The organism is Lysinibacillus sp. NPDC056185, from assembly GCF_047737915.1.
GTDB lineage: Bacteria > Bacillota > Bacilli > Bacillales_A > Planococcaceae > Lysinibacillus.
This window is the reverse complement of sequence record NZ_JBLLLQ010000029.1, coordinates 1-57,143: the sequence shown is the minus strand read 5'-3', so window position 1 is coordinate 57,143 and position 57,143 is coordinate 1. Positions and strand designations below refer to the sequence as shown.

At 38.0% G+C, this 57,143-nt stretch carries 52 protein-coding genes, 1 rRNA gene and 1 other annotated feature; of the genes, 17 read left to right on the top strand and 36 right to left on the bottom strand.

Going from position 1 to position 57,143, the window contains the following annotated elements; all coding sequences use genetic code 11:
- Together ACMZ42_RS21855 and ACMZ42_RS21850 are read right to left on the bottom strand one after the other, a co-directional pair.
- Positions 1-405: thermonuclease family protein (locus tag ACMZ42_RS21855; protein ID WP_415732762.1), on the bottom strand; the 405-nt coding region annotated here is incomplete at its 3' end.
- 619 nt (positions 406-1,024) lie between these two features.
- Entirely contained in the window at positions 1,025-1,606 is a 582-nt protein-coding gene (locus ACMZ42_RS21850; RefSeq protein WP_370076768.1) for a phosphatidylglycerophosphatase A, read from the bottom strand.
- Positions 1,607-1,718: 112 nt separating this feature from the next.
- On the opposite strand from ACMZ42_RS21850, the gene ACMZ42_RS21845 reads away from it, so the two are divergent.
- The 3 genes from ACMZ42_RS21845 (at position 1,719) to ACMZ42_RS21835 (ending at position 3,465) form a co-directional block, all read left to right on the top strand.
- On the top strand, positions 1,719-2,438 hold the full coding sequence (locus ACMZ42_RS21845) for an alpha/beta hydrolase (protein WP_370076766.1): 720 nt from the start codon (positions 1,719-1,721) through the stop codon (positions 2,436-2,438).
- An 81-nt stretch (positions 2,439-2,519) separates the two neighbouring features.
- The gene (locus ACMZ42_RS21840; RefSeq protein WP_370076764.1) at positions 2,520-3,035 is read left to right on the top strand and encodes a YjcG family protein; all 516 of its coding nucleotides are present in this window, start codon (positions 2,520-2,522) and stop codon (positions 3,033-3,035) included.
- A 1-nt stretch (position 3,036) separates the two neighbouring features.
- Entirely contained in the window at positions 3,037-3,465 is a 429-nt protein-coding gene (locus tag ACMZ42_RS21835) for a GNAT family N-acetyltransferase (protein ID WP_370077032.1), read from the top strand.
- A gap of 280 nt (positions 3,466-3,745) precedes the next feature.
- Here the strand turns inward: ACMZ42_RS21835 and ACMZ42_RS21830 are convergent, their stop codons facing one another.
- From ACMZ42_RS21830 to ACMZ42_RS21805, 6 genes are all read right to left on the bottom strand, one after another.
- The gene (locus ACMZ42_RS21830; protein WP_132363905.1) at positions 3,746-3,994 is read right to left on the bottom strand and encodes a stage VI sporulation protein F; all 249 of its coding nucleotides are present in this window, start codon (positions 3,992-3,994) and stop codon (positions 3,746-3,748) included.
- 561 nt (positions 3,995-4,555) lie between these two features.
- Positions 4,556-4,759, bottom strand: a complete 204-nt coding sequence (locus ACMZ42_RS21825) for a YjcZ family sporulation protein (protein ID WP_370076762.1) — start codon at positions 4,757-4,759, stop codon at positions 4,556-4,558.
- Positions 4,760-4,824: 65 nt separating this feature from the next.
- Positions 4,825-5,184 carry a stage V sporulation protein AE gene (spoVAE, locus tag ACMZ42_RS21820; protein ID WP_370077030.1) on the bottom strand — a complete coding sequence of 120 codons (360 nt, stop codon included), beginning with the start codon at positions 5,182-5,184 and terminating at the stop codon, positions 4,825-4,827.
- Positions 5,185-5,200: 16 nt separating this feature from the next.
- Positions 5,201-6,196 (bottom strand): stage V sporulation protein AD, encoded by a 996-nt coding sequence (locus tag ACMZ42_RS21815; protein ID WP_370076760.1) that lies wholly within the window; start codon positions 6,194-6,196, stop codon positions 5,201-5,203.
- Positions 6,190-6,645, bottom strand: a complete 456-nt coding sequence (spoVAC, locus tag ACMZ42_RS21810; RefSeq protein WP_370076758.1) for a stage V sporulation protein AC — start codon at positions 6,643-6,645, stop codon at positions 6,190-6,192. Before spoVAC ends, ACMZ42_RS21815 begins: the two co-directional genes overlap by 7 nt.
- The gene (locus tag ACMZ42_RS21805; protein WP_370076756.1) at positions 6,645-7,049 is read right to left on the bottom strand and encodes a YhcN/YlaJ family sporulation lipoprotein; all 405 of its coding nucleotides are present in this window, start codon (positions 7,047-7,049) and stop codon (positions 6,645-6,647) included. The genes spoVAC and ACMZ42_RS21805 overlap by 1 nt, the downstream gene beginning before the upstream one ends.
- A 134-nt stretch (positions 7,050-7,183) precedes the next feature.
- Between ACMZ42_RS21805 and ACMZ42_RS21800 the strand changes: the two genes are divergently transcribed.
- On the top strand, positions 7,184-7,708 hold the full coding sequence (locus tag ACMZ42_RS21800; RefSeq protein WP_132363913.1) for a CotY/CotZ family spore coat protein: 525 nt from the start codon (positions 7,184-7,186) through the stop codon (positions 7,706-7,708).
- 64 nt (positions 7,709-7,772) lie between these two features.
- Here ACMZ42_RS21800 and ACMZ42_RS21795 read toward each other — a convergent pair whose 3' ends face one another.
- The 6 genes from ACMZ42_RS21795 to ACMZ42_RS21770 all read right to left on the bottom strand — a co-directional run bounded on the left by ACMZ42_RS21795 (position 7,773) and on the right by ACMZ42_RS21770 (position 13,180).
- Positions 7,773-8,174 carry a hypothetical protein gene (locus ACMZ42_RS21795; protein ID WP_370076753.1) on the bottom strand — a complete coding sequence of 134 codons (402 nt, stop codon included), beginning with the start codon at positions 8,172-8,174 and terminating at the stop codon, positions 7,773-7,775.
- 53 nt (positions 8,175-8,227) lie between these two features.
- The gene (gene mgtE / locus ACMZ42_RS21790) at positions 8,228-9,604 is read right to left on the bottom strand and encodes a magnesium transporter (protein WP_415732761.1); all 1,377 of its coding nucleotides are present in this window, start codon (positions 9,602-9,604) and stop codon (positions 8,228-8,230) included.
- A 757-nt stretch (positions 9,605-10,361) separates the two neighbouring features.
- Positions 10,362-11,270: an RluA family pseudouridine synthase gene (locus ACMZ42_RS21785; protein ID WP_415732764.1), complete on the bottom strand. Its 909-nt coding sequence runs from the start codon at positions 11,268-11,270 to the stop codon at positions 10,362-10,364.
- A gap of 1 nt (position 11,271) precedes the next feature.
- Entirely contained in the window at positions 11,272-12,066 is a 795-nt protein-coding gene (locus ACMZ42_RS21780; RefSeq protein WP_132363921.1) for an NAD kinase, read from the bottom strand.
- On the bottom strand, positions 12,063-12,734 hold the full coding sequence (locus tag ACMZ42_RS21775; protein ID WP_370076749.1) for a GTP pyrophosphokinase family protein: 672 nt from the start codon (positions 12,732-12,734) through the stop codon (positions 12,063-12,065). Before ACMZ42_RS21775 ends, ACMZ42_RS21780 begins: the two co-directional genes overlap by 4 nt.
- A 62-nt stretch (positions 12,735-12,796) precedes the next feature.
- A complete protein-coding gene (locus ACMZ42_RS21770) occupies positions 12,797-13,180 on the bottom strand; it encodes a hypothetical protein (protein WP_370076747.1) in 384 nt (127 codons plus the stop codon).
- A 611-nt stretch (positions 13,181-13,791) separates the two neighbouring features.
- Between ACMZ42_RS21770 and ACMZ42_RS21765 the strand changes: the two genes are divergently transcribed.
- The 4 genes from ACMZ42_RS21765 (at position 13,792) to ACMZ42_RS21750 (ending at position 16,630) form a co-directional block, all read left to right on the top strand.
- On the top strand, positions 13,792-14,376 hold the full coding sequence (locus ACMZ42_RS21765; protein WP_415732760.1) for a CYTH domain-containing protein: 585 nt from the start codon (positions 13,792-13,794) through the stop codon (positions 14,374-14,376).
- Between the two features lie 39 nt (positions 14,377-14,415).
- Positions 14,416-15,204: a lytic transglycosylase domain-containing protein gene (locus ACMZ42_RS21760; protein ID WP_415732759.1), complete on the top strand. Its 789-nt coding sequence runs from the start codon at positions 14,416-14,418 to the stop codon at positions 15,202-15,204.
- Between the two features lie 216 nt (positions 15,205-15,420).
- Positions 15,421-15,828, top strand: a complete 408-nt coding sequence (locus tag ACMZ42_RS21755; RefSeq protein ID WP_132363931.1) for a globin — start codon at positions 15,421-15,423, stop codon at positions 15,826-15,828.
- Complete coding sequence (locus ACMZ42_RS21750; protein WP_415732758.1) at positions 15,821-16,630, top strand: DsbA family protein; 810 nt, start codon at positions 15,821-15,823, stop codon at positions 16,628-16,630. The genes ACMZ42_RS21755 and ACMZ42_RS21750 overlap by 8 nt, the downstream gene beginning before the upstream one ends.
- A gap of 257 nt (positions 16,631-16,887) precedes the next feature.
- On the opposite strand, the gene ACMZ42_RS21745 is transcribed toward ACMZ42_RS21750, so the two are convergent.
- The 6 genes from ACMZ42_RS21745 to spxA form a co-directional block, all read right to left on the bottom strand.
- Entirely contained in the window at positions 16,888-17,478 is a 591-nt protein-coding gene (locus ACMZ42_RS21745; RefSeq protein ID WP_415732757.1) for a TetR/AcrR family transcriptional regulator, read from the bottom strand.
- A 90-nt stretch (positions 17,479-17,568) separates the two neighbouring features.
- The gene (locus tag ACMZ42_RS21740; RefSeq protein WP_415732756.1) at positions 17,569-19,257 is read right to left on the bottom strand and encodes a DHA2 family efflux MFS transporter permease subunit; all 1,689 of its coding nucleotides are present in this window, start codon (positions 19,255-19,257) and stop codon (positions 17,569-17,571) included.
- Between the two features lie 596 nt (positions 19,258-19,853).
- Entirely contained in the window at positions 19,854-21,665 is a 1,812-nt protein-coding gene (gene pepF / locus ACMZ42_RS21735) for an oligoendopeptidase F (protein WP_415732755.1), read from the bottom strand.
- A 48-nt stretch (positions 21,666-21,713) separates the two neighbouring features.
- A complete protein-coding gene (locus ACMZ42_RS21730; RefSeq protein WP_415732754.1) occupies positions 21,714-22,823 on the bottom strand; it encodes a competence protein CoiA in 1,110 nt (369 codons plus the stop codon).
- A 180-nt stretch (positions 22,824-23,003) separates the two neighbouring features.
- Complete coding sequence (gene mecA, locus ACMZ42_RS21725) at positions 23,004-23,672, bottom strand: adaptor protein MecA (RefSeq protein WP_370076731.1); 669 nt, start codon at positions 23,670-23,672, stop codon at positions 23,004-23,006.
- Between the two features lie 435 nt (positions 23,673-24,107).
- A complete protein-coding gene (gene spxA, locus ACMZ42_RS21720) occupies positions 24,108-24,503 on the bottom strand; it encodes a transcriptional regulator SpxA (RefSeq protein WP_024362527.1) in 396 nt (131 codons plus the stop codon).
- Positions 24,504-25,141: 638 nt separating this feature from the next.
- Positions 25,142-25,375, top strand: a binding site (T-box leader).
- A 104-nt stretch (positions 25,376-25,479) separates the two neighbouring features.
- Here spxA and trpS point away from each other — a divergent pair.
- A complete protein-coding gene (gene trpS / locus ACMZ42_RS21715) occupies positions 25,480-26,469 on the top strand; it encodes a tryptophan--tRNA ligase (RefSeq protein WP_415732753.1) in 990 nt (329 codons plus the stop codon).
- Between the two features lie 856 nt (positions 26,470-27,325).
- Here trpS and fabF read toward each other — a convergent pair.
- Together fabF and ACMZ42_RS21705 are read right to left on the bottom strand one after the other, a co-directional pair.
- A complete protein-coding gene (gene fabF / locus ACMZ42_RS21710) occupies positions 27,326-28,567 on the bottom strand; it encodes a beta-ketoacyl-ACP synthase II (protein WP_415732752.1) in 1,242 nt (413 codons plus the stop codon).
- A 30-nt stretch (positions 28,568-28,597) separates the two neighbouring features.
- Entirely contained in the window at positions 28,598-29,536 is a 939-nt protein-coding gene (locus ACMZ42_RS21705) for a beta-ketoacyl-ACP synthase III (protein WP_370076725.1), read from the bottom strand.
- 1,077 nt (positions 29,537-30,613) lie between these two features.
- On the opposite strand from ACMZ42_RS21705, the gene ACMZ42_RS21700 reads away from it, so the two are divergent.
- Positions 30,614-30,808 (top strand): YjzD family protein, encoded by a 195-nt coding sequence (locus ACMZ42_RS21700; RefSeq protein WP_370076723.1) that lies wholly within the window; start codon positions 30,614-30,616, stop codon positions 30,806-30,808.
- 48 nt (positions 30,809-30,856) lie between these two features.
- Here ACMZ42_RS21700 and ACMZ42_RS21695 read toward each other — a convergent pair whose 3' ends face one another.
- Positions 30,857-32,983, bottom strand: coding sequence for an ATP-dependent Clp protease ATP-binding subunit (locus ACMZ42_RS21695; RefSeq protein WP_415732751.1), 2,127 nt, complete (start codon positions 32,981-32,983; stop codon positions 30,857-30,859).
- A 269-nt stretch (positions 32,984-33,252) separates the two neighbouring features.
- On the opposite strand from ACMZ42_RS21695, the gene ACMZ42_RS21690 reads away from it, so the two are divergent.
- Positions 33,253-33,939 carry a Crp/Fnr family transcriptional regulator gene (locus tag ACMZ42_RS21690; protein WP_370076720.1) on the top strand — a complete coding sequence of 229 codons (687 nt, stop codon included), beginning with the start codon at positions 33,253-33,255 and terminating at the stop codon, positions 33,937-33,939.
- 833 nt (positions 33,940-34,772) lie between these two features.
- Here ACMZ42_RS21690 and ACMZ42_RS21685 read toward each other — a convergent pair.
- Both ACMZ42_RS21685 and ACMZ42_RS21680 read right to left on the bottom strand, forming a co-directional pair.
- Positions 34,773-35,081: a metal-sulfur cluster assembly factor gene (locus tag ACMZ42_RS21685; protein WP_053596309.1), complete on the bottom strand. Its 309-nt coding sequence runs from the start codon at positions 35,079-35,081 to the stop codon at positions 34,773-34,775.
- Between the two features lie 53 nt (positions 35,082-35,134).
- Complete coding sequence (locus tag ACMZ42_RS21680) at positions 35,135-35,899, bottom strand: prolyl oligopeptidase family serine peptidase (protein ID WP_415732750.1); 765 nt, start codon at positions 35,897-35,899, stop codon at positions 35,135-35,137.
- Positions 35,900-36,019: 120 nt separating this feature from the next.
- Here ACMZ42_RS21680 and ACMZ42_RS21675 point away from each other — a divergent pair, with 120 nt between their 5' ends.
- Together ACMZ42_RS21675 and ACMZ42_RS21670 are read left to right on the top strand one after the other, a co-directional pair.
- A complete protein-coding gene (locus ACMZ42_RS21675) occupies positions 36,020-36,829 on the top strand; it encodes a Cof-type HAD-IIB family hydrolase (RefSeq protein ID WP_415732749.1) in 810 nt (269 codons plus the stop codon).
- 620 nt (positions 36,830-37,449) lie between these two features.
- Positions 37,450-38,307, top strand: a complete 858-nt coding sequence (locus tag ACMZ42_RS21670; protein WP_415732748.1) for a DegV family protein — start codon at positions 37,450-37,452, stop codon at positions 38,305-38,307.
- 95 nt (positions 38,308-38,402) lie between these two features.
- On the opposite strand, the gene ACMZ42_RS21665 is transcribed toward ACMZ42_RS21670, so the two are convergent.
- The 8 genes from ACMZ42_RS21665 to ACMZ42_RS21630 all read right to left on the bottom strand — a co-directional run bounded on the left by ACMZ42_RS21665 (position 38,403) and on the right by ACMZ42_RS21630 (position 52,069).
- Complete coding sequence (locus ACMZ42_RS21665) at positions 38,403-39,869, bottom strand: alpha-amylase family glycosyl hydrolase (RefSeq protein ID WP_415732747.1); 1,467 nt, start codon at positions 39,867-39,869, stop codon at positions 38,403-38,405.
- A gap of 413 nt (positions 39,870-40,282) precedes the next feature.
- Positions 40,283-40,648, bottom strand: coding sequence for a YisL family protein (locus tag ACMZ42_RS21660; RefSeq protein ID WP_415732746.1), 366 nt, complete (start codon positions 40,646-40,648; stop codon positions 40,283-40,285).
- Between the two features lie 184 nt (positions 40,649-40,832).
- Positions 40,833-41,735 (bottom strand): fumarylacetoacetate hydrolase family protein, encoded by a 903-nt coding sequence (locus ACMZ42_RS21655; protein WP_370045188.1) that lies wholly within the window; start codon positions 41,733-41,735, stop codon positions 40,833-40,835.
- Between the two features lie 373 nt (positions 41,736-42,108).
- The gene (locus ACMZ42_RS21650; RefSeq protein WP_415732745.1) at positions 42,109-43,275 is read right to left on the bottom strand and encodes a DUF418 domain-containing protein; all 1,167 of its coding nucleotides are present in this window, start codon (positions 43,273-43,275) and stop codon (positions 42,109-42,111) included.
- 99 nt (positions 43,276-43,374) lie between these two features.
- On the bottom strand, positions 43,375-47,091 hold the full coding sequence (addA, locus tag ACMZ42_RS21645) for a helicase-exonuclease AddAB subunit AddA (protein WP_415732744.1): 3,717 nt from the start codon (positions 47,089-47,091) through the stop codon (positions 43,375-43,377).
- Between the two features lies 1 nt (position 47,092).
- The gene (addB, locus tag ACMZ42_RS21640) at positions 47,093-50,602 is read right to left on the bottom strand and encodes a helicase-exonuclease AddAB subunit AddB (protein ID WP_415732743.1); all 3,510 of its coding nucleotides are present in this window, start codon (positions 50,600-50,602) and stop codon (positions 47,093-47,095) included.
- A gap of 274 nt (positions 50,603-50,876) precedes the next feature.
- On the bottom strand, positions 50,877-51,506 hold the full coding sequence (locus ACMZ42_RS21635) for a TVP38/TMEM64 family protein (protein WP_415732742.1): 630 nt from the start codon (positions 51,504-51,506) through the stop codon (positions 50,877-50,879).
- 11 nt (positions 51,507-51,517) lie between these two features.
- On the bottom strand, positions 51,518-52,069 hold the full coding sequence (locus ACMZ42_RS21630; protein WP_370076694.1) for a helix-turn-helix domain-containing protein: 552 nt from the start codon (positions 52,067-52,069) through the stop codon (positions 51,518-51,520).
- A 124-nt stretch (positions 52,070-52,193) separates the two neighbouring features.
- Here ACMZ42_RS21630 and ACMZ42_RS21625 point away from each other — a divergent pair, with 124 nt between their 5' ends.
- Together ACMZ42_RS21625 and ACMZ42_RS21620 are read left to right on the top strand one after the other, a co-directional pair.
- Positions 52,194-52,925, top strand: a complete 732-nt coding sequence (locus tag ACMZ42_RS21625) for an AzlC family ABC transporter permease (RefSeq protein WP_415732741.1) — start codon at positions 52,194-52,196, stop codon at positions 52,923-52,925.
- Positions 52,922-53,248, top strand: coding sequence for an AzlD domain-containing protein (locus ACMZ42_RS21620; RefSeq protein WP_370076690.1), 327 nt, complete (start codon positions 52,922-52,924; stop codon positions 53,246-53,248). The genes ACMZ42_RS21625 and ACMZ42_RS21620 overlap by 4 nt, the downstream gene beginning before the upstream one ends.
- Positions 53,249-53,300: 52 nt before the next feature.
- Here the strand turns inward: ACMZ42_RS21620 and ACMZ42_RS21615 are convergent, their stop codons facing one another.
- Both ACMZ42_RS21615 and ACMZ42_RS21610 read right to left on the bottom strand, forming a co-directional pair.
- On the bottom strand, positions 53,301-53,531 hold the full coding sequence (locus ACMZ42_RS21615; RefSeq protein WP_415732740.1) for a DUF2198 family protein: 231 nt from the start codon (positions 53,529-53,531) through the stop codon (positions 53,301-53,303).
- Complete coding sequence (locus ACMZ42_RS21610) at positions 53,531-54,712, bottom strand: PDZ domain-containing protein (RefSeq protein ID WP_415732739.1); 1,182 nt, start codon at positions 54,710-54,712, stop codon at positions 53,531-53,533. Before ACMZ42_RS21610 ends, ACMZ42_RS21615 begins: the two co-directional genes overlap by 1 nt.
- A gap of 239 nt (positions 54,713-54,951) precedes the next feature.
- Here ACMZ42_RS21610 and ACMZ42_RS21605 point away from each other — a divergent pair, with 239 nt between their 5' ends.
- The gene (locus ACMZ42_RS21605) at positions 54,952-55,665 is read left to right on the top strand and encodes a hypothetical protein (RefSeq protein WP_402872918.1); all 714 of its coding nucleotides are present in this window, start codon (positions 54,952-54,954) and stop codon (positions 55,663-55,665) included.
- A 220-nt stretch (positions 55,666-55,885) separates the two neighbouring features.
- Positions 55,886-56,434 (top strand): GNAT family N-acetyltransferase, encoded by a 549-nt coding sequence (locus ACMZ42_RS21600; protein ID WP_415732763.1) that lies wholly within the window; start codon positions 55,886-55,888, stop codon positions 56,432-56,434.
- Positions 56,435-57,059: 625 nt separating this feature from the next.
- Here ACMZ42_RS21600 and rrf read toward each other — a convergent pair.
- Positions 57,060-57,143 (bottom strand): 5S ribosomal RNA (rrf, locus tag ACMZ42_RS21595); the annotation flags it as partial.

Below are 57,143 nucleotides of genomic sequence, written 5' to 3'. Positions count from 1 at the left end.
GCGATCATAGTTATCTGTCTCTGGTCCAACATCGTAAACCGCTTCAACCTTTTTGGCGTGTTCTAACAATTTAATCGTATAGTCCTTTGCCTCTTCAGCATAAGGTTGAGCTTCACCTTTGTTATAATTCATCTCTGGTGTATCTACCATCAATAGGCGAATTTTTTGTTTCTTGCCATTTATTGTCGCCTGAATTGTATCACCATCATATGCTTTAATATAATCTACATCAAAGCGTTTATTTCCTGTTTTTTGTTCAACTTGTTCAATAGAAATAGTACCATTCTGGTTTGTCGATGTTGCATCTTTTTCTTGGGCTGGTGATCTGCCAAAAATCATATACAATGCAACGGCAAGAATGATTGTACCACTCGTAATTAACGTTTTTATATCTTGCATTTTCATGTAGTAGGTCCCTCACAACTATTCATCTTCATTACACTTTAAGGAAGCTTCTAAAAGAATCCATAATTCATCAAAAGTCCTAAAAAGTTTCACGATGTTTCTATTGTAAAATATCAGGCTACTACATTCAAGTTATGTAGTTGCAATAGCAAACCAATAATCTGGAGATACTTCAACAAGCTGACTATTTTCTATCTTTGCATATCCTTATTTTATGTATCTATTTTTGTTGATTAAGTGTATGAGTAAACAATCGGCTAAGCATAATAAAAAACAGAGCCTCCTCAAATTATTGATGATGCTCTGTTCATTGTGGCCCGATGATCCGTTTTGGCCAACAAATGTTTTTTGTGCTAATGCGGAGTGTTAACGAAGCGACAGCAACCACATGGTTTTGTCTGTGCGAAAGCGTTAGCGTCAGCAACCAACAAAAGCGGAGGAAACGTGCGATGAATGCCGATCGCTGATAAAATGCCGATAATCGCTGATAACATCCAAGAATCGTCCCCAGTCGGAACGGAAATCAACCCTCGTTTTGACGTAGCGCCATACTCATATTACAACTTAAACAGAGCCTCCTCAAATTATTGAGAAGGCTCTGTTATATATATGATTACTATTAAATCTCATTATGTGATTTTGGTTTTGGTCCTAGCTCTTCGGGCTCAATATCAGCAAATGTACCGCCCTCTTCTTCCAAGTCACGCATACGATGTGCAATACGGGATGCGGCAGAAGCTGCGATACTGCCAACTAGGTCATCTAAAAACGTATTTACATGATGACCAGGTTCTGTATCTAACTTCTTAATAATACCGATTTTTTGCTTGTCTAAGTGTCCGAAAGTTGTTACCGCTATGCTACCATATGTAAAAACAGATCCAAGTGCTATTGTTTCATCCACACCAAATAAACCCTCATCGGATTCTACTATTTGCTGTAACGGTGCCGATAATAACTTTTTCTCTGCAAGTTCATCTAGTTCAATACCTACTAATAAAGCATGTTGAACTTCACGCTTACGTAATACACGCTCGACAGAATGAACACAGTGGTCTAATGTTAAGCCTTCATTATAGGATTTTTGCATTTCATAAACGATTTTAGCAATATCCTCTAGCGATACACCACGACGAATAAGTGCAGCCTGAGCTGCCTTCGCTACTTCATCAGAGTGTATGCGAGTATTTTTATCATGCATAACTATCCCTCACTTCGATTTTATTGCTAGAATAGTGCTAGCCCAACCTATTATACCTTTACTTTGGGTATATGGTACAATTTCGTTACAAACACGAGAAGGAGTGTCATCATTGGATAAGGGAACTGTACAGGATTTAAAGTTCTATAGTGAAGCATTGCAGGAGGAATTACAGATATTTATATATGTTCCTGCAAATTATTCTCCACTATATAAATATAATATTTTAATTGCATCAGACGGAAAAGATTATTTCCAACTTGGAGGTATTACAAAACTTGCTGATGAACTTATCGATGACTATGAAATCGAAAATTTGATCATTGCCTTCGTTCCATATAAGGACATTAAGGATCGACGTCATAAATATATTCCAAGCGGAGAGCAACATGAAGCATATCTTCGTTTTTTAGCTCATGAGCTTGTGCCGTATTTAGATGCTGAATATGCAACCTATCAAGTGGGAATGAGTCGTGGGGTCATTGGTGACTCAATGGCTGCAACCGCTTCCTTAATGGCCGCATTAAAATACCCAAATATTTTTGGCAAGGTCATTTTACAATCACCGTATGTTGACGAAGATGTTTTGCAAGCTGTAGAGAATTTTAAAGATCCAGGCGCAATTTCCATTTATCATATTGTCGGAAAAGAAGAAGATAAAGTTGTCACGATGGATAAAACAATTAAAGATTTTTTAACACCCAATCGTCAGCTTCATCATCTCATGTTAAACAAAGGATTCTCTACATTTTATGAAGAATTTAATGGCAATCATACATGGAAATATTGGAAACCTGATTTACGCCGCGCATTAATTGAAAATTTTAATTAATTTAGACGATTCAAATTACGAAATCGGAAATTTCTGTTATACTTAAATAAAAAATTGTTTATTTTCGGGAGGTAATGGCCTATGAAATATGGTATTGTGGCATTTCCATCAAAAAAATTACAAGATCTAGCGAATACTTATCGAAAACGTTACGATTCTCATTATGCGAAAATTACTCCGCATATTACATTAAAGGACAGCTTCGATGCAACGGAAGAAGATATTCAATCTGTCGTAAAACAATTAGATGGGCTTGCTGCCAACTATGCACCTTTAAACATTCATGCATTACGCATAAGTTCATTTTTCCCAACAACAAATGCGATTTATTTCCGTATTGAACCAACTGAACAATTAACATCATTACACCAAGCTCTAGAAGAAAAAGTACCTTTTGGTGAGTCAAAACACGTATTTGTACCACATATTACTATTGCTCAAAAAATGACAGATTCCGAGCACGATGATATCTTTGGGCAATTACGTATGACAGGTGTTGACGAAAAAGATACAATTGATCGCATTCATCTTTTATATCAATTGGAAGACGGCTCGTGGACAACATATGAAACTTTCCGATTGACTGGAGCTGAGTAATCTGTATAACGTAAAGATTGTTGAAACAACAAAAGAACATGAGGATGCATTTGCAGTCCGCAAGCAAGTTTTTGTTGAGGAGCAAGGTGTGCCACTTCATCTAGAATGTGATGCTGAGGATGCATCTGCAACGCATTTCATTATGTATGAAGACAATGACCCTGTAGGTGCTGCGCGTTTACGAAGTATCGAGGACGATGCTGCAAAAATTGAACGTGTTTGTATTTTACAAGATCAGCGTGGTAAAAAACTAGGTGCATTAATAATGAAGGAAATGGAGAAGCACGCCATTTTAATTAATAAGAAAAAACTAAAACTTCATGCACAAAGCTATGCTATTCCGTTTTATGAAAAGCTTGGCTATACGGTAACATCTCCTGAATTTATGGATGCTGGTATCCCACATCGTGCTATGGAAAAAATGATTTAACTTCTTTCAGCAACAGAAGTATCCCACCTCTATAGGTGAGATAAATGCGAGTTTAAGCTTATTACAGCAGGTGTCCAAACATCCGCTGTAATAGCGAAACTCAGTCTAAAAACGGACGCAATTAAGCCGAGGCATAATTGATCAAATAGGTGTTACGAAAATGCTGAAGCATATCGTAACACCCTTTTTATTGCAATACAAAGCTTTAAAGGTTGATTTATAAATGAAAATCCATTTAAATCAACCTTTTAGATATATTGCTTTGCCTAGTAGATTCATGTTATTTCATCATTTTAGTAATTTTATCTAAATCTAGTGAATTACCATCTTGAATAATAGATTGTACTAACTTATCTTCAAGCTCTTGCGTAATTTGTCTCTTGGACATTTTACTTACGCGTCGTACGATTTTTCTTACTTGCTTTTCATTTTTAAAATCAGCATGTTGAATTTCATTTGCTAGTGCAAAGATTTCATCCATTGATACTCCAGTTTTTTGTTCAATTGAATTAAAAAGCGAGCGATTCATGTTCCCCCTCCTATCAGTTAAAATTCAAATTTATTCCTACTGTTGTTCTCAGGCACGAAACATATGACAACTAGTGAAGGCTTTAAACTTTATTCAGAAAATGAAGCACTCTGAAGAAAAGCTAAAGCCTCTATCTACTGTCACAATCGATTATGCCTCGGCATAATTACGTTCGGAATAGGCTTTGTGCTTAGGCCTGCATGAGGGCCGACACGATGTCGGTCATTTCGGTAATGCCACAGGACGTGGCGTTTTTACCGATGCAGGTTAGTTAGCCGTTATCGCATGGATGCGATGATTTTAGGCAACATCCTTTACTAACTCCTTGCCGATTCCGTAACATCCGCCGGAGGCTTTAGGCCAACACGAGGTTGGTCACTCAGTCGTTGCCACAGGACGTGGCTTTCTTAGACTAAGTTCCTCTATTTCAGCAAATGTTTGGACATCCGCTGAAAAATAGCTAAACCCGCATTCATCTCACCACCTATAAAGGTGGGAGACTTCTGTACCTGTCGCTTCGCTTTCGGTACAAAAGAGATATGCTGAAAGAAGTTATTCAAATTATATGCAAGCGGCACCTACAATGATCAGAAGAATGAATAGGACAACAATTAAGATAAATGTTGAACTATGTCCATGTCCGTAACCATAGTAACCGTCATGGCAACCGTCGTGGTGACCGCCATAGTAACCTCCATAATCTCCTCCGTAATAACCATCAGCATGCCCTCCATAAGGATGCGCACCCCAGCCTTGATATCCCATAAAAATACCCCTCCCTTCTACAACCTATCATATGTTAGCGTTGTAAAAATGGGTGGGGTATTCGTCTAATTAACATTTCCTTTAGGTTTAAATATTAATGCTCCGATAAAGCCAAAAACAACGGCAGCACTGATTCCTGAGCTTGTCACCTCAAACATCCCAGTTAACACACCTACAAGCCCATGTTTTTCCGCTTCAACAATTGCACCCTGCGTTAAGGAATTTCCAAAAGATGTAATAGGAACAGTTGCACCGGCACCAGCAAAATTAATAAGTGGCTCATACAAGCCCATTCCGGCAAGAATCGAACCAGCTACTACAAGAGTGCTCAATGTATGTCCAGGTGTTAATTTACCAACATCCATTAATAATTGACCTATAGCGCAAATAATGCCTCCTACAAAAAATGCAAACACAAATGTCATAACCATAGCTTTTGCCTCATTTCATTGTAATTTCAATCGCATGTGCCGTACATGGAATTGTCTCGCCCTGTTGAAATGAAAGCGGAGACAGTAATGCTCCTGTCGCCACAAGAAGTACTCGTTTATAGGTACCTGCTCGCATCTGTTGGATCACGTAACTAAAAAAAACAGCTGCCGAACAGCCTGCACCACTTGCACCGGATTGGAACGTTTCATCCTGTCCATAAAACTCAGCACCTGCATCACGTAAAGGTTTTAACTCTTCACTCTTTATGCCACTCTCAACAAACATTCCTTTTAAAAGTTTTATGCCAAGTTGACCTAAATCACCTGTTAAAATTAGATCATAATGGTAAATTTTTTGATTTCGCTGCTCTAAATGTGATTGAATGGTTTGAAAAGCGGCAGGTGCCATCGCTGCACCCATGTGAAAAGGGTCATCCATACCATAATCAACCGATTTTCCAATAGTCGCTGCTTCAATAGAAGGGTATTCCTCATGATGTTTACCAACAAGAGCATAACCAGCAGCCGTTACCGTCCATTGAGCAGTTTGGGGCTTTTGTGAGCCATAATTGATTGGATAGCGGAATTGTCGTTCAACCGCATTATGTTGACTAGATGCACCGGCTAACGATAAATTGGAGGCACCTACTTCTGTTAACAGGCTCGCAATAATTACGGAGGATATAGAGGTAGCACACGCTGAGAATAATCCGATAAAAGGAATGTCTAAGTCTCTGGCCGCAAAATTGGTTGGTGTCATTTGGTTAACCAAATCGCCGCCCATAAAGTAATCAATGTCCGTATTTTTCACGCCTGCTTTTTTCATGGCAAATTCACAGGCCTCTTCAACCATTTTTCGATGACCTTGTTCATTTGTTTTCATTTGCCAACGCTCATCATCATAGGTCGCATCAAAATGTTGACTAAATATACTACGTTTCTCTAGCGGCCCTGCTACCACACCACCTGCTATTAAGGACGGCTTCGATTGAAAGACAATTACCATGAAACCACTCCTATCGTCACAAGAATGAATTTAATAAGTGCTATAAAAAAGGCGGAGACAACACCAAATAATACAACTGATCCAGCTAATTTAAATAAATTCCCACCGACACCAAGTACTAATCCTTCAGATCTATGCTCAATGGCTGCTGAAATAACAGCATTACCAAACCCTGTTACAGGCACAGCTGATCCAGCTCCAGCAAATTGACCAATTTTTTTATATAAGCCAAACCCAGTTAAAATCATGGCGAAAAATATCATTGTTGCAACTGTTGGATTTCCGACTGTCGCTTCGGTAAAATCAAAGAAAATCATATAAAAAAGGGATACGGCCTGTCCGATTGTACAAATAAGTCCACCTATTAGAAACGCCTTTGCAACATTTTTAAAATAAGGCGGTTTTGGCGTGACATTTTGCTCTAATTGCTGGTATTGTTCTTTTTCCACTATGTTTCCTCCTTTGCAAGCTTTTTTAATTTCACAATTTTATCTTTCAGTTTATTATCTTCAACTTGTTCCCTTTTTATTTTATTGGCTTCATAAAATATTTTATAATCAGCTGAAACAAAAACATCTTTGTTTGGATATTTTTCATCAAATTTCTTTTGCAACTTTTTCTCTAATTTAGTCTTTTTCCACTTATCCCATGGTTTAATTTGCACGGCCACAAGCATACTATTGTCATATTGAATAACCGTTGTTTTGTCTACATATTTCTGTTCTTTTAAAATGGCTTCAACTTCCCTTTCATTTTCCGGTGAACCATAGACAATAACTTTTTCTTTTTCACCGCAACCACTTAAAAGCGATAAACTGACTAATAGAGGTAACATTATTCCTAACAGCTTCAAGCTTTTACCCTCCTTTTCTTTAAAGTTTCTCCAACCATAAAAAAACTATTCATTTAACTATATATACGAAAGCCCGAGTCCATTTTTCAGAAGCACATATTGTAGAAGTAGTAACAAGGAAAGGAGGTGACAATATGGGTTGTGGCAAGCCAACAAATCCTATTGGACCAATCCATTCAGCAGGCTGCGTTTGTGACGTAGTACGCGCTATTTTAGACATTCAGAATCAAGCGGTGAGAGATGAATGTCAACCATGTACAGCTAACTGTTTCTTAGAACCACTTGGAGGCATAGTAAGTCCTGCACGCTCTCATGCAGATACACGTGTATTCATGTTAATTACAAAAGACGGTACTCCTTTTAAAGCATTTTTCAGTTCACCAACAGCAGATCCATGTATATGTACATCAGTATTTTTCCGTGTAGAAGATATGTTCGATGAGTGCTGCGCTACTTTGCGTGTTTTAGAGCCTTTATGTTCATTTGACTCCAGCGAAAGTACAGTAGATCTATTAAGTCGAGATGGCTGCTGTGTCAACATGAAAAAAATATGTAAAGTAGATGATTGGAATTCAACTGAGAGCTGTATCACTGTAGACTTATCATGCTTCTGCGCTGTACAATGTATTGCTGATGTTGACTTAGGGATTTGTGAATAGTCTTTTCACCTTTGACACACTACACATAAAAAAAGTGTACAGCATCCTCTGCTGTACACTTTTTTCATAAGGTAGGTAATTGTTTACCTCGCCATAATACTTGATCTATGTCCTCAAAATAGATAATCTCTTGCGTCTTTAATTCGTAAGAAGTAAGCATCAATGAATCGGTCTGTACATCAGATGCACTACCACGTAATTCTCTACCATCCTTTAAACATATAAGTAACGGTTGATAGGCTTTTTGCCGAAAAGGCTTCTCTAAAAATTGAAGCTGCTTTAGTAAATACGGATCTATTTGTACTTTTTCAACTACTTCTTCTTTTTCTTCAATAGTTTGCTCATTGAAATAGCCGTCCTTACTATACACTGACGTACTTTCATCCAATTCAAGCTCATGTAGCATCTTAGAAATATTGAGAAAATATGATGGTGACTTTATAAACAAGCGTGGCTCTTGACCCACATTACTCACTTCCCTTTTTTTCATACAATATGCAAAAGGAAGAAGTTTGGTTCTCAGCCTATTTGACTTAAGAATACTGTCGCCAAACCTAAGTAAATTAAAATACTTGTTATATCATTTAAAGTTGTAATGAATGGACCTGATGCGACAGCAGGGTCAATTTTCATACGATGCATTAGTAGTGGAATAAAAGAACCTGCAAGTGTTGCTACTAAAATAGAACCACAAAGCGCTGCTCCTACCAGCATTCCAAGAATCAACTCTTGTTTCCAAACATAGATGATGCCAATCACAATCAACCCACAAACAACTCCAGACATTAAGCCTGTACCGGCTTCACGTAGTAGTAATTTTAGCTTGCTATGCTCTTCGACATCTCCTGTTGCAATACCTCGAATAGCTACCGCTAGTGCCTGTGTTCCACTATTCCCTGAAGTACCTGAAATGAGAGGGATAAACACTGCGAGTAACGCAACCTGTTCTAATGTTGCCTCAAAATGTCCCATCAAATTTGCTGTCAACATCCCTAAAAATAATAATATGACAAGCCATGGCAAACGCTTTTTAGCTGCTTGGAACGAGGTTGTATCAAATTTATCCATATCGGAAATACCCGCTAATTTAGAGTAATCTTCCGATGCTTCCTCATCAATAACGTCGATAATATCATCGACTGTAATAATCCCTAGTAATTCACCCTTATCGTCAATAACTGGTGTTGCTAAGAAGTTATAGTCCTTCATAATTTGAGCAACCTCTTCTTGGTCATCCCCTGCGTGCACCATCACAACACGTTCGTTCATAATCGAACGTATAAGGGTATCTTCATCAGCAATAATTAAATCACGAAGCGTAATAACGCCAGTTAATCGATGTGCTTCATCAACGACAAATATATAATAAATGGTTTCAGCATCTGGCGCCTCTTTCCGTAAAATCGCCATTGCTGAACGAACAGTAGAATTTTCAGGTATCGCTACATATTCAGTCGTCATGATAGAACCAGCTGTATCTTCATCATAACTTAATAACTCATTGATCTCTTCAGCTATTTCCTCATCCATCATGCCTAAATAGCTTTCACGTTGTTTCGTATCCAACTCATTTAAAACGTCTGCAGCATCATCTGCATACATGTGAGAAAGCATTTCTGCACCATATGACGGATCCATTTCAGCTAGATACGCTGTGTATTCATCATCATCTATTTCGATTGCCTCAAAAATATCAGCCATTTCCGTCGGAGACAAGTACGAATAGATGATCTTCCTTATATCAGGTTCCACCTTCTCATAAAACGTTGCCTGATCATATGGATGAAGCTCTAAAAACTCATCGCGGAATGCGTTAATATCATGTGCTTCGAGCATTTCTCGCAAACGTGCCTCGTCGAACTGCACATCATCCTTTTCATTTCTTTCCTCTATCATGCTTGTCCCCTCCTTCCGAGCAATCAATTATGCCTCGGCATAATTGCGTCCAGAATCGGCTTTGTGCTTGCACAAAGAACTCCTTTCCGATTCAGTGACATCCGCCGGAGGCTTTAAATTATTTCAGCGGGTGTTTGACCAACCGCCGAAAAGTAAATTCATTTGTACCTGTCGCTTTGCTTTCTGTACAGAAAACATTTGCTGAAATAAGTTAAATCATTGATACGGGCAATGCCGTAAATCTACCTTATATATAATAGAGTGTATTGTGCCTTTTCTGCAAACCCTTTTTTTACTACATAACAACCTACATCATTACCACTATCTAATTGGATAAATCTTCGGGTAAACGTTTCTATTTTTCACCTGTTATCATAACGCGTGGTTGATTTCCGTCCCGACTGGGCGCTTTGTTGCTGTCGCTTCGCTTTCGCACAGATAAAATGTTGCTGTCGCACAAAGCAAAGCTTCCTGGGGGCGTCGGACCAACAGGATGTTGGTCACGAAGGTGTTATCACAGGACGTGATGCTTTTAGCCTTCGTTCCCCTCCCGCTTCGCTCCAAGGTCTCATACAAACACTTTCTTTACTGTTAACGTGCTGTTATGAAAAACCTATTACTTTTACTGGGCTATAAAATGATAAAGAGATGCCCGTTTGTGCGAACATCTCCTTAAATATATAACATATCCAGTAATAGTTTTCACTCTTAGTGAACTAATGAAGTCTTCGTTCATAGATAGGTTTTGTACCGAACTTCAAATTAAGGAGTCAATTAATAATCGCTGCATATCTTCATTTAAGTTACTTTTGAATTGTAAACGCTCATCTGTCAACGGGTGAAGCATCTTTAAGGACACACAGTGTAGGGCTTGTCTATTTATATGCTCGCGACTTCCACCATAAAGTTCATCTCCAACAAGTGGATGTCCTACATAGGCCATATGCACACGAATTTGATGTGTACGCCCTGTGTGCAACTTTAGCTGTATATGTGTCATCGGTTCATTCTGTAAATAAAAATGCCTTAAAATTGACACATCTGTATGTGCAAATTGACCGTCCTCACGTACCTCTCGCTCAATAATACTCGTCTCCTTGCGTCCAATAGGAGCGATAATTGATTGTACATCTTGTGCCACATGTCCATGTACAATGGCTTCATATTGTCTAGAAATCTCTCCACTGCGCTGTGCAAGTCCCGTTAAATGATGAATATGAGCATGTTTGGCAATGCACAGCAAGCCAGAAGTATCACGATCAAGTCTGGTTACTATATGAGCAGTAGATGCTAGACCCTGTTGCTGAAAATGACCACACACTAAATTAGCTACGCTATATGTTGGATGCTCGCGCGAAGGAATCGTACTCTGATGCGCTGGCTTATTAAGCACTAAAATCGCTTCATCTTCATAAATAATTGAAAGTTCACCATGTTCAACAGCGAGCCCTTCACTTTTTTCTTCAGGAGGGAATTTAACTTCAACTCGATCCCCAACGCGAAGATGATGTCGAACATTGCGTTCAACATCATTCACGGTTAGCAAGCCTCCATCAAATTTAATTGCCGTTAAAGCCCGCTTGGAGATTCGCCATTCAGTTAAGGCCTCTCTTAGTAGTTGGCCTTCCTTTTCCGCTATAAAATGCAGTGTAAATCTTGTATCCATTTTACTCATTTGCTACGAATGACTCATGTACTCGTTCCCAGAATGGGAATGGACGGAAACGAGCAAAACGTACTCTTTCAGTTGCTACATTAAAAGCAATCGACTTCACATCGCCTTGCGTAACTTGTAAATGATCAACAGTCATATTAAAGTTTTGTTCATTTACTGGACGTAAAACACAGTGATGATGTGCTGGTAAAATGAGTGGTGAACCAACTGTACGGAAGACACGGTTATTGATCGATGCTATCTCAGTAATTTGGAGTGCCGCTAAAGTTGGGTGAATAATTGCTCCACCGAGGGCTTTATTATAAGCTGTACTACCAGAAGGAGTTGACACACAAAGACCGTCTCCACGGAAACGTTCAAACTGATTACCATTTAACTCAACATCCATAACAAGCGTGACATCAGGTGATTTTATAGTTGCTTCATTTAACGCTAAATACGTATTGGATTCTGCATTATGATGTTCCACCTTTACCTCTAGTAGTGGATACTCCACAACATTAAAGTCCTTTTTGGCAATGGACAAAACAAGCTTTTCTAATTCAGATGGCTTCCAATCCGCATAAAATCCTAAATGTCCCGTATGGATACCTACGAAGGCAACCTGATGTAGCATATGAGCATATCGATGAAAGGCATGTAGTAAAGTGCCATCTCCTCCAATAGAGATGACAATCTCAGGAGCCTCTTCATCATAAGTTAACCCAAAGTCTTGCAAATACGTTTTAGCTAGCTCCATTAATTCGTTCGACTGTGCATCTCTACGTGATTGAATGGAAAATTTCATTTTATGTCACGCTCCTTCTCCGAAAGTAAATTAGGATTCGATGCTTCTTTGTATTCACTAAAATAGGCCTGCGCTTCTTGTATTTCACTACGAATGGACGACATTTCCTCATCCAATCGGAAGGCGGCCTCTGCTGCACTTTGAAGGCGATTTTTAATTTCCTCGGGGAACATGCCTTTATATTTATAATTTAAAGAATGCTCAATAGATGCCCAGAAATTCATAGCTAGTGTTCTTATTTGAATTTCAGCTAATACCACTTTTTTCCCTTGTATCGTTTCAACAGGATATTCGACAATCATATGATATGATCGGTAGCCACTTGGCTTATTATGTGTAATATAGTCACGCTCTTCCACTACACGCATATCTTTACGTTGACGTATTAGCTCAGTAACTGTTGAAATATCATCGACAAATTGACACATAATACGTAAGCCTGCGATATCTCCTAACTCATCACCTAGCTGTTTAGAAGGCTCAAATGCGAGTCCTTTTTCTAATGATTTATCGTATATACTTGCTAAAGGTTTTACACGTCCCGTTACAAATTCAATTGGTGAATTTGCATTAACAATACCAAACTGTGAACGCATACCCTTTAATTTTACTTTTAACTCATCTACTGCTTGTTTATAAGGACTTAAAAATATTTCCCATTGTCCCATCGCAAAAACCTCCCGACAATCGGTATCGAACAAAACCAACACCGTCTGTTCGTTTTGTCTTTTTATTCAGCAAGAATTGTCTTGAAGTGATGTTCCACCTCTTGGACAAATTCCGCCCCATAATTGTAATTTCCTTCAATATTATACACGAGCATTTCCAGTTCATCGTAAAAATTAGAAAGCTCAATAACTTCCGTACCTAGTTGTAGCTTTGGATTTTGTTTTTTTTGTAAAATATGTACAAGTTCATCCCAACTACTCGGTGGAAAACGCAAGTAATGATAATTCTCTCCTGCATCAAGTAAATAAATAAACGCAAAGTCATCAGAGTCTGCTATTAATTGTGCAGCAGGTTTTAACTGTAAATTTGCTTCAATGTCGTTTAAACTAAAATGAAGTTGCTCGTTTTCAAAATTCAATGTTTCGATTGTATAAATTTTACGCACATGCGGTTCCCCTTTTCGTCGTACTCTTCCTCTTATTTTAGCATAGAGGGTAAATAGTTGCAGTGTGTAAATACTAAATCAATGAAAAAACGAACTAAACTTTTTATCATAGCGTGTAGTTGATTTCTGTTCCGACTGGGCGACTCCTTGGGGATCAGCAATAGAGGAACGAAGGCTACAACCATCACTTTCTGTGATAACGCCTTCGTGACCAACATCATGCTGTTGCTGATGCTTCGCTTTCGCACAAAAAACAAACGTCCTTCATCGGAAATTAGGGATGATATTTCGTCAAAATATATGCCATGCATATTAGTTGATTGGAGTGGAAGCTGGGCGACTCCTTGGGGATCACCAATAGAGGAACGAAGGCTACAACCATCACATCCTGTGATACCGCCTTCGTGACCAACATCCTGTTGGCCCGACGCCCCCAGGAAGCTTTGCTCTGTGCGAAAGCGAAGCGACAGCAACAAATGTTTTATCTGTGCGAAAGCGAAGCGACAGCAACAACAAAGCGCCCAGCTGGAACGGAAATCAACCACACGCTATGCTGAGGAACCTTTCCCTAATCAATACCCATAAAAAATTAAAATAAACAGGTGATCATAATGGCACAACAACTTGAAATAGAATTTAAAAATCTTTTAACAAAACAACAATACGAACACTTATTGCAAGCATTCAACATTCCCGAAAATGCTATTCATCGTCAAACAAATCATTATTTCGACACGCCTTCTCAAGCTATTCGAAAACTACAAAGTGGTCTCCGTATTCGACAAATCGACAAATATTTTGAATGTACTTTAAAAGAAAAAAATGCAGAGCATGCTCATTTAGAAACAACTGACGAATTAACTGCTGAGCAAGCTAAGAAAATGCTTGTTGGAGAAGGTTTTTATGCCCAAGAAGTAGCAAAAAGACTAGCTCTCTTCAACATTCCTTTAGAAAATTTAGCAGTATTTGGTTCACTTACAACCGATCGTGTCGAAATTCCTTATAGGGATGGTCTTCTAGTATTCGATCATTCTTTCTATTTGCAGTGCGACGATTATGAGGTAGAATATGAATCAAAAGATGCAAAAAAAGGAAATGCAATCTTCGACGAATTTCTACAGCAATATGGTATTGAAAAACGGGCTACAGATAAAAAAATCGCACGTTTCATGAAAGCATTACAAATGAATAAATAACAGTAGCTTAACTAGTATACAAGAAAGGGTGGCAACTCCTTGGATATTCAATCACTCAGAACTTTACTTGACATTCAAGCATTACAAACACTAGGATCTTCAGAAAATTCATCGTCAAACAATCTTACAGACAGCAATTCTATGTTTTCTGATATGATTAGCGAATTGCTAGGCGACTCAACTACTACTAACAGTGCAAAATTATCTAGTTTGCTCGGGGGCGTATCAAGCGCTTCGTCATTGATGAACCAGTTTAGTAGTTTAAATGGGTTAGCTGAAAACATGCAAAATAGTGCGTATCAATCATTACTTTATAATGGTTCTAATGACGTCTTTATACCATCTGCTGTACAGGCAGCATTAGCAAATACACAATCTAGTACAAAGCTCGACTCCTATGTTTCGGATAATGTAATTGGTTCAACAGCGTATGCCAATTCATTAGCAGGTGCGAACCAATACGCTTCGATTATTCAAAAGGCAGCAACTACATATAATGTACCTGAGAAGCTAATCGCTGCAGTGATTAAGCAAGAGTCTAATTTTAATTCAAGCGTGGTTAGCCATGCTGGAGCACAAGGATTAATGCAATTAATGCCAAAAACAGCTCAATATTTAGGGGTTACAAACGCCTTTGATCCTGAGCAAAATATTATGGCAGGCGCAAAATATTTACGTCAATTGCTAGATAAATTTGATAATGATCCTACATTAGCGTTAGCTGCTTATAACGCAGGAGCTTCACGCGTTACAAAGTATGGTGGCATTCCTCCTTTCAAAGAAACACAGAATTATGTCCAAAAAGTGATGAATTACTATACAGCTTAATCGCATAAACATTGTTAATACAGTCTTTTTCGGCAAATTTCACCCACGTGGTGAAATTTGTGCTTTTTTAGCGAAAACATTTCGGAAGAGCGCTTTGTTTGTGTTAACGAAAAGACGTTGATAGAATGAAGGTAGTCACAAGAAATTCACATTTGTAAAGATGACCAAGTATAAAAATATACTTTACGATATAAAGAATTAAAGGGGCATTTAATTATGAATCGAAAATACACTGTTCCTTATGAGGAGCTGGGGGCTGAAAAGCTTTCAGAGCTAATCCATGCATTCTATAAAAGAGTTGCTCAGCATCCTGATCTTATTCCAATCTTTCCGAAAGATTTGACAGAGACAGCACGCAAGCAAATTCAATTTCAAACACAGTATTTAGGAGGACCAAATCTTTTTACTGAGGAGCATGGGCATCCAATGATGCGTGCACGCCATATGAATTTTCCGATTACACCTGATCGTGCCCAAGCTTGGCTTGAATGTATGTCCGAAGCGATGGATGAAGTGGGGTTGGAAGGGAAGTTCCGAGAAACATATTATCAACGTTTAGTATTAACAGCTCATCACATGATTAATACACCAAATGACGATGAGGGGGAATTGTTACGTGAATAATATTCAAATGCTGCAGAAGCCAACTCTTGAGATTTCTACTGCTAATAAGCCTATTGAATTGTATATTTTCGTAGATCCACTTTGTCCAGAAGCTTATAGTATGCAAGCCATTCTTCGTAAGTTACATTTAGAGTACAATCATTACTTTACATGGCGCTTTGTACTAAGTACAGAGCTTGCCTCTTTGAATTGTTTAAGCAAACGTGTAAAAGGTTGTTTATCAGGTATTGAACTCGACATTAATCATCCTGTCCTACCATCTATCGCTATTAAAGCTGCAGAATTACAGGGCAAACGTGTCGGAGCACGCTATTTGTCGAAACTACAAGAATATGTATTATTAAACCAGCAAGATGTCAATTCTTATGCTACGCTGTTAAAAATTGCGGAAGATGTTCAATTAGACATGAATGAATTTTCTGCAGACTTTGGTTCAAAGGAAGCAGCACGTGCTTTCCAATGCGATTTATATATTAAACGTGAAATGGAAGTTGATGAAGTGCCTAGCATTGTATTTTTCAATGAATGTATTGAAGATGAGGGCCTAAAAGTTAGTGGTAGCTATTCCTATGAAGTTTATGAACATATTTTACAAGAAATGATGGATGAACAGCTTGTGCGTCAGCCATTACCAACAATGGAAGAGCTATTCACAAAATTCCATACACTTTCAACAAATGAAGTAGCTTTCATCTACTCATTAACAGAACAAACCGCTGAACGCGAATTAAAAAAGCGTATGCTGCAACAAAAGATTGAACGAATTCAGACAAATAACGCTACACTGTGGCGTATTAAATAATGCAATTATACTATTATTCTAAGCTCCAAAATAAAAGCAAGTGAAGAAAACTTCACTTGCTTTTATTTTTCTTTTTAGCCTCTTCTTTAACTTCTTTCAGCGGATGTTTGGACACCCGCTGAAAAGTGACTTAAAACTGCATTCATCTCATCACCCATAGAGGTGGGAAACTTCTGTACCTGTCGCTTCGCTTTCGCTACCAAAACACTTGTAACTGCCGTTCCACTTACGTTACATAAAGCATCTGCAGAAAGAAGTTAACTTTCTTTCGGATTATACAAACTTAAAGTAAATAAATGCACAACCTCATCTATCATCTCATCAATATCCGGATTAATATGTTCATTTATATATGGTAACGTCAATTGGAAAACTAAAATTGACGACAGCAATGAATAGAAAAAATTCGCTGTATATTTAAAGTTCCCTTTTGGAATTTTCCCTTGCTCATGTAATTTAATTAAATAATTCTCTAAATGATGAAATAGCTTATTTGGGTATTCAAAAAACATTTTTTCAAATTCTTTATCTTGTTGAATTTCACGCATAAGCACCCAAGTAGTTTCCTTGACAGGAATGTTTTCTTCAAAATAAGCTTGCGCCAAGATTTTAAGATCCTGCTCTATATCACCTGTAAACGCCTCTTCTATTTTAGGAAAATAATCTCTGTCTGTTTTATGTGAAATAACACTCTCACGAAACAAATTCTCCTTATTTCCAAAGTGTCTAAAAAGTGTAATGTGATTCACACCGGCACGTTCAGCAATTTCACGTGTCGAAGTTCCAGCAAACCCTTTTTCACCAAAAAGTGTCAAAGCAGCATTAAGAATTTTTTCTCTTGTTTTCAACTTTGCCATTATGCCCTCTTTCCTCCTCCGAACATAATTTGCTCAATATTATATCGGAATTAGAAATTGATAGCAATCAGTTGCATTCAATTAACGTTTCATTGCAACCTCAAAGTTTCGTTCTCTTATATATTTCTTCATTCTTCTCGCATTTATGCCATTTAAATAAGCGAAAACAGCACCAATTAACATGACAATTGCTCCAAATCTAAAAACTGCTTTATAGGCTAAAGAAATATGATCCTTCATTATTTTTTCTAACGCTGGATAAAGATTTCTTATTTCCTTTCTTTCAATGTCAAATCTCTTCTTAATTTCAGCATGTGCGTTATCTGGTGAAGATTTTAGTACTTTTTTCTCTTCGTCCGTTAGCTTATGTAAAACATCTTGTAGTGACGATTTATTTTCTGTTAGCTCATTTTTATTATTTTCGAATTGAAGCTTTAGCTTTTCCTTTGTATTGTCACTAAGTTTACTTATCTCAACCTTTTCGATCATTTCATTTTTTGCCGCTTTCATTTCGTTCTGCATCATATGCTGTAGCATCACTACTAAAATGGCCACGCCAACCGCAGCTCCAATTACACGACTTACTTGAAATAACCCTGATGCAATCCCAGCCTTTTCTTCGGGAACCTGCAAAATGAGTGCTATTGATAATGGGCTAAATATTAAACCCGATCCTAAACCAACAATCATTAAAACTCCGACAATAGCCCAAACCGATTGATCTGATGAAATAAAACCTAACAAGTAGGTTCCTATACTAAATAGTACATAACCACTGACACCAAACCATAATGTCCCCCATTTATTTGCTTTAGCTGCAAGAGGTGTAATGAGCATTGTCGCTATAGAAGATGAGCTAAGAATTAAGCCCGCCTGTATTTGAGAAATTCCGTTTACTGTTGTTAAATAAAATGCCATTAAAAAGTAGACACACATCATGCCGATTCCTAAACATAACAGTGCGATATTCCCGCATGCGAATTGATAGTTTTTAAACAACTGAACTGGAAGCATTGGATCTTTATTTTTTGATTCAAACTTTACAAACATTAGTAAGCCTATAGCACTGCCAATTAAACAACTTAGAACAAGTGGTGATGACCACCCAACTTCCTTCACTTGTAAAAGACCATATATGAGTGCAAACAATGAAATACTAATTGTTATCATACCCATCCAGTCAATCTTCTTAGAGGCAGTAGGATCATACGATTCATGTACAAAAGAATGAATTAAACTCACCGCTAAAATCCCTATTGGTACATTAATATAAAATATCCACTGCCATGAAAAGTTCTCCGAGATGACTCCTCCAATTGTCGGTCCCAACGCTGTCGATACCCCAGCCATTATTCCAAATAGTGCCGTTACAACACCAACCTTTTCAGCTGGAGTATGAACAAGTACTAAAGGGACACATACTGGAACAATCATTGCTGCTGCCAAACCTTGAATCGCCCGAAATAAAATTAATAACCCAATAGATTGTGATAATCCACATAGAACTGACGAAACTACAAACAAAATAAGCCCTATTTGAAATATTTTCTTCCTACCAAATTGATCTGCAAATCTTACCGCCGTTAGCAAAACAACACCAAATGCAATGTTGTAGCTATCAATCACCCAAGAAATTTGATCAATTGTAGTTTCATAGTATGCTGTAATTTTTGGCAAAGAAACATTCACAATTGTGGTGTCCAATAAAGCCATAAAAAAACCAAGAGCCGCAGCAATTACCGGCATCATATAACTTTGTTTACTCTTCACTTTCTAGCCTCTTTTCATCAATTTTTCCTTGGCGTAATTGTTGCTGTCACTTCGCTTTCGCACAGATAAACAATCCGTGACATCCGCCGGAGGCTTTTTTTCTACATTCAATGGGTGTCTAAACATCCATTGAATGTAAATAAAATGCAACCGTTCGATTGCATTATAAATAAAAAATAAAATGAATGCAACTGGTTGCATTCATTTTATTTTTAGATTAGGCTCTATTATTTATCGGAATACTTCACTGTTTGATTGAGATTTAAAACAAAGAAGCGCCACTATCCTCGACAGATAGTGACGCTTCTTTTTCACAAAGGGGATGGGAGAAATGTTCACGTTCAAACAAAGGGGTGTATGTTTGTTTTTGTGATTTATTTCACATGAATCAATTTATCATGGAATAGTAAATATAGCAACAAGTCCGATGATAGATTCACAAATTTGTCAAATAGAAAGCGATTACAAACAGTATTTTTTCAAGATACGTACTTTTAAACCATTTAGAAATCAAAAAAAATCATTATTCCTTAAATTTTTATTATTTAATTAATCATAGAAAAAAGGCTGTAGTGAAATACCTACAGCCTTCAAAATTAATTATTCAACAATAATTTTTCTAACTCATTTAAACGTTCTTCAAATACTTTACATGCATCATCAATCGGTTTAGCAACGTTCATATCAACACCCGCTGCCTTTAATACCTCAATTGGGAAATCAGAGCAACCTGCTTTTAAGAAGTTATTAATATAACGTTCCACAGCTGGTGTACCCTCTTCTAAAATCTGTTTACTTAATGCTGTTGCAGCTGATTTACCTGTAGCATATTGATACACATAGTAATTATAGTAGAAGTGTGGAATACGAGCCCATTCTAAGCCGATTTCCTCATCTACAACAATATCTTCACCGAAGTATTGTTTATTTAAATTATAGTAAACCTCGGTTAAACGCTCCGCTGTTAGAGATTCACCATTCTTATCCATTTGGTGGATTAGGTGTTCAAATTCAGCAAACATTGTTTGTCTGAACACAGTACTTCTAAAGCCGTCTAACCAATGATTTAATAAATAAATTTTCTGTTGTGGATCTTCAATTGTTTTCAGTAAATAATCATTTAACAGTTCTTCATTACATGTCGAAGCTACTTCAGCCACGAAAATAGAATAATCACCATAAACAAACGGCTGAGTTTTACGTGAATAATAACTGTGTACACTATGACCAAATTCATGAGCAAGTGTAAACAGATTATTAACATTGTCTTGCCAGTTCATTAAAATGTATGGATTCGTTCCATAAGCACCTGAAGAGTACGCACCACTACGTTTCCCTTTGTTTTCTAGGACATCCACCCAACGGTTATCAAGACCACCTTGAACAATACCTTGATATTCCTCACCTAATGGCGCTAAAGCCTTTACTAAAATATCCTTCGCTTCGTCGTAAGTGACTTTCATATCGACTTCCTTAACAAGTGGAGCAAATAAATCCCACATATGCAGTTCATCCACACCTAAAAGTTTCTTACGTAATGAGATATAGCGCTGCATAGCTGGTAAATGCTTATGGATTGTTTCTACTAATTGGTCATAAACACTTTCTGGAATGAAGTTGTTAGACATTGCTGCGTGGCGTGCAGAATCATAATTACGAATACGTGCGCTGACATTATGCTTTTTAACATTGCCAGTTATTGTAGACGAAAACGTATTTTTAAAGTTACCGTAAGTTTCATACATTGCTTTTAAGGCATTTTCACGAACAGTGCGATCTTTACTTTCTAGAAACTTAATATAGTTACCGTGTGTTAGCTGCACTTCTTCTCCATCTTCATTTTTCACTTTAGGGAAGACTATATCTGCGTTGTTTAACATACTAAATGTATTTGAAGCAGTACCTGTAACCTCAGACATTTGTGCAAGTAATGCTTCCTGTTCTGCTGGTAAAACGTGCGGACGTGCCATCGTTATTTCTTTTAAAGATTGCTTATACAGTTGTAAGTCTTTGTTTTCTGCTAAGTAATGTTCTATTGTTTCTTCACTCAATGATAAAATCTCAGGTGTTAAAAACGATAGGGCAGCTGAGATACTAGTCGCTAATGTTTGAATACGACTATTCATATCCTGGTAGAAGCTATTTGTCGTATCTTGGTCATAACGCATATGAGCATACGTGTAAAGCTTCATCGCTCGTTGATAAATATCATCGTGATAAGTTAGAACTGCTAATAATGCATCTGCCCCATTTTTTACAGTACCTGCATAGCTAGATGCCTTTTTTGCAATTTCTCCAACTTCTTTATACTCTTCTTCCCATAGTGCGTCAGTTGCAAATATATCCTCCAAGCGCCAAGTTAACTCTTCCGGAACTTCATTTCTTACTAAAATTTGATTACTAGCCATGTGCCAGCCCCCTTAATTTGTTAGCTTTTCCTATACTCTCATATTTTCTCAGTATATTGTGGCAATTGCAAATAAATGTGCGTATATTTGCTCACAAATATCCTTTTCTTCATAACTTTTCGCCAGCACCATTCCATAATTTTTAATTGCTTGTACTGCTTGATTTGTTACCCCTACATTTTGTTGGATTAAAAACGATCGAATAGTTCTCTCGTCTAGTTCATGAGGTTCTAATTGTAATCGACGACAAAAATAGAGGAAAATCGTTTGCCACTCAATAGAAAACATCGGTATCGCTTCTGCATCTTTTACCGGAACACCTACGTAATCAGGCATTGCAGTTAAAGTAAAGCGTAACTCATAACTACTTCGTAAAAATGAATCTTGTACTCCATTTTTACTATGTAATAAACGTTGGTATACGAATTGCTTACACTGCTTTTTATAAAGCTGCCAATATAGATGAAATTCCTCTTTCGTAATTGGCTTAGGCTCAAAAAAAGGGAAATGTTGCTTGTTAATCGTTAGTTCCAGTACTTTACCTATAAAAGTATACCCATGAACATGAAGAAGATTCGTCCAATAAATAAATCTCGATGTGTTTGCATCATAGGTCACCAAATAAGTTAAGCCTTGTGCTGTGACCATTATCACCTTTTGCATAATTGGGGAAATAGAAATTTTTTGAATACCTTGTGTAGATTGTTTTTGAGGTGTTTGAAAAAGCCACAACGGCTGTATAGAATTTTCCTCATATCCAGATGTACGCAATAGCCACTTTTCATGGGAAATTGTACTACATTGAAATTCAATAGCAATTTGCTTTTGCTCCTTTATTAGAAGCATATCTGGTCGCTGTGAAAGTTTCTGTAAATAAGGCTCCAGCCTTACTGTATGCCCGAGTTTTCTTAGCCATTCAAATAATTGGACTTTTCCTTGTAAATGAAGTTTTGATTCACCCTCTGCAAATAACTGCTCACAGCTATTATTAGCAATATGTGCGAAATGAGGGATATTATATTGGCCAATCTTTAATTGGACAGGCTGTTGGCATTGGGGACAATAAAATTTCATCTGCCGCCTATATCGTTGTAATTCTTCCCTTGAATAATGGTATGGGAGGAAAATCTGCTGAAGTTCGTTATAGGCCATAAGCATAAAATCATCTCCTTTTTGACTGATTGTAAAGGAGTGTTTTTAAAGCAACAAATAAAGAACGGCTTTTTCTTGAAATTTAAAAATTGTTATCTTTTAAACCGAAATAAAAAGACTGTAAACAAACTTGATAATCACCAAGTTTGTTTACAGTCTAAGCCACTGAATCAAGTACTTATTACTTTAAATAAAATATTTTCGCACTGTTTCAAAGCAATTATATTCCATAATTTTTTCGCCATATTCCTCTAAGCGATGGATTGTGAAATTTGATGGTATTAAAAATTCTTTAATAACGGCATTTCTATCGTGATGATTTAGTTCTTCATCTGCGTTCGCGAAATCAACTACCAAATAGTACCAATTTTCATATTTAAATAATGAGGAATCCACTAATTCATCTGTTATGCGTTTCGCTACAGGGATTAACTCATCAATATCTTTAAATTTATAAACATAAATATCTGTATCCATAAATAACTCTGATTCATCTAAGTCACCAAACTGAGTTAGTTGACTGAGAAGATCTTCTCCAACGTCCTCAAATGGGGCAAACATCTCTTTGTGTTCGCCAAATTGCGAAGAACCATCTAAGGTTTCACCGTCTTTTAAAATATGTGCACGTGTGACAATGATTTCTAAGCCTACTTCAGACGCATTGATATGAATCCAAATAGGACCTTCTACATCAAAGTAATCCTCCGTGTTTACTTCATCAATCATATCCCAAAAAAGTTGTTCACCCTTTGCTCGATTGTACCAAATTTCTTCACGACTATAGCCGCGATCCTCTATATCATTGTACGTAATAAAGAGCTTGAGTGTATTTTCGTTTACACGTTCGATGTCCACTAGACCTCATCTCCCTTCACTGTCATTTGTCGAAAAACAGTTTTGTTTCATTAGTATGCTTTTATTCATTGTTTTTAACCTCATACCCCGTTTTTGTTTTTCAACCTTTGACCACACTACAGTAAAACCGTTGAGCAACCGAAATCAAAAATTAATTGTCCACAGTTGTCTCTAATTATATTGTATGCTGTTCTGTCATAAAATGAAAAGGATATACACCGTTTCACAGAAGATATTTGAATTATTGAAATTGTAGTAAACTATTAAGTTTAAATCAAGTTTAACATACTTTACGGAAATATATGACTTTTCCCTACTATTTATTATACTTTATATAGAAGGATTTACATAAGTAAAACACAAAAAAATAGATGTCACTATATGCTTGATGCATATGTAACATCTAATACTTATTCTATGCAGAATATGGAGATATTAGTTCACCATGCGCTGTGCTTCTTGCAATTGATACGCACGAACCTTACGAGGTAGGAAACGACGAATTTCATCCTCATTGTAGCCAACTTGTAAACGTTTCTCATCTAAAATGATTGGACGACGTAATAAACCTGGATACTCTTGAATTAACTCATATAAACGTTGTAATGGTAAGCTTTCAACATCAACATTCAATTTCTGGAAAATCTTTGATCGAGTTGAAATAATTTCGTCCGTACCATCCTCTGTCATACGCAAAATCTCTTTAATTTCACTAATGCTTAATGGTTCGGAAAATATATTACGTTCTGTATATGGGATTTCATGTTCCTCTAACCATGCTTTCGCTTTTCGGCAAGACGTACAACTTGGTGATGTAAATAAAGTTACTATCATACTGACACATCCTTTCCTTTTAATCATTATCTATAAACCAGCGTGTTAAATTAGAATTAATGTAATGTAATCTACATACCATTATACAGTACTCTGTGATGTTTGAATATAGTTCCAATAAAAAAAAGAATAACCCTATCACACAAAATTTTCTGTCTATTTATATAACTTTTCAAAGCAGGTTACTTCTTGGCATGTCTAATGAACTACTAATAATATTCCCATTCGCAGCACGTTTTAAACACTCATTTCGTGATTATTTTTGTTCTCATTTAAAAAATTTAAACGAGAATATTGTCAGTTCCGTGTGTACAATATAGACGTATATTTACTAATATTGGTTGCATTTTCAAATAAATAGTTTGTTACCATAACGTGTGGTTGATCTCCGTTCCGGCTGGGCGCTTTGTCGCTGACGCTTCGTTTTCGACAGAAAACATTTATTGCTGCACGGAAATAAAAAACCAGCGAAAATAGCATATAATTTTTTTCCAATAATGAACACCGCCAAAAGTCTGACTTTACCCACTTGCTTTTTACCGATCCTTTATAATATAATTTTTTGCAATCAATCAATTATGTCTTTGGTGGGTTCACCTCATCTATACAGATGGAAGACGGTTATTGAACTAAATAAAAAAACGCTGACGAAGAGTAGTACATATGCACTTTACACGTTAAGAGAGTCTGTGGTTGCTGCAAACAGATCGTGTAAGCATTTGGAATGGACTTCCGAGTTAGCTTTGTGAACGTCTTAGTTTCCTTACTGGAGTCTATTAGCAAAGCTCGTCCCTTCACGTTACGAAGCAAAGTGGCCGATTTAGGCAAGCTGGGTGGTACCGCGGATTCAAACATCATTCGTCCCTTCATTAGAAAACTAATGAGGACGCATGATGTTTTTTTATTTTGGATCAACGGATCAGGTCTTATGTAAAGACTAGCTGAGGTAACAAAATTCAAGGAGGAAATGACAATGACAACTATTTTTTCAGGCGTACAGCCAACAGGTATTGTAACTCTAGGGAATTATTTAGGTGCGTTTAAGCAATTCCCTGCATTACAAGATGAAGGAGATGCTGTTTATTGTATCGTCGATCAGCATGCAATAACAGTGGCACAAGATCCCAAGGAATTACGTCAAAATATTCGCAACCTAGCAGCTACGTATATCGCTACTGGAATCGATCCTAAAAAATCTACATTATTTATTCAATCAGAAGTGCCAGCACATGCACAGGCAGGCTGGATGCTACAATGTGTCGCATCGATTGGAGAGCTTGAACGTATGACACAGTTCAAGGATAAATCTCACGGTAAGGAAAGCGTATCTGCCGCTCTACTAACATATCCACCATTAATGGCAGCAGACATCCTTTTGTATAATACAAACATTGTCCCTGTTGGTGATGATCAGAAGCAGCATATTGAACTTACTCGTGATCTAGCAGAGCGCTTTAACAAACGTTATGGTGACGTTTTAACGATTCCTGAAATTCAATTACCGAAAGCGGGAGCTCGTATCAAATCACTACAGGAACCAACTAAGAAAATGAGTAAATCTGATCCAAATACAAAAGCGACAATCAAGCTTTTAGATACAGCGAAAGATATTGAGAAAAAAATTAAGTCTGCTGTTACTGACTCTGATGGTATTGTGGCATTTGATGTAGAAAATAAACCTGGTGTTTCTAATTTACTAACAATCGAATCTGCCATTTCAGGCGTATCAATTGACGACCTTGTAAAAAAATACGAAGGCGTTGGCTATGGTGGTTTCAAACAAGGCGTTGCAGCAGCTGTTATTGATCACCTGACACCAATTCAAGAGAAGTTCTATAATTTGGTAGAATCATCAGAATTAGATATTATTTTAGACGCAGGTGCTGAAAAGGCAAATGCAATTGCAAGTGCTACATTAAAACGCATGGAAGAGGCAATGGGCCTTGGTCGTGCAAGTCGCTAAAAAGAAGACTTTATCATAAAGATGATTGTAAGAGCTTGGCCAAAAAGAGAGCAACTTAAGAGTTACATTTTCTCTTTTTCATTTAAAGTTTTATCATAACCAAGATCAAGTACAACAGCGCATAACACAATGGCTGATCCAATGGCCATATAAAATGCTGATGTTTGTGCCATGAACTTAAAAACTACTAGCCAGGAATATCCGAGTGTCCGATAATTCAAATACAAAATGAGATTCCCTACTGAGAGAATCAATAAGCCATAGCTCATTAAAAATAAAAAGAGTCGGAACAAGATAAGGGCATCCTTTCTATTTCTTCTTAATTATCATCTATTCACAAAACTATAAAAAAAGACGTCAGCCACGTAAATTGGCTGACGTTTTTTTATGTTGTTGAAAGACTAATCAAACAGAATAGACTTATAGCAGTGAAGCGACTGTACATCTGTTGTTACTGCCACTATTTTTCCGCATATAAAGACGTTTTGCTGCAGAGCGGTTGATTGGAGTGGAGACTGGGCGACTCCTTGGGGATCAGCGATAGAGGAACGAAGGCTAAAAGCATCACATCCTGTGATAACGCCTTCGTGACCAACATCGTGTTGGCCCGAGACCCTGGAGCGAGCACCGCGAGTGAAGCGGCTCATCGGACGCCCCCAGGGAAGCTTTGCTCTGTGCGAAAGCGAAGCGACAGCAACAAAGCGCCCAGTCGGAACGGAAATCAACCCCTCGTTTTGCGGAAAAGCCTTACTTTATTTAATATGATGACACCTTAATTAACTGCCTGTTAAAGCCCGAATGGTGAACTATAAAAATCAGTGGGAGATGAAACCCCACTGATTAAAGTTTTACTTTATTATTCCTCGATTTTTTTGAATAGTAGACTAGCGTTGTGTCCACCAAACCCAAGTGAATTACTCATTGCATATTGAATCTCTGCTTTTCGAGCTTCATTCGGTACATAATCTAAATCACAATCTGGATCTGGATCTGTTAAATTAATTGTCGGTGGTAAAATGCCTTCTTTCAATGCTAGCGCTGTGAAAATAGCTTCAACACCACCAGCTGCACCTAATAAGTGACCTGTCATTGATTTTGTAGAACTCATCGCAAGCTTATAGGCATGTTCACCAAAGACTGTTTTTACTGCCTGTGTTTCAAATAAATCATTATATGGTGTGCTTGTTCCATGTGCGTTAATATAGTCTACTTGAGAAGCTTCTACGCCACCATCAGTTAAAGCTTGCATCATTGCACGAGAAGCACCTTCTCCTTCTGGAGCTGGAGCTGTAATATGATGCGCATCCCCTGTTGCACCGTAGCCAAGAACTTCTGCATAGATTTTTGCATCGCGGGCTTTTGCGTGCTCATACTCTTCCAAAATAACAATACCCGCACCTTCACCGATGATGAAACCATCGCGATTCTTATCGAATGGACGGCAAGCTGTTTCTGGATCTGTATTTAAAGATAATGCAGTATTTGCGCAGAAGCCTGCTACTGCCATTGTAACGATTGGCGACTCAGCACCACCAGAAATCATAACATCTGCATCGCCACGCTCAATTACTTTAAAAGCATCCCCAATGGAGTTTGTACCTGAAGCACAAGCAGTTACTGAACAAGAGTTAATACCCTTTGCTCCAAAGTGAATCGATACTTGGCCTGAAGCCATATCTGGAATCATCATTGGAATAAAGAATGGACTTACACGTCTTGCTCCACGCTCTTGGAAAGTTAAAAACTGTTGTTCATATGTTTCCATCCCACCGATTCCAGAGCCAATCCAGACACCTGCTCGTGGTGCTAGTTCTTCATCGATTGTTAATTGTGCATCTTCCATCGCCATGATAGACGCTGCTAAGGCATACTGTGTAAAACGATCCATTTTACGGGCTTCTTTACGTTCGATATACTTTTCTATATTAAAATCTTTCACTTCAGCAGCAATTTTCGCTGCGAAAAGATCTTTATTTAAACGCGTTAACTCGCCAACGCCAGATTTTCCAGCTTTAATGTTAGTCCATGTTTCTTCGATGCTATTTCCTAGTGGTGTAACTGCGCCAATTCCTGTAATTACTACTCGTCGTTTACTCATTGTCTTACTCCCCTCAAGCATTTTTCGTTTTTATTTTCCCCATCTTATTGTAACGGCGCCCCATGTTAAGCCACCACCAAATCCAACAAGTACTAATAAATCATCATCTTTTATCTTACCTGCTTCAAGCTCATCTACCAAGGAAATACCAATAGATGCTGCCGACGTATTCCCATATTTGTGAATCGTTTTTGACATTTTTTCCGGTGGTAGCTCTAAACGCTCACGAGCTGATTCCATAATTCGAATATTCGCCTGATGCGGCACTAAAAAATCTACGTCTTCTTTTGTTAAACCTACTTTTTCTAAAACGTTTACTGCAGATTCACCCATTTGACGAACGGCAAACTTAAATACTTCACGGCCATTCATAGCGATTGTATCTTGCTGTGTTAAATACAAGTTCTTTCCACCTGTGCCGTCAGCTCCAAGCTCAAATGATAAAATACCTCTACCTTCTGATACTGGACCAACAATCGCTGCACTTGCACCGTCACCGAATAATACAGCAGTATTGCGATCTTCCCAATCAAGTACTTTCGACAGCTTTTCAACACCTACTACTAAGACATATTTATAAGCATTTGATTCTACAAATTGCTTTGCTGTCACTAAACTATATATAAATCCTGCACAAGCAGCCGCTTGATCCATCGCAGCTGCATTGACTGCTCCGATTTGCTCCTGAACCATACATGCTACACTTGGAAAGTTTTGATCTTGTGTTACAGTTGCAACAAGGATTAAGCCTATTTCCTCTGGCGTAATACCTGCTTTTGCAATAGCCTCCTTAGCAGCAGCTACTGCTAAATCTGACGTATCCTGATCATCTGCGGCAAAACGACGTTCTTCAATCCCCGTGCGTGTTCGAATCCATTCATCCGAAGTGTCCATCATTTTTTCTAAATCAAAATTTGTAACGACCTTCTCCGGAACGTATTTGCCAATTCCTATAATACCAGCGTTCATTTAGCAACCCCTCTGCTTTCTTACTATCAATTATTAGTAACTGGTCATAATTATAACTCATAATGAAGGATAGGTGCAAGATGAATTAAATTTAACGTCTTAAAACTAGTAGTATCAATGGTCTCCAATCAACTTATATACATGCCATACGATTTAACAAATGTCATCTACAACTTTTAGAACTGATGCAGGAAAAAGCGTATTTTTGAGGATAAGTGAGGCTGAAAAATTTAATAATGGTGGTTAATGAAAAAAGCTGCAAATAGATCTGCAGCTTTAGTCTAACAATTGCTATTATCAACATCGTAAAAGTCGATATCGTAAAAAGATGAAAGGTGGCTCTCGCATGAATCTGCGTACGTCCAAACTATTCTCTAATAGGTCGTTAAGGATCACGTTTTCTTTGGAACACTTAGTGCTCTGAAGAAATCGCTTGATGGGTTGCAACACAGAAGGTTTCAAACGACGTGTTGTACGTTTCTTTTTGTTAGGTTTGCTACCGTAGTTGTGCCAACGTAATGGCTGACGCTTTAATCGTCTGGTGTTGCGGTGGTGTTTTTGATTCAATAAACAACGTTGAGTAATACGCATCCGCAATGGTAATCAAGTAAATCACAAAAAGTAATTGTTTCATTCAATGGTTCAAAAAATTCATTTCTCCCTTTATTCAGTTCTATAAAATTAGAATTGTCCTAGTTATAATACGAATGGTACGTAGAAAAGTTTCAAATTAATAATGACCAACGCATCACAGATGACCCAAATAAGCCACCTCGGTATGAGATAACTTAGAACTACAACATTAGCCTTTTTGCTCTAAAATTTCATACCTGCCAACAATAATGAAAAAAATCATGTTTCCACATTAATGTAGAAGCTAAGAAAAGATACACTTCCGGAAACAGCAGGAAATCGAAAATAGATATGAACCAATCGAATATTTTGCCATCTAAAATGTTCTCAATTGATGATTATCGTTGTTACAAATTCGCCATGTTTCACAGAAAAGGTTCTTTTTTTTTCGATTTATGTTATGATATGATAATGATATAAAAAAGTTCGGTTGAGGTGAAATTAATGCAATATATCGTAACATTCATATGGTCATTCCTACTAGTTTCAATGGTAAACTACGTAGTAAGCGCTGTACTTGGTGCAGATTTTGATTTCCAAACTGCTGTTGTCACATCAGTTGTATTTACAATTCTTGTTTTCATCATCGGTGCAGTTATTCCAAACGAGTCAACTCCAGAAGCTGCAGACAATCATTAATTCAACTAGAAAAAACCTGTTTCGCTCAATGCGGAACAGGTTTTTTTGTTATTTTTCAACGATGCATTGGCCATCATGCATTCTAATGTGCAATGTTTCTCCTGGTAATACTTCACCACGAAGCAATTCTTTTGCAACCGCAGTTTCAATATAACGTTGCACGAAGCGTTTTAGTGGTCTAGCGCCAAACTGAGCATCTGCTCCTTGTTCTACAACCCAGTCAATTACATTTTGTTCTACTTGTAAAGTAATTTCTTGCTCTGCAACTCGTTTGATAAGCTGTTCGACATATTTCCAAGCAATCGCTGTGAAGTGCTCATCCGATAGTGCATGGAACATAATGATATCATCCATTCGATTTAACAGCTCTGGTTTAAAGTGTTGACGAAGTGCAGCCATCACTAAATCCTCAACTGCTACATCTTCTTCTTTTGCTTCCATTAAATAGTTTGAGCCAATGTTAGAAGTTAAAATAACCACTGTGTTCGTAAAGTTGACCATACGACCTTGGCTATCCGTAATGCGTCCATCATCTAAAATTTGCAGTAAAATATTTGCAACATCAGGGTGAGCTTTTTCAATTTCATCTAATAATACTACTGAATATGGATTTCGGCGAACAGCTTCTGTTAATTGTCCACCTTCTTCATAACCAATATAGCCTGGAGGTGCCCCTACAAGACGTGATACACTATGCTTCTCCATATATTCACTCATATCAATGCGAATAAAATGATCCTCAGAATCAAACAGCTGTGCCGCTAGTGCCTTCGCAAGCTCTGTTTTACCAACACCTGTTGGCCCTAGGAATAAAAAGCTACCAATTGGTCGATGCGGGTCTTTAATACCAGCTCGAGCACGCCATACCGCTTCTGTAACAAGTTGTACAGCATTATCTTGTCCGACTACACGCTCATGCAATGTATCTTTTAAGCGCAATAATTTTTCACGCTCACCTTCTACTAATTTCGTCACTGGTATCCCTGTCCAGCGTGAGACGATAGATGCGATTTCATCAGCTGTTACCTCTTCACGTAAAATACGTGATTCCGTACCATTCTCTAATTGTTTTTCCATCTCTTGAATGTCCTTTTCAAGTGTAGGAATTTTGCCATGACGTAGTTCGGCTGCTTTATTCAAATCATATTTACTTTCTGCTTCATCTAAGTCACGACGGTATTTATCAAGTTTTTCACGTTTTTTCTGAATGCCTTGTAACGCTTCTTTTTCGGTTTCCCATTGTTTAAGCATACCCTCAGAAGATTCTTTCAGCTTTGTTAATTCATCACTGAGTTGCTCTAGTCGCTTTTTGCTTGCCTCGTCCTTTTCTTTACGTAGTGCTTGTTCCTCAATTTCAAGTTGCATAATACGGCGTTTTACTGCATCCAATTCCTGTGGCATGGAATCAATTTCTGTGCGAATCATCGCACATGCTTCATCGATTAAATCGATGGCCTTATCTGGCAGGAAACGCTCTGTAATATAGCGATTTGAAAGCTCTGCTGCCGCTACAATCGCACGGTCATGAATGCGTACTGCATGATGTAACTCAAAGCGCTCTTTCAAGCCTCGTAAAATGGAAACTGTATCTTCAATAGATGGCTCACGTACAAGCACTTGTTGGAAACGACGCTCTAAAGCAGGATCTTTTTCAATATACATACGGTATTCATCTAATGTTGTAGCTCCGATACAATGTAGCTCACCTCGTGCAAGCATTGGCTTTAGCATATTCCCAGCGTCCATCGCACCTTCCGTTTTACCAGCGCCAACAATCGTATGAATTTCATCTATAAATAAAATAATGCGCCCCTCTGAGTCTTTTACCTCTTTTAAAACACCCTTTAAGCGCTCTTCAAATTGTCCTCGATAACTAGCACCTGCTATTAAGGCACTCATATCTAACTCATACAGTATGCAATCCTTTAACCCCTCAGGCACATCGCCCTTTACGATACGTTGGGCTAATCCTTCTACAATAGCTGTTTTACCAACCCCAGGCTCACCTATTAAGACAGGATTATTTTTCGTTTTACGTGTTAAAATCCGAATAACATTCCGAATTTCTTCATCACGGCCGATTACCGGGTCCATTTTACCGTTTTTTACTTCTTCAATTAAATTACGTCCAAATTGTTCTAATGGTTTTTTGTCATTTGTTTGTTGAAATTGCATATTTAGCACTCCTTTTCAATAATGTTAAGCGGAATCCCGTTCGCCATTCTGTTTCATTAAAAATGTTTGACCTTTTTTGACTAACTTTATTTTACAACACACGACAAATCATAGCAAAGAAATAGTCCTAAAATTTCTTCACTTATAACTGGAAAATTACGTTATAATAAAAGTATATTTCTTAGATTTAGTAAATTGTTCACCTTATTTTGTAATAATTAAACAATTTTTACGTAAAAAGAAAGAGATGTGTTGAAGATATGACTATTATGGATAATATACAAGAAAAATTTCACGATCTTTTTCAAAAACACGGTGTTTTTATTAAAGTGAATAAGGATAGTAAAATTTTTTTAGAGGGCGAACGTGCGAAAGAAATTTATTATATAAAAACAGGAGCAATCTCGATTAGTCAGGAAACAGAGAATGGGAAAGAATTAACCATTCGTATTTGTGGTCCAGATAGTATTATTGGAGAAAGCTCATTATTTTGTAACCTTACGTATAATTCTATGACTGCTAAAGTTTTAGAACCCTCTAGTTTATATGTACTAAGCCGTGAATCATTGGAACTTTTACTAGTGGAACAACCTAATTTAATGGTGGAATATATGAAGTGGTTGCAAACAGAAAATTTAAAACATCAAAGTCGTTTGCGCGATTTAGTTTTAAATGGTAAAAAGGGCGCTTTATTTTCAACACTTATCCGCCTTTCAAATACTTATGGTAAGCCTTTAGAAAATGACACTATTTATATTGATCTCCCATTAACAAATACAGAAATCGCTAATTTATGTGCGACGAGTCGAGAAATGATTAATCGCATGCTTAATGACTTAAAGAAGCAAAATATCATATCCTTCGAAAAAGGTTATATTACCATTCACGATTTACAATTTTTAAAGGATGAAATCGCCTGTGAGAATTGTCCGTTACAAATATGTCGTATCGATTAAATCGTTACACGCAAAAACCCCGCTTATGAGTTGTAAGCGGGGTTTTTGTGGCATTAAAGCATTCTCTTAAGCAAAGCATAGTTGATAAAAACGGATAATATTCCGATAAAAGCTAAAATTGTTCCGATAAAAATTCATCAATAATAACATAGAGTTGATTTCCGTTCCAGGCTACTCGCTTTGTCGCTGACGCTTCGCTTTCGCGCAGAGCAGAGCTTCCTGTGGACGAGCGTCGAGCCGCTTCCTCCGCTGTTGTTGTTGCTGTCGCTACGCTTTCGCACAGAAAACATCCGCTCCGTGCAGGGTCTCGCCTGTCTCGCTTTCCCACGGGAGTCGAGTAGCCTTCCACTCCAATCAGCGATAGCGTAGAACTTTTATAAATTTTATATATTTCAAAAGTGAACGCTATGGCAACTCATCATAATCAAACAGAAGAATCTTATAACAGTAATGCTATTGTACACCTGATCTTGCTGACGCTCCGCTTTCGCACATAAAAACATTGCTGAAGTTTCGTTTTATCGCTATAAATTAAAGGAACATGCCAGAAGAAACATACTTAAGAGAAATAGTTGATTGGAGTGGAGGTTGGGCGACTCCTTGGGGAACAGCGTCACAGATGAGACCCTGGAGCGAGCAACGCGAGTGAAGCGGCTCATCGGACGCCCCCAGGAAAGCGCCCAGCCGAAACGGAAATCAACCCCTTTGCCGAAGAACCATACTTTATTATATTATCTAGGACACCTTAATTACATTGACACAATAGTTTTTCGACAGCAAAAATCCCCGCTTACTGTTGCAAGCGGGGATTTTTTATCATGCATTAAGTGGACTTAGCGTACTCCTAATGCCATTTTTGCATAGCGTGACATTTTGTCTTTTGACCAAGGTGGATTCCATACAATATTGACATTTGTACTTTTTACCTCTGGAAGCTCACCTAAAGCTGTGTTCACTTGATCAACAATAACAGGTCCCATTGGGCAGCCCATAGACGTTAGCGTCATTGTAACGGTTGCTACACCTTCTTCATCTAACTCTACATCATATACTAAACCTAAGTTGACGATATCAATACCAAGCTCAGGGTCAATTACATTTTCTAATGCACCGAACATGCTGTCTTTCATATCTTGATCCATCTGTATTTCTCCTTCCGTCACAGTGTTAACTTAATCATAGCAGATGCATCTTATTATGCCAAATGCTGTGCAAGCCATTCAGTTGCTGCTAACATACCATCTCGTGACACAGCATGGCCCGCTCTTTTATTAGCTAAGAACTTTAAGTCTTCTGGATTTGTTTCATAATAATTGCGTAAAGTTAAATAAAAATTATACGTTTCATTAAAAGGAACGGTTTTATCTAATTCCCCATGCCAAAATAACACAGGTCGTCCTGCGAATTTTTCTGGTGTTAGGCTGACATCATATTTAGCAAGAAGTTCATTCGTTTGTTGTACTTCTTCTTCTGACATTGGCCAATTCACACCGCTTTTAGCGAATTGCTGTAATTGATACTCCGCTAATTTAAGAAACCCTGGTGCACCCATGCATACTGCTGCTGTTTTAATCCAGTCATAACGCTTTAAACAGCCTGATGTTACAATTCCACCCATCGATGTACCAGCAACGCCAATTTTATCATCCACTAATAATTTTTTATTCTTTAATTCATTATATAATTGTTCAACTTCATGAATAGAATTTAAAACAATATCCCAAAAATGTAAGCTCATTTTCATCTCAGATAGGCCTTCACTACGGTCGCCATGTAATTTTGCATCTGGTAATAGGACACGCACCCCGCTGCCTACTAATTGGTATGCATAATGTAAGTTATGTTCTTTTGCGCTCATAAAACCATGTAAAAAAATAACTACTGGGGTTTTTTCATTCATATTTTCTGTATGTATATGTAATAAAGGAATATCTCCCCACAATTCTTTTTCAACAATCATCTTTGTCACTCCCAACTTTTGTCTATCTTTATGTTAGCAAACTTTTCTCTATGTGACAAAATTTTGACGTATGGTTTACAAAGAGATACTATTCAAATTATAGGAAAGGGGCAATGAGCTATGAAACCGCATTTAATCGTTTTAGACTTAGATGGTACGTTATTAACGGACCAACAACAAATTTCAGCCAAAACTAAAAAAACATTATTGCAGGCAAAGGAACAAGGTCATCAAGTGATGATTGCTACAGGTCGTCCTTATCGTGCGAGTGATATATACTATCACGAACTTGGCCTTACAACGCCCATCGTGAATTTTAATGGTGCTTACGTCCACCACCCGAAAAATGCTGCTTGGCAGACTAAGCATACTCCTATTGATTTAGGCGTAGTGCATGATGTCGTTGATTCCATCAATAGCTATCAATACGAAAATATCATTGCAGAAGTTAAGGACGATATTTATGTGCATACAGAGAATGAACGGATATTAAACATTTTTAATATGGGGAATCCAAAAATTACTCTTGGAGACCTCTATACCCATTTACTTGATAACCCAACTAGTTTACTGATTCAAGCGAATGAAGTAAATTCCACGATTATCCGTGATCATTTACAGGCTGTTCATGCAGAGGTCATTGAACATCGTCGCTGGGGTGCTCCACTTCATATTATTGAGATTGTTCGCCGTGGCTTAAATAAAGCAGTGGGAATCGCTCATGTAGCAAAAGATTTAGGTATTCCACGCGAGCGTATTATTGCATTCGGTGATGAAGATAACGATTTAGAAATGATCGATTACGCCGGCATCGGTGTAGCAATGGGCAATGGCATTCCTACTTTAAAAAATATTGCTAATGAAATTACCACAACCAATAATGACGATGGCATTGCTAAAATACTCATCGATCGCTTGAAATTATCCTAGTTAAGTAGTGATACCCCATTTTCTGGATCATCACCAAAAATTGTGGATGACACCTGTTGAAGCGTATACCAAGTTGATTGGAGTGGAGACTGGGCGACTCCTTGGGGATTAGCAACAGAGGAACGAAGGCTAAAACCATCACGTCCTATGATAACGCCTTCGTGACCAACATCGGTGCTACTACCGCTACGTTAGCACTACGCTTTCGTGCAAAAAACATCTGTTGGCCCAAGCGGCTCATCGGACGCCCCCAGGAAGCTTTGCTCTGTGCGAAAGCGAAGCGTCAGCGACAAATGTTTTATCTGCGCGAAAGCGTAGCGTCAGCGACAAAGCGCCCAGTCGGAACGGAAATCAACCACGTTATGGTAATGAGTCATTTTTTCATTTTAACTTTATTCAGAAGTACTCTTTATTCGATAGGTACTTATTGAATAAAGTTAAAAATCCTGGGTTGCAATTATACTGAAACTCGATATGATAATATATCTATATAATATTTCATTAGAAATAGTTTAGAGAAACATAAAGTGGAAAGTGAAAGCTCGACACTTGTTCACCTGTTATGTAGTATAGGTATTTGAAAACTTCTCATATAGAATATTAAATTAGGGGGACAAATGATGAAAATTTTTACTGATAGTGGATGTGATTTACCAAAGTTTTACTATGAAGAAAACAATGTTGAACTTCTTCCACTACGAGTGCAATTGAACAATAATGAATATGATGATGTCATTTCAATTGATTCCAAAGAAATTTACGATGCTATTCGTCAAGGAGCTCGCCCAAAAACATCCCAAGTATCACCAGAGATTTTTCTCAACCATTTCGAAAATCTAGCAAAGAATGCAGAGGAAGGGATCTATATTGCCTTTTCATCGGAATTATCAGGCACCTATAATACGGCAGTCATGATTCGCAATCAAGTGCAGGAGCAATATCCCTCCCTTAAATTAGCGATCATCGATTCTAAATGTGCTTCACTTGGTTTTGGTCTAGTAGTCGAAGAAGCGGTTCGACTTCGAAATACAGGTGCTTCATTGGAAGAAATCGAAGCAAAAATCACAGCTCTTACCCCACAAATGGAACACTTATTTACAGTTGAGGATTTAGATTACCTTGCTAAAGGTGGGCGTGTATCAAAGGCAAGCGCATTTCTTGGAGGGCTCCTAAGCATTAAACCAATTTTAAATGTAGAGGACGGTAAACTTGTGCCGATTGAAAAATCTCGCGGACGCAAAAAAGCCATCACTCGCATGTTAGATTTAATGCAAGAACGCGGCGATGATTTTTCTGAGAAAATTATTGGTATTAGTCATAGTGATGATGTGGACTTTGCCAACGAAGTAAAGGCTTCTATCCAAAAAAGATTTTCGCCAAAAGCCATTCAAGTAACAATGATTGGCTCAGCAATCGGCTCACACGTTGGACCAGGTACAATTGCCATCTTCTTTACGAATAAAAGCTATCAAGCTTAACAAAAACCCCCTCCGCACTTAAAAGTGTTGAGGGGGTTTACTCGATTGTTGAAGACAATAATCAGTGGGGATGAAAAAACCTTCCCTGATTAAAATTATTGAGCATCTTGCTCATTACGACGTACTTTACCTCGTCTAATAATAACAACTACAAATCCTATGAATATAACCCATACTAATCCTAGTGCTACCATATAAGGTACATTTAATCCTTCATCATCTCTAACTTGATAAATCTCTACCATTTCACGATTTAAAATAACCGGATACACATCTTTTTCATTAATACGAACTTTTTCTTCATGTATAATACCATTTAGCATTTTACCTTCCCCAAGCTGAGCAGGTGTTAAATCAACGCGTTGTGTTTTACTAGTGTTGTTAACCATGATGACCCATTTCTCTTTATCAGATGTTCGTGTAAATACAAGTAGGCCATTTTCATTTGTAATAACTTCAAAATCACCATTTCGTAATGTCTCAGATTTATTACGTAACGATTGAACATTTTTAATATATTCGATTAACTCATCATCTGTTTTAAAGTTGAAAATTTGGTGCGTATCTGGCTTTGTTTCCCCGTTCATCGCAATTTCTGTACCATATTGCACAACTGGAATCCCTGGCATCATAAATAAAGCACCCATAGCCATTTTCAAACGCGTTGGTGGGAACATATTTTCAGCCGCAGAATCAAATGTAAAACGACGCGTTTCTAGCGAATCCACCATAATTTGAGTTGGCTTTTCACCTGTAAATGGGTCCATCAACTTAGAAGAATCCATATCAACATTTTTAAATATATTACGGTAAATATCAGCCGTAGCCGGTGAGATGCTTGCATCAAAGTTTGCATCACTTTCTTCATTAGAAATCACATAGAGCGATTTTTTCGAATCTTTTAATGCCTTAATCACTGCATTGATAAAGCCTGTATCGGCACCAGCAATATTTGTTAAACGCACCCCACCAACATCATATGTAGAGACAAAATCTGTTGCAGATTTAATAAGTGCTTCTTGTACATCTTTGTTTGTTAAGTCCCATTGTACTTGTCCATTATTTGTTGAAGCAATCCAATCCTTTTTCGCTGGATCTTTTGCCCACTCATGATTCGGACTTACATTGTTTAGCGGGAAATCAACCATGATCGATACATTTTTAGCTTTATAGGCCTCAATGACGCTTTGGAACTCCTCAGATGTCCCAAAATGACGCTCAATTGTAGAGTAGCTCGTCGGCATCGATCCATCATATTTCTCAGTGGCAAAAATCGGACCAATAGAAACGATTGTAAAGCCCATCTCTCCGATAAATTTTAGTTTATCCTGTAAACCTGCAAAATCGCCCCCAGCAAACTTAGTAGGGTCTTGCGTATTTGTATCAAAATCGTTAGTGCCCGAACCATTAAAGAAACGGTCAACGAGTAAATCATAGATGCTTTCTTCTGCAATCGTTCTTGTCGTTGCTTCATCAGCATGTGCAACTGGTGTAGCACTCACTAATGTAGTTGCTAGTAAAAGCGATGCAGCTGTCGCACTTATCCACTTCTTGAATTTCACTTTTATTCCCTCTCTTTCAAACCAATCCATCGTCATTTTACCAAATAAAATAGTCACGTCGCTATCATTTAAAAATATTTTCCGAAAATGCAAAATTAATTACGACAAAAAGGTGTCAACTTCTCCTAATCAATTCATTTGGGGCTTGGTCGGGGGAGCCAAGCATTTTTTTGGGGACCTGAGCATTTTTTGGGCTACCTGATCACTTCTTCGGCTTACCCGATCACTTTTCTGGGCTACCTGATCACTTCTTCGGCTTACCCGATCACTTTTCTGGCATACCTGAGCAGTTTTCCGACCTACCTGATCACTTCTCCGGCTTACCCGAGCAGTTTTTCAAGCTACCTGAGCGATTTAACTTCCCCCCAAAAATAAAAGCCGTGAAGCGAAATCTTCACGACTTTTCAAAATAATTATGCCAAGAAATTTATTCCCATTGGCAGTTTGAAGCCTAAAAATAATGTAATGAATAAGAATACTGCAAATAAAATCCAAAACAGGCCAGTTGGTTTATTTTTCTTTTTACGGACTAATACCATTTCCATCATACCAATGACTAAAATACCGCCTAAGAATTTAAGACCATATAGCATTGGATCTCCAGCTTGGTATTTAAAGAATAGTGCCCCACCAGTAATAATAATTAAAATGTAGAATAAACGTAATGTCATATGTAAGCCTTTTGACTGCTTGCCCATTAATGCTGCAATTAAAAAGATTACGATTGCAACTACCCAAGTAGTAATATGCGCATCCGTTCGGCTAGTTAAGAAATCCATTATTGTCCCCACCTCATATTCTTTTTTCTATCAAACTCTATCCTACCATGTGATGGAAAGGGTTTCAAACATTACAATAGTGTTCATATAATATACATCAATTATGCCTCTGCATAATTGTGTCCGGAATCTACTGAAAGAAGTTAAAAATCCGCGGAGGTAAACTCACGCGGATTTGAAAAAATTATTCAAAATGATTCACTAAAGTACCGATGCCTTGAATGGACACTTTCACAGTATCCCCAGCTTTTAAAAATTGTGGCGGATTCAAGCCTTTACCAACACCCGCTGGAGTACCCGTTAAAATAACATCACCTGGCTCTAATGTTACATGCTGAGATAAAATCGATACTAATGATTCTACAGTGAACATCATATCTTTTGTTGAGCCGTTTTGGCGTACTTCATCATTCACTTTTGTTACCACTGTTAAATCTTGTGGATTCGGAATTTCATCTTTTGTTACAAGGTAAGGTCCAAGTGGACAAGTTCCTTCCAAGCTTTTTCCTAAGAAGAATTGCTTATGTTTTTCTTGTAAATCACGAGCTGTTAGATCATTGGCAATCGTGTAGCCAAATACATAATCGTATGCTAAGTTTTTCGGAATATTTTTACCGCGTTTACCAATGACAACAGCTAATTCGCCTTCATAATCCATTTTAGATGAAAGATCGGCATGGATAGATATTGTTTGGCCATCAGCAGCAATAGCAGTCGGAGATTTTGTAAATACCATTAAATCTGTTGGAGCTGCCTCTGCACCCATTTCTTTAGCATGTTCATCATAGTTTTTCCCTATACACATAATGTTTTTTGGTGTACGTGGAATCGGTGATAACCACTCGATCGCTGTAAATTCACGTTTGAAGCTATTAGCGCGATCTGATTTTTCAGCGGCTTCTACTAATTTACGAATCTGTTCAACAAAATCAAAGCCTAGTGCAATGCCATCTACAATTGAACTTGAAAAAGAAGGGAGAACTTGAAGTTCATTTTGAATAGCGAGTACATCCCATACCGCTTCTTCTTTTTTTACTTTTGGTCCAAAGCTTACATGTCCACCTAATTTAAATGATAAAATTTTCATGATTTTCAGAGCTCCTTCTTTTTTCTACATGATACAACAATATTATAGGAATTGCCTTACTTTTGCGATAACTATTTTTATTCCTATTAAATCGTGGGCTCATCACCATAACGTGGGTTGATTTCCGTTCCGGATGGGCGCTTTCCTGGGGGCGTCCGATGAGCCGCTTCACTCGCGTTGCTCGCTCCAGAGTCTCATCTGTGACGCTGATCCCCAAGGAGTCGCCCATCCTCCACTACAATCAACTTATATACATAACATACGTTTTAACAAATGCTACCCCAACTTTTAATAATGAGCCAAGTCACGATTAATTATTCTTATTATACAAGACGTATTCATTAACTATATGTTGCCGACACGCTGAATACAATTAACTTACTTTAGTTTTCTCTTTATACGTTAACTTGCGCCATAAAGCCTCTAGCGGACCTTGTTGCCATTTCGCTAGCCAAATTTCTGCCACAATCATTTGGATAATAATAATACTGACTGCTATTAACACGCCTGTTGCGACGCTCACTTTTCCATACCAGCCAAATCCGAATTGATAAAATAAACATGTTCCAATGATCGATTGAAGTATGTACATCGTTAGCGACATGCGTCCCATTTTGGCAAAAGGACTAAGCAACTTTGATACAGTTGGAAATAAACAAAGTAAAACGATGAGCCCAATGTAGCCTACTGCTAAAATTGGACCACCTATGTAAACTTTCATGTAGTCTAATAAATACGTACGTGTAAACATAATCGGTAAGCTCTTGATGAAAATACCAACTGCTAATCCAGCTATTGCTAATGCCAGCCAAAGCCATTTTAGCTCCTTCGCTCGTTCCACTAAACGCCATTTAGAAGCCGCAGCACCAATTAACATAAATGGTAAAATTGTAAATAATACCACAAACCACATGCCGATTCCCGCCTGAACAGATAAATCGGTTAAACGTTGCATAAACGCATCCATCCAACTGCCCGTCCCGTAAGCAGTTATCGCCTGCTCTACCGAAGTGATATCTAAATACTCATCAATTTTCGTATTAAAATTAATATACCCTACAATAAATAACATAAAAACTTGCATAACACCGTTAATCATAATACCGATTGACAATAACCAAATAGGATGTAGACGTAGTAAAAGCAATAAAAAAACGCCGCAAAATGCATACATCATCAAAATGTCGCCCCACCAAATGAGCACAGCATGTATTAAACCAAATACAAACAATACAGAAAGTCTTCGCAGTCCTATCTTATAAAAATTTTGTTCACGGCTTTGTGCTTTCTGCCATTGCATAGCGAGTCCATAGCCAAATAACATGGCAAACAGTGGATAAAAGCTACTTTGTACATAAATATCTAAATTTTGCTGCCACACCATATCTGACGGTGTTGTAAACCATGATGCCAAATCAATATATGGCATTGGCAAATAAAAGGCAAACATATTAACGAGTAAAATGCCTAGTAAGCTAATACCACGTAAAATATCTAATGTTGCGATGCGTTCCTGCAACATTGTCGGTTTTAACTCCACAAAATAGCCTCCTCTATGTATATGGCGAAAACAGGGCTCTCTAAATTCATTCCCTTATTATGAAACTATATCAGATAGCCCTGTTTTCACCTCGTTCACTTATGAATGTAAAGCCCGTTCAATATCGAATAAATATAGAACTTTATCACTCACTTTGATTTGAAGGATAGATTCTATCGCCTCACTATAAACTCTGAGCTGAACACCATATCGGTCTAAAAGTTCCTTCGTTAGCGCTGGTTCCTCTGCAAAATGCGATTGGATACGATCTGTCTTATAATCAAGCAAAATCCATTCACCATTCTCATCCTCAAATAAGCAATCAATAATCCCTTGTACAATTTGAGCGTCGCCGTCTTCATCTACCCTACTAATCGTAAATGGCAGTTCTCTTCGGATTGTTTTTGCTTTTTTAAAGCGTTGTCCAATATCTGTTGTAAAGAAATTATATATTTTTTTCCATGGAACAACCTTGCCCTCAGCCTCGGTCAGAAGCTGCCTTGCCACTAAATGAGCGACAAACTCCTTAACCTCCTGTACATCCGTAAAACCATTTTGAGGTACATGCTGCATGACTGTATGGACAGCTGTTCCGATTTCTGCACTTGTCATCTGTTTGTCCTGTAAAAAGGTTGGACGGGGCGCAATAGTCGTCATTTTTTGCTTAGAAGGTACTGAAAAGTAATATTCAGGCTCCTCCTGCCGCTGTAGATTTTCTATACGCTTTATTTCACTTACAGATGTTTTAGAGCGTTTTTGTGTTGATTTCTGAAATGCATAATGTGTTTGAAAACGCATCGTAATTTCCGACAGCAAAGCTTCGTCCTCTGGCGTTTCTAGCAATGGCTGTATCTCATCCTCTAACGCCTGTATGTCATACGCATAATGGCTTGTTTCTACAGCTCGTACCCACCAATGTGATACATCTTCAGATGCCTTATAGGAAGAAGAAGCAATTTTTGCAAAATCTGCATGTCTAGCAACTGCAGGCCCAAGCCAATCAAAGTAGCTATTAGCTCTCGCGCGTAAATACTCTTGTAATGGGGCATCCACCGGTAAACTTTGAGCATCCTGCCAGTTATCGAGCGTTTTACTCCAATTTTTCACGGAGCCTACTAAAATAAGTCGCTCCTTCGCACGTGTCATCGCTACGTACAATACACGCATTTCCTCAGCCCGCATTTCAAGCTCCTTTTTCTCCTTTAGCGCTAAAAATGGTAGAGATGTATACGTGATACGATTTTCTGGATCAATTGCCTTCACTGCAAGGCCAAAATCTTGATCGAATAAATACGGATTGTGGAAATCCATTTTATTAAACGGTCTCCCCATCCCTGCAACAAAGACAACAGGGTATTCCAAACCTTTTGAAGAGTGGATCGTTACAAGACGCACAACATCATCCTTTTCTCCAATCGATTTAGCTGTTCCTAAATCATCTCCACGCGTACGCATACGATCAATAAAACGTAAAAAGCGAAATAGTCCTCGAAAGGCTGTTTTCTCATACATTAAAGCACGGTCATGTAAAATGCGTAAGTTGGCCTGACGCTGCTTACCATTTGGCATAGCACCAACCATCTCATAATAATGCGTGTCTAAATAAATTTTCCAAATTAAATCTGACAGTGAACCACGTCGTGCTAAATCTCGCCAGTTTTCAAATGCTAGCATAAATCGTTGAAGCTTCACAAAAGTGTCTGATTGCACACCATGTCCATCACTTCGAATAAATTGCCTTAATGCATCATAAAATGGCGCTTTTTTATCTGCTAACCGTATTTTTGCTAGCTCATTTTCTGTTAAGCCAACAAATGGTGCGCGTAGCACTGAAGCTAAAGGAATATCCTGATATGGATTATCGACAACCTTTAGTACATTCAGCATAATCATAACTTCAAGCGCATCAAAATATCCTTTAGAGGACTCCGCATAGAGAGGGATTCCCGCAAGCTTAAATTCCTCAACTAAATCAGTTGACCATGTCATTGAACGCATTAAAATCACAATATCACTATATTTTAATGGCCGTTCTGTCTTCGTTTTTGTATCGAATACGGTTGTCCCATCCTCCATCATCTGCCGAATACGCTCAATGATAAAACGTGCCTCATACTGTGATTTTTTTAATTCCTCTAGTTCAGAGGCGTCGCTTGCAATGTCTTCCGCCTCTTCGTCCAACGCCTCTTCGTCAGGAGGATGCATGATGACTAGCTCTACCGGAACTTCTTTATCATCATACGGCGCTGCTGGCTTTAATGAAGCATTTTCATCATAAAGAATTTCCCCTACACGCTCACCCATAATTTGTGCAAATACATAGTTTGTAGCGTTCAACACTTCTTGTCGACTACGGAAATTAGCGTTTAAATCTATACGCATTCCCGTTAAATCTGGGGTCTCTAGAAACTCGCTATATTTTCGCATAAAAAGCTTCGGTTCTGCTAAACGGAAACGGTAAATGCTTTGTTTGACGTCCCCAACCATAAACAGATTTCCCTCTTGCTCACTACCTGTTTTCACAAGCTGCAATATTGTTTCTTGAAGCATATTTGTATCTTGGTATTCATCAACAAGTACTTCTTTAAAACGTTTTTTCAAATCTAGTGCAACAGGTGAAGACTGTAATTCACCTTCAACTTCTACAGTTAAAATTTGCAATGCGAAATGCTCTAAATCCGAGAAATCGATAATTCCTCGTTCTAATTTTGCCATGCGGAACTGTTCACTAAAAACATTCGTCAATTCGACTAATGTTCCTATCGTCGGACCCATTAATCGAATCTCTTCTAACAAGCGTGCAGGAGTCCGAACGAAAAAAGTCTCCTTAAGCTTGTTCACAATTTTTTTTGCTGCCTCACGTTTTTTCTTAGCAAGATCTTGTAGCTCCACATCCACTAAAGCATCCTTTGATACACGCTTTAAAGTTGACCATTTTACCGTGCCAAAATAATCAAAGAGTTCTTGCCACGTTCCTTCACGACTAATGCGAATGCCTTCCTGAATCATGGCAAAATCCATTTCTGCAGTTTCAGCATATGGTGCAGGTCCCTCGGGCTGTAGCGTAATGGCACGCATTTCAGAAATTAAGACGAATGCCTCCTCAAGACTATGCTTGACGGTTAACTTTACATATTTCGACAGCTCTAAATCATCAATGGTCACATCCGCTGCTAAATCATATGTCTCTGGTAAACTACGAAGCCATTTTTGAGGCTCTGCATGAACACGAGACGTATCATAAAGCTTGCTTATTAATGTTTCAATAGCCTGATCATCACGATCCGATGTAAAGCTATCAACAAGACGGTAGATTGCTTGAACCTGTGCTTCATCCTCAGAATCGTAAGCATCTTCTAATACTTCTGCTAATATATCGTCCCTTAACAAAGCGACCTCTGCCTCATTTGCTATACGAAAGCCTGGATCAATATCTAGCATATAGGCGTACTGCTTCACAATAGCTAAGCAGAAAGAATGCAGCGTTGAAATTTGTGCTTTGTTGACAAGGCTTAGCTGGCGTCGCAAATGGTTGGAAGTTGGATTTTCTGCAATAGCCTTTTCAAGCGCCTCCGCCATACGGTGACGCATCTCAGCAGCGGATGCATTTGTAAATGTTACGACAAGTAGCTCGTCGACATTGATGGGATTCTCTGTCGCCACTACCTTTTCAATCATACGATTAATGAGAACTGCCGTTTTACCAGAGCCTGCCGCAGCCGATACAAGTGTATCCTGGCCGCTTGCATAGATGGCCTTCCACTGGTCATCAGTCCATGTCACTTCCGCTGGCTTTTCAGGTATTTTTTGTACCAACTTACTTCATCTCCTTCCGAATTATCTCAACGATATCATTCGGTTTTGCTTGCTGTAACTGACGGTAGCTTTGCTTGCCATCAGATGGGTCAAATTGACAAACCGCCGTAAATTGACAGTAATCACATGCTGTTTTTGTTTTAAGTTTATAAGGACTAATGGACGTATCCCCTGCTAAAATTCCATCACCAGCCTCTTGATGCTTGCGCCGTACAAAATGCTGTAGATTTTTCATATCATTTACAGGTACAACCCGTGACTGAGATTCTGATGGTGTCCCATCTTTCTTCATATAGACAGGAATAATTTTTGAATGCCCACTCGATTCCTCTAATTGCTCGTCCATCGATAAAATGGCCTCCGCATTTTCCGACAAAAGACCTTTCATTTTGTATTGTTTTAAACGGTCTTCTTCAATTTCACTGTCGCTTAAATCCTTATCAAGCTTTAGCATTGGATTGTGGACATGTACATAAAGAACCCCAGCTGGCTCCGCCTCACCTGGCAGCCAATAAGAAGCGTTTTCCATCGCCACATCTAGATACGTTAGTACCTGTAGAGACAAACCGTGATAAACCTCATTCAAATCTAAATCACGAGCGGATGATTTATAATCGACGATCCGTAAATAAGAGCGGTCATCAATAGACGCACTATCTACCCTATCAATACGACCCCGCATAAACATTTTCTTACCACCTGATAAATCTATTTCAAGTGGAGGAAGCTGTTCATTTTGTCCCGGTCCAAATGATGCCTCAATGGCAATTGGCTTAAAGTGGGATACATTCGCATGCTGCGTAAGTGCCGTCATTGTTCGCTCGACAATACGTATAAGCTTGCGTTGAATGTAACGATAACGTGCACTAGATAGTAAGATTTGATGAGAAAATACCGGCACAATTTGCTCTACGGCTTGACGTGCTAATTGTTTAATTTGCTGCTTTGTTAAACGTATCCATGATAGTTGCAGACGGTGTGTCTCCTCCGTAATCCATTTCAATGCCTCATGGAATAAATCGCCCATTGCAAATGTTTCTAGTCTGTACTCTGCCCGCTCTTCAAGATGAAGCCCATACGTTGTAAAATGCGAGAATGGGCAACGGAAATATTTCTCAACACGAGACACGCTAGATGTTAGCTTTTGACCATATAATTCCTGAGTGATGTAGTTTTCTAAGGGCTCAGCTTCATTTTTATGAGTGATTGGATGTAAAACTCGATCATAAATAAGTGCCCAATAAGGGTCCTGTCTATAAAATTTTTGTAAAGCAAGCCACTCTGGCGCTAGCTCACGACTATGTTCAGCTTGGCGTTTTTGCACCATTAAATGTGCTAAAGCTGTACGTGGATGGCGTAAATACGGTAATGCACTTTCATCCAGTAGTTCAATTGGATCGATTACAACTCGCTCGACCTCGACACCACTCAAAAGGCCAGCCGTTTTATCATTGCCGATAATTTTCTTTATATAGAGTGAAGACAGTAGTGCCTTGCCCTCTTCATCTGCCGTTGGATAGGACATATATAATTTATCGGATGGCGTAGTTAAAGCTCGATATAGCAAGAAATTTTCCTGCAGTAAACGATTTTTAGACGTCGGCGCTAGCTCATAGCCAATTTGACTAAACCATTCACGTTCGTTATCTGACAGCAATCCCTCATAATCCATACGAATTGGATAGACTCCATCATTCATTCCTAAGACAAAAGCGACTTTTATATTCGATAAACGAGCTAAATCAACTGTCGCTACCATGACCTCATCTAATGTAGGCGGGATACGCGAAAATTCTAATGTATCAAAGCCCTCATCTAAAATTTTCGCCGCTTCCTCCACGGACATCTCCTGCTCACCAAACATATACACAAACTGATCGAGCACTGCAATCCATTCTTTCCACGCTTGATCATGCTCACTTGCAGCTAATGCATCGCCTCGATCTAGTTCACGATCTTTCATTGCTTGAAGCTTTTCATAAACATTTAAATGCTCAATCAACTCAAATAAAGCTGTCGCTACTTCTCTACCTGTTGTCGCCACTTCCAGCTTGTCCTGTAATGATTTAAGCGGCTGCCGAATTTCGTCGCGAATAGCCTCGATTTCTGCCTGCATAGCACGTTCTTCGTCCGTTTGTACGCGTGAATGGAATTCAAGTCCGCGATACTTTTTGAAAAACCATCGAGCTTCCTCAAACCAGCGCTCTCCAAAGACGCCTTGTGCTAAACAGTAGTTTTCTAAACGATCCGCTCGCTCACGCCAAATATTTAATTCAGCATGTAACGGGAAAAATAAATCTGTTTTCACGCTACGAAAAACCGGTTCATATTTCCAATTAGAAGTAATAACCTCTAAAGCAGATCGACTAAGTTCAATTAAAGGGTGATGCAGCATCGTCTTTTTCGAATTTGTAAAAATAGGAATTTCGTATTGTTGGAAAATCGTTGTAATGAGCGGGTCATAAACTTCTGCTTGTCTATAAAGAAGTACTATATCTTGATAACGATACCCCTTCTCTCTCGTCAGCTTTGTTATTTCCCGGGCAATGGCATGTATCTCCGCACGTCGATTAGATGCTTCAAGCACCATTACATCACCTGAAGTTTCTTTCGCTTGAGGCACCATATCAGCAAACCGATCTTCCATATGTTGTAAATCATTAGATTGGAAACGATACGTATTATAGAAGTGCAGTGGTGCTTCAACTTCAATGCCTTCTTCAGATGCAATGTCGTGTAAACGTTGATTCGTAGAAGCGGCTTCATGGAATAAAGATTGCTCATCATAAACTTCATCGATATGGTCAAAGGGAAGAACTACCGTTACCTGTTTCGTCACCTTCAATAACTCTTTTACAAGCTCTAATTCTCTTACCGTAAATGCTGTAAAACCATCTATATAAATGGACGCCTGCTTCATCGTCTCGGAGCATTTTAGTTGCTCGGTTAAAATCGGATAATACCCCTCACTATCGACATATGTCGTGCCAAGTCGTTCCTCCAAAGCTTGCAAAACTACTTGTAAATCATTAGCCTTCGCTTGCAATGTATTAGGCGCATCAATGGCCTGCAAAGACGCTGTCACTTCAGCTAACACCGAACTATTTACACTATAACGACTAAACTCTCGTAATAGCGTTTCAATTTCTTCTGTAAAGCCTCGTTTCCCAGCTGCTTGTCGAAATAACGAAAACTCACTTTTTTGTTCCTCTAAAAGTTTACGGATAAGCATTCGATAACCATAGCCATTTACTTCTTTTCGAGCAATACCACCCGTTTCCTGTAACACTAGCCATGCCAATCGTTTAAATGTCATGATCTGTGCACGAATTAAGCCTTGCAAGCCATGCTTATTCGTTAGCTCATACTCCGTTGAGTACGACATTTGGTCGGGGACAATTACAAAAATTGGATGACCTAACGGCTCTGTTTTTAATTGCTCGACAATCTCTTGATGAATAAACGTTGATTTACCCGTCCCTGAACGTCCTGATACGATACGCAATGTCATGTACTTTTCCCCTCCTGTTAATTATCTATTTTAAAAAGTGATTGTTGTTGTGGAACACCTGGCCTTTGCTGGTCTACCTGAGCGGTTTTCGCACTGACCCGATCACTTTGCTGTTCTACCTGATCACTTTGCTACTCTATCTATGCATTTTAAAATATTTTATCTAAGCGCTACTCAATGTTTTTCGAGCATTGCCTTACCTTTATTAATGAAGATAAAAAACCCCTTCTCTCATTTTACATGATAAAAGGGGTAAGATGTGCATATTCAACTTTTAACGTTGATGATTTTTCGTCAATTTTCTCGCATGTTTTAAGTCTTTCTCTACACGCGCATTTAATCGTTTCTCCATAAACTTGCCAACCCACCAAAGCAAGACAATCGCAACAGCAGCAATAATCAGTCTTACAGGACTTGTTAGGAGCGATTTCAAATCGTAACCAAGCACGCTCATTCCTAAAATCATAACGAACTTCCCAGCCAATAACACTATAAAATAATACTTTTTATGAATATGGGACAGCCCCGCTACAATATTTACAATGATTGAGGGTGTAAAAGGAAAACAAAGTAACACGAATAATGGGCTAATACCATTCATATCTACCCATTTAATTAGCTTCTCTACTTTTTTACTGCCTGTTACAAATCGAAGCCTTGGATGGTTGCCAAAATGTCGGACAAGCAAAAATACTGCATATGACCCCGCTACAGATCCTATCCATGATAATAAAAAACCTAACCATAAACCAAATGCGCTCGCATTGGCGACAACGAACACGACCAGAGGTAAAAACGGAAAAAACGCCTCTATAAACGTTAAAAATAAACCAATGATTGGGCCAAGCGTTCGATATTGTGCCGCAATTTGCTCAATATTATCTACAGTAAACCATTCACTCAAAATCGACACCTCTATTTATATTGCAAAATTAAATGTAAAATCGTTAACTTTTCCGAAGTATTTTTATACTCATGTGGCTGATGTCCTGAGAATACTAGTGTATCCCCTTCTTCTAGTAATTCATGCATCTCACCAGCAGAAATAATGGCCTGCCCTTGGATTACAGTCACAGTTTCTTCTACCCCTTCTGTATGGGCTTCACTTCTCCTGAAAGCACCGGGCTCCATTTCAACCCTATAAAGTTCCCAGCCACGATCTGGATTATAAGGAATAATGGAATACACACGATATCGTCCCTCATCTTCATCTACACGTGGCGCATCCTTACTACTATATTTCATAAAGTGTGCTGTTGGTGCTTGTAATAATGAAGAAAATGAAGTGCGCATTCCTGCAGCAATTTTCCAAATCGTTGATACTGTAGGATTTGCCTCTCCTTTTTCAATTTGGGCAAGTTGAGCTTTACTTACCCCTGTAGCTTTGGCAACATCATCTAAGCTTAAATGACGTTGCTGCCGGATCCTCTTTAATTGAAATGCCAAATTTCGACTCATTTGCTCCATTTTTATTCACCAATTTCTATTGTTTATTTTATAAGACATATGTATACTTTAATAAACATCACGAACTATCAGACTATTCCACCATTATTATACATGGAAATTTATAAGAAGGGACGATCTATTTATGACAAGTACAACCGATTTTCAGAATGAAACAGCAAACACGCCAGACGATAGCTTTTTACAAGGCGTTAAAGATTGTGTCCCCACTTTACTCGGATATATTAGCATAGGACTCGCTTTCGGTGTTGTAGGTTCCGCTTCTGGGTTATCTGTACTCGAAATTGCGCTTTTAACGATACTCATTTACGCAGGCTCCGCACAATTTATTTTTTGTGCACTTCTTTTAACGAATAGCCCTGCTTCTGCTATTATTGTAACCATTTTTGTCGTAAATCTACGCCATTTATTAATGAGTTTAACATTAGCTCCTCATTTTACACGCTATTCCATGCTAAGAAATATTGGTTTCGGCACATTATTGACGGACGAAACATTTGGTGTAGCCGTTACAAAGCAAATGCAAACCGGTAAATTACATGGCAAATGGATGGATGGGCTGAACATAACTGCTTACTCATTTTGGATTCTATCTTGTGTAACTGGTGCATATTTAGGACAATGGGTAGCAACTCCTGAAAAATGGGGCTTAGATTTCGCATTGATTGCTATGTTTGTGGCACTTCTTGTTCTCCAGCTTAACAGTGTAGGTAAAAGTAAAATAATGCATTATCTTATGTTAATCGGCTATATGGTTGTTATTATGTATGGTCTTTCTTATATTATGCCTTCGCATGTGGCTGTTCTACTTTCAACAGTTATTGTAGCAACTATAGGGGTGGTGACAGATAAATGACGACAACTGCTACTATGGTATGGCTCATCATTGGCTGTGCACTTGTCACCTGGCTACCACGTATTATTCCGTTTATATTCGTCCGAAATGTGAAGCTACCTGAGGTTGTATTAAAATGGCTAAGCTTTATCCCAGTTTGTATTTTGAGTGCTCTTGTCATCGAAAACTTATTGGATACAGAAAGCGGAAAAATTGTTACACTCAATTGGCCCGTATTTATTACCTTTGTGCCAACGCTTATGATTGCACTTGTTACCAAAAGCTTATCTATTACAGTTGTAGCAGGGGTTATCATTATGGCAGCCGTAAGGTTTTTCATGTAAAAAGGTCAGTCTTAAAAGTGAGAAAGCTATCACTTTTGACTGACCTTTTATATTAATTTTTGTTTTTTTTCATTTTACTTGCTAGCCAAAAGCCTACTGTTAACGAAAATGCATCGATTACGAAGATAATAGGTGGCGAAGTATGACCTGCATAGATAGATGCCGCAATAAGCGCAATCGCCAATATTAATGCAACATACCGATTATACGTAATTCTAGTAAACAATAATACGAGTAATGCTGGTAAAAATAACGCTAACATCATTTTCCCGAAAACATCCATCATATATCCCTCGGCTCAGCTAATAACAATCCAATACGATAATGATCATTGCTATATATAACATGCTGTGTTAAGCGTATTTCATTGTTACGATCTATTACTTCTAGACGACAATGTGCAGCATTTAATTGCAAAGCCTCGTATAAATCATTTTCTGTAAAAATGGCCTGACCGTTTACTTTACGAATACATTCTCCTGCCAGTAAGCCCATTTTTTCAGCAGGTGAATCAGGTAAGACAGCCGCAATAATAGCACCCTTTGAATTTGGTGCAACCGCATAAATGTCCTTTTTATCTTGCATAGCATAGAAGATCGAAATAATGATACGAATCACTGCACCAATTGCCAACGTGATAATGCCAATAAATGGCTCCAGCGCTGCAGCAAGTCCACCTATTAAAATTAACTGACCTAGTATTAGCACTACTCTGCCAATTTTAGGCAATTGCAAAGTCGGTAATTCTTTTCTAGTAAGCTTTGAAAAACCTATAACAAGTGGAAATAGTACGAGTGAAAAGGTACTCTCTCCTAATGTAAATTGCGGCCAGTAAGGGAAATCTACCGGAATAATATCACCAGGTATTACAAAGAAAATTGGCAATACCCATACATTTCTTGAACGATAGACAATTGCCTGCATACCTCGCTTCGTCTTTTCAACTCTCGGTGTCGTTATCTTCATTGCTGTTCGGCGAATTAACATACCCTCAGCAATCACACATAGACCTGCTAAAATCGTAATCGTTATAATGGAACCATCAAGTAAATTTACACCTTCTAAAGAGATTTTCCACCAAGAAAATGTCCAATTATAATGGTACATCAACCACATTGCTAATGTCGCAAGCCCCATTGTATAAATAGGTGAAAGTGCATTAATGAAGAACAATAATAATGCCAACGCAGAAATAGCGATTAAAATCATTAAAAAGGCTTTAGGTACTGTTAAACCTAACCCAACACTTATTAGTGAAATGAGGAGGGCATTTAGCCACCCATATTTCCATTGACCAATTAGCTCTGTCCAACCCCAAATAATACGTCTATTAAAAAATTTCCGCTCCTGCTTTACACGACTATAACCTAATAAAACCGCAAATAAAATTGCGATATACATTAATGGGTTGATTAAAAAGCGGCCAATCGCTGTTACAATTTCTATTAAAATATCACTAACCATACGAACACCCGCCGTTTCTATCTTGAATACTATGATTTTATTGTATCAAACGACTACACTCTTGCGTAGTACAATCTAGTAGAAAGCTTTCTATTCTTATTTTTTTATCATATTCAGCGGATTTTAAGTTAAAACGTTGCAGGTGTGTCGATTTCCATCCCTGAGAATAAATCTGAATATTCCCATTTTAATTGTAACTTAAATCTGTGATAAGTGTCTAATAACTAGGAGGTGTTATGTTGAAAGTTTTTAAAAATATGCTATTGATTTCTGTATTTGCTTTGTTGTTATCTTCTTGCAGTAACTTCACTTTTCATAAAGGATGTCCTGATGCGATAATTGAATGGGTGGATGTGCTGATGATTAATGATATAGAGTATGCCCATTATTTTCCAGAGCCAGCAAATGAAAATCTCCCTATAACGATTGAAAAAGGTAAAGAACTTGGTAAAGTGACATATAAGATGGCTGACAGTGCATGCAGTAATCACAAGATGCAAAATGGTGATGCGACATATTTAAAAGAAGGAACCATCATTTCTGAAATAAAAGGATATCCAACTTCCTTGATTGTTGCTGCAAATGATGATGTTTATGTAGCCAACACAAATAAAATGGCAAAAACAGCAGGAGAACTTTACCCTATGGATAAGTTGGTGAAGAATATCTATTTTGAAAGCACTGAAGATGGCAAGAGAATACACACATTCTCACAGTCTTCCAAGGATACGTTCCTAGCCGCATTTTATGAATTAAAATTAGAAGATGTACAATCATTAATTGATGTAGGTAAGCTAGAAGGTACACGTATATTTTTGGGGATTGAACTTAATAATGGTGTTTCATTTAGACAGCTTTACTGGAGCGATTCTAATACATTCCATAATGGAGCAATTGGAAACGATAAGATAAAGGAAGTTATTAACTATGAATTATCAAATCTAAAAAAATAATACCAGTAATATAATAAAAATTCCTACAATCTTGAGTTGTAGAAGTCGCTATTTTTCATATTGCGCTATCAAAGTTGTTTCTACAACTTGAGATGCTTTTTACTAACGATGCAGTTTAGCTGCGTAAGGGCATAGTTTGGTCATAATGTAAGTGAGAAATTCTAGAATAGAATATATTATAAGATTATTAAATCCAATATTTATAAAGGGAGACTGTATGATAAGTAAATTTCCGATCATAGAAACAGAAAGGTTAATTTTAAAAGAAGTGACACCAGAGGATGCTAACGATATGTATAAATACCTATCAGATAAAGACGTTGTTAAATATATGGGGTTAGAACCATACGAATCCCCAAATGACGTCTTGAGCGAAATAAGATGGTATAAATCTATATTGGAAGAAGGTACAGGTATAAGGTGGGGAATTACACAGAAAAATATTGGTGTTGTTATAGGTAGTTGCGGCTTTCTTAATATGCACCCTAAACATTATCGAGCTGAAATAGGGTTTGAATTAAATAGAAAATATTGGGGCCAAGGAATAGCTGGTGAAGCTTTAGAAGCTGTTATTAAATATGGCTATAAACATTTTGAAATGGAACGAATTGAGGCGCTAATTGATCCTGCGAATTTATCATCACAAAAATTAGTAGAAAATCAGGGCTTTAAAAGAGAAGGTTTATTGAGGCATTATGAATATACTTGTGGAAAATTTGATGATTTATATATGTACTCAATCATTAAAGGAGACCTCAAGCGAATGTGAACTACTCGCCACTTAGCAAAGCTTAAAGTGAGAGCTTCCCAGTTCCACGACGAAAGCAACCTTTTGTCTCCCTGAGCGTTACTTCAGAGTGTTCTGACCCTAGATGTCCAACGTGTGGACGCTCTTTTGGTACGTTTGATATTTTACACAGGAACCGAATCGCTTGGTTTTCGCACTCTATTTTCTTTCCAGCAACCTCATATATCGAGTGATCCAAGAACTTCATATAGCTAGTTATCAAAAGTTTTTGGCTATGCTAAACCGAAATTCATCTCCCACCTACTGTTGGGCTAGCGCTCTTCACACGCTTGAGGTTAAAAAGGCAGAGTATCCTTATGCCGCTCTTTAGTCCAACAAGAACTACAAATAAAAATCAAACTTATTTATAAAATCCGTATACTAAATTACCGGAAAAGAAAGCATTTTAATCAAACTTTATTCCAAACAAATCTCTAGGTCCTGCATCTTCGTCAGCTGGTGCTTGATATTTTGCTCCATCGTCTATTTTTCACCTTCGGCTAGATAGTCGGCAGAAACCACAACCATTTCATGATATTATTTGGGTTAATCTGCTGAAAAATTGCAAATAAAAAAGCCGAGGAATAAATCCTCGGCTTTTTCAGGTGCCTAGCGACGTCCTACTCTCACAGGGGGAAGCCCCCAACTACCATCGGCGCTAAAGAGCTTAACTTCCGTGTTCGGTATGGGA

Excerpts from the sequence above, each read along its gene's own strand:
- ACMZ42_RS21655 (WP_370045188.1), bottom strand. The coding sequence starts at position 41,735 with ATGAAAATTTTATCATTTAAATTAGGTGGACATGTAAGCTTTGGACCA.
- ACMZ42_RS21660 (WP_415732746.1), bottom strand. The coding sequence starts at position 40,648 with ATGGATTTCTTAACTAGCCGAACGGATGCGCATATTACTACTTGGGTA.
- ACMZ42_RS21775 (WP_370076749.1), bottom strand. The coding sequence starts at position 12,734 with ATGGGACAATGGGAAATATTTTTAAGTCCTTATAAACAAGCAGTAGAT.
- ACMZ42_RS21780 (WP_132363921.1), bottom strand. The coding sequence starts at position 12,066 with ATGAAATTTTCCATTCAATCACGTAGAGATGCACAGTCGAACGAATTA.
- ACMZ42_RS21630 (WP_370076694.1), bottom strand. The coding sequence starts at position 52,069 with ATGGAGCAAATGAGTCGAAATTTGGCATTTCAATTAAAGAGGATCCGG.
- ACMZ42_RS21680 (WP_415732750.1), bottom strand. The coding sequence starts at position 35,899 with ATGATTGTTGAAAAAGAATTGTGGGGAGATATTCCTTTATTACATATA.
- trpS (WP_415732753.1), top strand. The coding sequence starts at position 25,480 with ATGACAACTATTTTTTCAGGCGTACAGCCAACAGGTATTGTAACTCTA.
- ACMZ42_RS21815 (WP_370076760.1), bottom strand. The coding sequence starts at position 6,196 with ATGGTAATTGTCTTTCAATCGAAGCCGTCCTTAATAGCAGGTGGTGTG.
- ACMZ42_RS21840 (WP_370076764.1), top strand. The coding sequence starts at position 2,520 with ATGAAATATGGTATTGTGGCATTTCCATCAAAAAAATTACAAGATCTA.
- ACMZ42_RS21830 (WP_132363905.1), bottom strand. The coding sequence starts at position 3,994 with ATGAATCGCTCGCTTTTTAATTCAATTGAACAAAAAACTGGAGTATCA.
- ACMZ42_RS21730 (WP_415732754.1), bottom strand. The coding sequence starts at position 22,823 with ATGCTTATGGCCTATAACGAACTTCAGCAGATTTTCCTCCCATACCAT.
- ACMZ42_RS21675 (WP_415732749.1), top strand. The coding sequence starts at position 36,020 with ATGAAACCGCATTTAATCGTTTTAGACTTAGATGGTACGTTATTAACG.
- ACMZ42_RS21695 (WP_415732751.1), bottom strand. The coding sequence starts at position 32,983 with ATGCAATTTCAACAAACAAATGACAAAAAACCATTAGAACAATTTGGA.
- ACMZ42_RS21615 (WP_415732740.1), bottom strand. The coding sequence starts at position 53,531 with ATGGATGTTTTCGGGAAAATGATGTTAGCGTTATTTTTACCAGCATTA.
- pepF (WP_415732755.1), bottom strand. The coding sequence starts at position 21,665 with ATGGCTAGTAATCAAATTTTAGTAAGAAATGAAGTTCCGGAAGAGTTA.
- mgtE (WP_415732761.1), bottom strand. The coding sequence starts at position 9,604 with ATGATAGAGGAAAGAAATGAAAAGGATGATGTGCAGTTCGACGAGGCA.
- ACMZ42_RS21625 (WP_415732741.1), top strand. The coding sequence starts at position 52,194 with ATGACAAGTACAACCGATTTTCAGAATGAAACAGCAAACACGCCAGAC.
- ACMZ42_RS21800 (WP_132363913.1), top strand. The coding sequence starts at position 7,184 with ATGGGTTGTGGCAAGCCAACAAATCCTATTGGACCAATCCATTCAGCA.
- ACMZ42_RS21705 (WP_370076725.1), bottom strand. The coding sequence starts at position 29,536 with ATGAACGCTGGTATTATAGGAATTGGCAAATACGTTCCGGAGAAGGTC.
- ACMZ42_RS21785 (WP_415732764.1), bottom strand. The coding sequence starts at position 11,270 with ATGGATACAAGATTTACACTGCATTTTATAGCGGAAAAGGAAGGCCAA.
- ACMZ42_RS21690 (WP_370076720.1), top strand. The coding sequence starts at position 33,253 with ATGGATAATATACAAGAAAAATTTCACGATCTTTTTCAAAAACACGGT.
- ACMZ42_RS21850 (WP_370076768.1), bottom strand. The coding sequence starts at position 1,606 with ATGCATGATAAAAATACTCGCATACACTCTGATGAAGTAGCGAAGGCA.
- ACMZ42_RS21670 (WP_415732748.1), top strand. The coding sequence starts at position 37,450 with ATGAAAATTTTTACTGATAGTGGATGTGATTTACCAAAGTTTTACTAT.
- ACMZ42_RS21610 (WP_415732739.1), bottom strand. The coding sequence starts at position 54,712 with ATGGTTAGTGATATTTTAATAGAAATTGTAACAGCGATTGGCCGCTTT.
- fabF (WP_415732752.1), bottom strand. The coding sequence starts at position 28,567 with ATGAGTAAACGACGAGTAGTAATTACAGGAATTGGCGCAGTTACACCA.
- addB (WP_415732743.1), bottom strand. The coding sequence starts at position 50,602 with ATGACATTGCGTATCGTATCAGGACGTTCAGGGACGGGTAAATCAACG.
- ACMZ42_RS21700 (WP_370076723.1), top strand. The coding sequence starts at position 30,614 with ATGCAATATATCGTAACATTCATATGGTCATTCCTACTAGTTTCAATG.
- ACMZ42_RS21620 (WP_370076690.1), top strand. The coding sequence starts at position 52,922 with ATGACGACAACTGCTACTATGGTATGGCTCATCATTGGCTGTGCACTT.
- ACMZ42_RS21755 (WP_132363931.1), top strand. The coding sequence starts at position 15,421 with ATGAATCGAAAATACACTGTTCCTTATGAGGAGCTGGGGGCTGAAAAG.
- spoVAE (WP_370077030.1), bottom strand. The coding sequence starts at position 5,184 with ATGACATTTGTGTTTGCATTTTTTGTAGGAGGCATTATTTGCGCTATA.
- ACMZ42_RS21825 (WP_370076762.1), bottom strand. The coding sequence starts at position 4,759 with ATGGGATATCAAGGCTGGGGTGCGCATCCTTATGGAGGGCATGCTGAT.
- ACMZ42_RS21685 (WP_053596309.1), bottom strand. The coding sequence starts at position 35,081 with ATGGATCAAGATATGAAAGACAGCATGTTCGGTGCATTAGAAAATGTA.
- ACMZ42_RS21765 (WP_415732760.1), top strand. The coding sequence starts at position 13,792 with ATGGCACAACAACTTGAAATAGAATTTAAAAATCTTTTAACAAAACAA.